Origin of the sequence: Specibacter sp. AOP5-B1-6, assembly GCF_052376555.1 — a bacterium.
Classification (GTDB): Bacteria; Actinomycetota; Actinomycetes; order Actinomycetales; family Micrococcaceae; genus Specibacter.
This window is the reverse complement of the sequence record NZ_JBQSVT010000028.1, coordinates 1-55,420: the sequence shown is the minus strand read 5'-3', so window position 1 is coordinate 55,420 and position 55,420 is coordinate 1. Positions and strand designations below refer to the sequence as shown.

Genomic DNA, 55,420 nt, shown 5'->3' with positions numbered 1-55,420 from the left:
TCCGGTGGTGTTGACGGATATTGATCATCTGCAGGCGTGGGAGCACGGGGGCACGTCCACATGGGAGAACCTGAGGCCGGCATGTGCCGCCCATCACAGGTTGCGGCATTTCAAGGACGACAAGGACCGGCATGGTAATTATCGTCGGTATCGGGAGCCGTATCGGAACCAGATTCGTTTGCGGGGCTGGACACCGAAACTGACCAGTGATGGCCGGGTCGGGTGGATCACCCCGTCCGGGAAGTATCGGGCACCGCTGCATGAAACACCCCAACTCACCCAATACCCGAAATGGTTGAAGCGACGCCTCAACAAGGTCCTAAACCCACCCACCAGCACGGACGAGAGCACCGCCGCCACCAGCACCGCGGCCGGCAGCAACCCCGACACAGGCCCAACAACACCCACACCGTGAGCAACACGGAGCGACAAGCGCCGCCAGCCAAGAAGTGAACCGGCGGACATGACGCAGCCCGTCGAGAAGCCATGCGGCCCACTACTTCTTTAGCGGAATGACTTTCATGGCGGTGGTGTCGACGTCTTCAGCTGGCTTTTCTTCGGAGCCTTCGGCAGGCCTGTCGGCCGAACCCGGTGTTGCGGCGACAGCAGGGCCTCCGCCTGAAGCTGGGTTTGAATCCTTGGCGGAGTCTGGCGCAGACGTACCAGTCTCGCCGTCGCTGCTCGTCGCGGCGTTGACCGGGACCACCTTGTGGGAAGTTGTGTCCGACGCCTTGGAGTCGTCGAGGGAGTCGGGGGAGGTCGTGCCACTACCAACGGTCGCACCTGCTATGTCGTCATCAGCCTTCTTTGTTGCAGGCTCGGCAGCTCCAACCTTCTCCGGCACCTCGGTTGCAGGCTCGGCAGCTGCATCCTTCTCGGGCAGCTCCGTTGGCGCAGCAGAGTTGGCGGGCGATATCTCGGCGGAGTTCTCTGCCGGGACAACAGCGGCCACAGCCGGCTCGACGCTGATTGGCTGGCCACCGTGCAAGGTGATGTCGGCTTCCAAGGTCTTCAGCATGGACTCGGCGTCTTCCACCATGCGTGCGCTGTCAGCCGCATAGCCCTTCACGAGCCACTGGGCCAACGCAAACTCTGCGCTGAGTGCCGCACGGCGGAGCAAATGAGGGTCGGGCGTTTCGTTGCGGGCGGCTGCATAGGCCTGCATGACGGTGTCGACAAACTCGGGGTCGTTCACTGCCACGAGCCAGGCGAAGTCGTCGGCAGGGTCGCCGATCCTCAGGTCGGTCCAGCCGATGACTGCCGTGACCTGGTCGCCGTCGAGCAGGATGTTGTCTTCGTGCAGGTCGCCGTGGACAACGCAGGCATTGAAGCGCCACAGGGCCACGTCTTCCATGGCATGCTCCCAGCGGCGAAGAAGCGAGGGCGGGATTTTGCCGGTGGTTGCCGACTGGTCAAGTTCGTTGAGTTTGCGCTGCCGGAACTCGTTTGCTGTGTAGCTGGGCAGGTCAAAGGTGGTGACCAGTTCCTGCGGCAGATCGTGGATGGCGGCAATGGCGGCGCCGATTTCCAGGGCAAGGGCGGCACTTCCGGTGGCAAGGTGCTCGACCGATTCGGACTTGCCGGGGATGTGCGAGTACACAAAAGTGATCAGTTCGCCCTGCCTGACGGTCCCGGCCACAGTGGGGAGCAGGAAAGGCAATTCCGCGCGGATGGCGGGGGAGAAGGCGCGCAAAACCTGGCGCTCGGTTTCCAGACGTGTGCTGGCCTCTGCGTGCCGCGGGGAGCGCACGCGCCAGCGTCGTTTTTCCGAGTCAACCAGCAGGGCTGAACAGAAATCGGCCGTATCGTCGGGCTCTGGGCCAAACGCTGTGACGTTGAGTCCGGGCACGGCGGCGCTGGCGATCGCGGCCAATTCGATTGCTGTCATTCTTCTCACCCCTCCACCGTAGAACGCCAAGGCCCCAACCCGGTGCCGTTGGGGCGGCGAGTCGCAAGAACTCCTTGCCGGGAGGGCCCTCGGGCCTCGTTCTGGTGGGCCGGGCCACAGGCCTGCTTATCCACAGCTGCCGGGGACGGAATACAAAAATTTGGACCGGATGCGTACGGTGGAAACATGATCATTCCCAATCCATCCCCTGAAACTGCGCTCGATCGGCAATGCGAGCAACGCAGCGAAGCAGGGTACCTGGCCGCGGTGTTGGGAAAAGCATCCCACCGGGTGGTAATTTTCCACCGTGGCAAGGCCTTGATGGACGGTGCAGCCTTGGCCTACCTCGACCCAGCGATACTCCCCGAAACGCTGCCCGCAGGCACCAACCTGGTCTATTTGGGCAGGGTGCTCGCCGGGCAGGACCACCAGTTGGTCGAGGGCACCGACATTGTGCTCCAGGTTCTCCCGTACGACGCCGAAGACCTCACCTGGGTGCCGCAGGAGGCCGCGTTTGCCGGGTACCGGGACGTCGCCCAAGGCCTGAACGCACTTGATGTGGAAGTCTTTGTGGAGGCTCAGGCTGTTGCCAACTGGCATGGCACCCATACGCACTGCCCGCGGTGTGGGTGCCCCACCGAGTCCATGTGGTCAGGGTGGATGCGCCGTTGCGGACAAGATGGCTCGGAACATTTTCCGCGCACCGATCCCGCCGTCATCGTGGCCATTGTGGGTGGCGACGACAGGATCCTGCTGGCCAACAACTTCCAATGGGAGGGAAACCGGTATTCGACTGTGGCTGGTTTTGTTGAGGCAGGGGAGAGCGCCGAGCGCGCGGCCGTGCGTGAGATTGCCGAAGAAGTCGGTGTCCAGCTGCACGCACTGAGCTACGTTTCGTCCCAAGCCTGGCCGTTCCCGCGATCGTTGATGCTGGGATTCATGGGCTACACGAACGACACCGTGCCGACGCCTGACAACGTTGAAGTCAGGGCCGCACGCTGGTTTAGCCGGGACGAGCTGCAGGCGGCCGTGTTCAGCGGTGAAGCAGTGGTGTCGCACAGGCTTTCCATTGCCCGTTCCCTGATTGAGCACTGGTACGGGGGCCGCATCCTGGAACCTGGTGAAGAGTCATGAGTTTTGACCCTCAGCAATCAGGGCTGCCCGTCATGGATGAAAGGACAGCCGAGGAACGCATCCTTGCCGGGTTGGACGAGGAACAGCGCACAGTTGCCACCACCTTGAGCGGACCATTGTGTGTCCTGGCCGGCGCCGGCACCGGAAAAACCCGCGCCATCACGCACCGCATCGCCTATGGCGTGCACACGGGTGTTTACAATCCCAACAGGCTGCTGGCAGTGACCTTCACCGCCAGGGCGGCAGCTGAGATGCGCACCCGTCTCCGCGACCTGGGCGTAGGCACAGTGCAGGCCCGCACCTTCCATGCGGCAGCGTTGCGGCAGCTGCAATATTTTTGGCCGCACGCCGTCGGAGGTCAACTGCCGGGTCTGCTGGAACACAAGGCCCAGATCATCGCCGAGGCCGCACGGCGCCTGCGCCTGCCCACCGACAGGGCGGCCATCCGTGACCTGGCCGCTGAGATTGAGTGGGCCAAGGTCTCGATGCTGACGCCGGAGACGTACCTGCTCAAGGCTGAGGACCGCGGGGAGCCCGGCGGCCTCGACAAGGTCGCGGTGGGCCGCCTTTTCCAGGCCTATGAGGATGTGAAGGCGGACCGGAACCTCATTGACTTTGAGGACGTGCTGCTGATTACCGTCGGCATTTTGCAGGAGGACCCGCGCGTGGCCGCCACGGTGCGCGACCAGTACAGGCATTTTGTTGTTGACGAATACCAGGATGTGTCTCCGCTCCAGCAGCGCATGCTTGATTTGTGGCTGGGCGGGCGTGAGGAACTGTGCGTCGTCGGAGATGCCAGCCAGACGATTTACTCTTTTACTGGGGCAACGCCACGGCACCTCCTTGACTTTCCCAAGCGTTTTCCGGCCTCGGGTGTGGTGAAACTAGTGCGTGACTACAGGTCGACCCCGCAGGTCGTGGGACTGGCGAACACCCTGCTCAGCAGTCGCCGCAGCGGCGGTCTCAGCGCTGATGCACTGTGGTCCAAACCCTTGGAACTGGTGGCCCAGCGGCCTGGCGGACCGGCACCTGAATTTCTTGAATGCAGCGACGATGAAGCCGAGGCGGCAGCGGTTGCAGCCAGGATCAAGGCTTTGATTGCCAACGGCACCCAGGCAAGTGAAATCGCCGTGCTGTTCAGGACCAACGGCCAATCTGAAGCTTACGAGCAGGCGCTCACGGCTGTGGGCGTCGGCTATCAGCTGCGCGGCGGCGAGCGTTTCTTTGCCCGTAAGGAAGTCCGAGACGCAATGCTGCAATTGCGGGCGGCCTCCCGGGCAGCCGAGGATGAGAAATTGGGCCAGCTGGTGCGTGACATCCTCGGCAACCTGGGCTGGCTCCCTGAAGCACCCAAGACCGGCGGTGCCGTGCGGGAACGCTGGGAGTCATTGTCGGCCATTGTTGCCTTGGCCGACGAACTGGCACTGTCGCGCAGCACCCCCGAGCACACGTTCACGTTGATTGATTTTGTGGCAGAACTGCAGGACCGGGCCTCGGCCCAGCACGCACCCACCGTCCAGGGCGTAACCCTTGCCTCGCTGCACTCGGCCAAGGGCCTGGAATGGGACGCCGTGTTCCTGGTTGGGCTCAGCGAGGGGCTCATGCCGATTTCCTTTGCCGACACGCCCGAAACCGTCGATGAAGAGCGCAGGCTGTTGTATGTGGGAATCACCCGGGCCCGGGAATTCCTGAATTTTTCGTGGTCGACGGCGCGCACGCCCGGAGGGCGGGCCAACCGCAAACCCTCAAGGTTCCTTGACGGTCTGCGGCCCAACTCAGTGGGTGGGGCCCCGACAGGACCGCGCCAGACGACGGCCCGCAAGTCCAGAAAAGTGGCCGGGCCCTCGGTGTGCAGGGTATGTGGGAAAATCCTCAATACCGGTGCTGAACGAAAAGTGGGACGCTGCCCAGACTGCCCGCCAGGATACGACGAGGCTGTCTTCGACGAGCTGCGCCAATGGCGGCTTGCAGAATCCACGACCGCTGCCGTGCCCGCCTTTGTCGTCTTTACGGATGCCACCTTGATGGCCATCGCCGAGGCCGCACCGCAAGACCTTGACGCTCTTGCAGCCCTGCCCGGTGTGGGGCCAGCGAAACTGGAGCGTTACGGCGAGGCCGTGTTGGAAATTGTGGCCAAGGACTGATTTTGCCACTGGCAGCCGCAGTCGGGATGGGTGGCGAATTGCTGCTGTGTCCACCTGCCGTTGTCAGGATGAAACGTCAGTACTGAGGACCATGAACTTGGTTGGTTGACGGCGTCCAGGAACAACAGAACATGGGTGCCGGCGGTGCCGGCCAGCGTTGCGGCCAGGGCCGTACCCTCCATCAGTTCGGCCCGGGGCCGCCGGTCCTGCGAGGGCACCACGCCGGCGGCCAGCTGGCTGCACACATCAAGCCATTGCGGGTCGTTGAGGCCGCGGTGCCGCTCAACGCACTCGGCGCACGCCGTTTCACCGGGCATGACCAAAGGCCCGACAGTACCGTCCTGTTCCCGGACCAGCACAAACAGGTGTGGCCGTTCAGCGGCAAGAAACCGTGCAGCCGTGTGGGTGGGCACAACGTCGTGGCCCACCACAATGGCAAGGTCAAGGTAGCGCAGGCTGAGACCTCCGGCCCCGCCGTCGTGCACCACGTGCGCGTGGCAGCTGGGATCGATCCGGAGCAGGTGCCGGCGCACGGCGACCGAACGTGCCAGCCCAATGTCACTGAGCCTGAACGAGCCGGGGCTGACGTCGGTTGCGGCCACGGGACAGTCATCCTCCAGCAGAAGGGTGCCCACCCCGGCGCCCACCAAGACAGCAGCCAGTGCCGCGCCGGTGCGTCCCAAACCCACAAGATGAACGACGGCGTGTTCCCGCCTGGCCATGAAGTCCCGGCATGGTTGTTGGTACAAACCCAGAAGTGCCGAGTGTTCCGGCAGCAGCCGCTCTGCCCGGTACCCCTGTGTGTGGAGTTCGGCATCGCTGAAGAGCAGGCCCGCCAGCTTGACGCAGATCTCCTGTGCCCGAAGTGCATCCACGCCGAAGGAGAAGGCCTGCTCCAGCACCAGGTCATCGGCGATGCCACGATGGAGTGCCTCAACAAACGCCAGATCGGCTTCCTGCAGGCCGGCCAGAATCAACCCGCCGGCACCCAATCCGATCTGAACGCTGTCCGTCCCGCGACGCACGAGCCGGAGGCCCGGGTTGATGGTGGTCATGGCGGCCTCCCGCAGCGTTCCGGTTGTTCAGTGGAAGTGTTTGCACTTTTGATCATCGCACTTTGGCGGTGAGCGCGTGCGAAGTTGTCCACAGGCCGCCGTTATCCACAATCTCTGACTCAACATTCAAATTGGTGGCAGTTTCGTTGTAGCGTCGAAGCATGCCCGCACCATCAGCACAGCGTCCAATGCCCCGCCGCAAGCCCGGAGCCGTCCCCGGACGCCAACCCATCGGCACTGGAACACCAGGACCGCTGGGCGACTCGTATTCGGCACACAAACGCAGCAACGGTGAACCTGTTGTCGTCAGGCGGACCGCCAGGCGCAAAACAGGCCTGGCCGCCTTCTGGGAGGACGGACAGGCCGTAATTGCCGTGCCTGCACGGTTGAGCCTTGAAGATGAACAGTATTGGGTGCCTCGCATGGTTGCCCGACTGGAACAAGGCACGCAGGCGCAGGCGGGACGGCGCGGGGTGCCCGCCAGCAACGAAGCCCTCATGCAACGCAGCATGATGCTGTCAAGGAAGTATCTGGGCTCGGGTGCCGTGCCGGTGTCCGTGCGGTGGGTGACGAATCAAAATGACCGGTGGGGTTCTGCAACGCCGGCCCGCAAGACCATCAGGATCTCCCACCATGTGCAGGGCATGCCCGAATGGGTGCTCGACTATGTGTTGTTGCACGAGCTTGCACACCTGATTCATGCCAACCACAGCCCAGCATTTTGGGCTGAACTCGCCGGCTACCCGCAACTTGAAACGGCGAAGGCGTTTTTGGCAGGGGCATCATTTTCCGCAGCCCGAAACATCAGCGGCATGGAAAACGGCCTTGACGAGGGGGATGACTTGGCAGCCGGCAGCGGTGACATGGACTGACGTGGTGCCCTGGGTGGCGAAGCGGAGTATTTGGCAGGGCGGATAAAAAGACTCCGGGGCGGCAACCGTCATTCACGGTGGACGAACCACCAACGCATGAACCTTGCCGCCCCGGAGCCTAAAAAGCAGCGCCTACTTGTCCGTTTCGGTGCCCTGCGTGCCCTTGTCGTCGTCGGAACCGGAGTCGCGGGCGGAACTGTCGGGGCCCGTCCCGCTCGAAGCAGAATCATCTGAATCGGAATCGGTGCCAATGCTTTCGAAGCCGCCGTCCAACAGCTTGGCCAGTGCGGCGTCGACGTCGGATTCGGAGGCGTCGGCGGCGCTGCGACGGGCGCTGAAACCGGCGGCGTCATCCAGGTCTGCAGAGGTGGGCAGCAGATCTGGGTGTGCCCAGATGGCGTCACGGCCCACGATGCCGCGCTGTTCCTTCAGCGATGCCCATAAGGCGGCCGCCTCCCTGAGCCTGCGCGGACGCAGTTCCAAGCCAACCAAGGAGCCGAACGCGTGCTCGGCCGGGCCGCCGGTTGCACGGCGGCGCCGGATCGTCTCCCGAATGGCAGCAGCGGACGGCAGATTGGCGGCCGCCTCAAAGGTCAGCTCGTCCACCCAGCCTTCAACGAGGGCAAGGGCTGTTTCCAATTTTTCCAGTGCGGCGTCCTGCTCCGGCGTGCGTGCAGGCATGAAAACGCCCTCGGACAGTGCGGCCTGCATGGCTTCGGGATTGGCCGGATCAAGGTTGTGGGCCAGGTCCTCAATCCTCGACATGTCGATGTGGATGCCGCGGGCGTAGGATTCGATGGCTCCGAGCAGGTGTCCGCGCAACCACGGAACCTGTACGAACAGGCGGGCGTGGGCGGCCTCGCGGAGGGCGAGGAACAAACGGACTTCCTGTTCGGGCACTTCAAGGCCCTCACCAAACGCCTTGACGTTGGCAGGCAGGAGGGCCATTTGCAGGTCAGCCAGGGGGATGCCAATGTCGGTGGAGCCCACGACCTCCTTGGCCAGTGCGCCAACAGCCTGGCCAAGTTGCAGGCCGAACAAGGCACCGCCCATGTTCTGCATCATGGAAGCGGCGTCTCCCATCATGGACTTCATTTCCTCGGGAAGCTGTTCATTCATGGCCGTGGAGATGGCAAAGGCGATGCTGTTGGCCACCGGCTCCGTCAGCCGCTGCCAGGTGCCCAGCGTTTCCTCAACCCATTCGGCACGCGACCACGCACGGCCAATGATGGCTGTGGCGGCAAGATCGGTGAACGGGTCGAGCCACATCTCGGCCAGGCGCAGGGCTTCATCAACTTCATGCTGCTGCGTGGGAGTGACGGACGGATCGTCACCGGCGGCCGCTTTCCTGGCGGCATCGCGGGCAAGGTCCCAGTTGACGGGCGTGTCTGAGGAACCGCTCATCATGTTCTGGACCTGGGAGAACATCTGCGCCAGCACGTTGGGGTCGGAGGGCAGTCCGGCGGCCTTGGCCAGCTCTGCAGGATCAAAGCCTTCCATGCCCTGTTCGCCCAAAAGCTTCGCGAGCATTTCCTGCAGCGGATCCTTCGGGGTTTCGTCGTCGTTGTTGGCTGGTGTGGAAGACATGATGGCCCGTTCGTTGGCGTGGACGCTGAGTATCTTCACGTTACCGCCGTCGTCCTGCGTTGTCGCCCCATGGCGGGCTGCTGTTCGCTCTAGGCAAAGGGCACCCGGCCTGTCCTGCGGAAGTGCACTGATTCACCGTCCACTCCCAGCCTGCTCACAAGCACAACACAACTGAACACAGTAGGCTGGGTGGTCGGCACCCGTTTTTCGGTGGGGAGGTCGATGAGACCCAGAAGAGGTTGGAAAGGTCACAGCTTTGAGCCAGGAGACTTTAGAAACGGCCAAGCCGGCAAGCCCCATCCGCGACCGCAGATTCTCACTGATGGTGGTTTCAGGTGTCCTGTCGGTGGTGCTGGCCGTGGCCGCCATGACAATCCCCGTCCCGTACGTGATTGAGTCCCCGGGCCCGGCCATCAACACCATCGGTGAGATCAACGGCCATCCGGTCATCACCGTCACCGGACATGAAAGCTTCCCCGCAAGCAGCGGCAGCCTCGACCTCACCACTGTGCACATGGCCGGCGGGCTTCCCGACAGCCAGATCAACTTCTTTGACGCGCTGCGGTCCTGGCTCACGCCGTCGCACACCATCTACCCGGCCGAGCTCATCTACGCACCCGGCATCAGCCAGGAAGCCGTCAACAGCGAGAACTCCGCCGCCATGACCGGCTCGCAGGAAAACGCCACGGCAGCGGCAATGAGCACACTCGGCATCGACTTTGAGTCCAACCTTGCCGTGGCTTCCATCCCCGAAGGCGGGGCCTCCTCCGGAATTTTGAAGCCCGACGACGTCCTGCTCACCATCGGCGGCCAAAAGGTCACCGACCTGAAGGTGATCCAGACGGTCCTGGCCGAGGGCAAAGGCGCACCGGTGGACATTGGAGTCCGCCGCGACGGTGCGGAAAAGACGCTTGCCGTAACACCCAAATTGGGTGATGAAGGCAAATACCTGCTCGGGATTGCCCTGCAGAACACCTTCAAGTTCCCCTTCGATGTGCAGATCTCGCTGGAGAACATTGGCGGACCCAGTGCAGGCATGATCTTTGCGCTGGGGATCATGGACAACCTGACTCCCGGGGAACTCACCGGAGGCAAACAATTTGCCGGCACCGGCACCATTGATCCGCAGGGCAATGTCGGAGCCATTGGTGGCATCGCACAAAAGATGGTTGGTGCCCGCAGCAGCGGCGCCAATTTCTTCCTGGCTCCCGGGGCCAACTGTGGCGACGTTGTGGGCCACGTCCCCAAGGGGCTCCAGGTCATCAAGGTCACCACGCTCAAAGAAGCTTACGACGCTGTTTCCCTGATCGGCTCCGGCAAGGACGGTTCGACATTGCCCACCTGCAGCTAGCCCGCGCAGCGCCATGGTGGGATTCTTTCAAGTAACGATTACGCATCACACGGAACTTAGGCCGCGGACCATTCGTGGCAGAAGTATAGAAGCACCCGGCACCAATTTCATGTACATCAGTTGAGTAAGAGGTAGAGAGTGACATCCCGACCATCCCCTTCGCCAAGCAGGTCAGTGAGGCCCAAACGCCGCAGCGCGCTGATGCCCACCATTATTGTGGTGGCCGTATTGGTCGTTGCCGTGCTTATTTTCTCCGGGGTCTATACCGACCTCCTGTGGTTCAACCAGATCGGCTTCTCCGAAGTGTTCTGGACGGAACGCATCGCAAAATTGCTGATTTTCCTTGCCGGGTTCCTGATCATGGCCGTTGGTGTGTATTTCTCCATCCGGGCCGCCTACAAGGCCCGCCCGGTGTACGCCCCGGACAATGCCCGCGAGGACAACCTCGGGCGCTACCAGGCACAGTTGGAACCGATCCGGCGCGTCGTCATGGTGGGTGTCCCTGTGGTCTTTGGACTGTTTGCCGGCACCGCAGCCATGGCACAGTGGGAAAAAGTGATGTTGTTCCTTTACCGTGTCCCCTTCGGCTCCACGGACCCTGAATTTGGTTTGGACATCAGTTTCTACACCAACACGCTGCCGTTCCTTGGCTTCCTTGCCGGAATGCTGATCAGCGTCACGGTGATTGCGTTCATCGCCGGATTGCTCACACACTACCTTTACGGCGCCATCCGCCTTACGGAACGCGGGATTTTCACCTCCCGTGCAGCCCAAATCCATATTGCGATTCTGGCCGGCGTCTTCCTCCTCCTGCTTGCCGCCAACTTCTGGCTTGGCCGCTACGGGACACTCCAGGACAACGGCGGCTACCGTTCCGGCGCCTTGTTCACCGACGTCAACGCAGTCATTCCCACCAAGGCCATTCTCGCCGCAGCGGCCATCATTGTGGCCATCTTGTTCATCGTTGCCGCGTTCATGGGCAAGTGGAAGCTGCCCTTGATCGGCACCGGCATGCTGGTCGTCACGGCCATTGTCGCCGGTGGCATTTACCCGTGGGCAGTCCAGGAATGGCAGGTGAAGCCCTCACAAGGGTCCAAGGAAGCGCCGTTCATTGACCGCAACATCCAGATGACCCGTGACGCGTATGGGCTGACGGGCATGGAAGTCACCCCGTACAACGCCAAGGTCACAGCCGAGGCCGGGGCACTGCGCCAGGATGCGGACACCGCCGCAAACATCCGGCTCCTGGACCCCAACCTGCTCTCGGCCACGTTCCGCGAACTGGAGCAGTACCGCCCGTACTACGAGTTCCCCAAGACGCTCAACGTTGACAGGTACACGATCGACGGCAAGGTCCAGGACGCCGTCCTGGCCGTGCGTGAACTCAACCCCCAGGGCCTGAATCCCGCGCAGCAGAACTGGTACAACCAGCACTTGGTGTACACCCACGGCTACGGCATGGTTGCGGCTTACGGCAACACCGTGACGGCGGACGGCAAACCGGAATTCATGCAGAAGGGTGTGCCTTCCGAGGGCAAGCTGGGCACCGACAGCAGCTACCAGCCGCGCATCTACTTCGGCCAGTCGATGACCGATTATTCGCTGGTGGGTGCACCGGAAGGCACCACTCCCATTGAGTTGGACCGCCCGCAGGGCACCACCGACGGCAGCGCAGACAGCAAGGACGGCGCGGACAGCAAGGACACCGGCTCCGAATCGCTGACCACGTTCACCGGCAACGGCGGCCCGAATGTGGGCAACTGGTTCAACCGCATCATGTATGCACTGAAGTTCCAGTCCACCGACCTGCTGCTGACCAACGGCGTCAACGACAATTCACAGATTCTCTACGACCGCACCCCGGCCGAGCGTGTGGCCAAGGTGGCCCCGTACCTGACCCTGGACGGCAACCCGTACCCGGCAATTGTTGACGGCAAGGTCAAGTGGATTGTTGATGGCTACGCCACCAGCTCCTACTACCCTTACTCCCAGCAGCAGCAGCTGCAGGAAGCCACCACGGATTCACTGACCGCAGCCGGAGGTCCCGCTGCACTTCCCAACGCATCCGTGAACTACATCCGCAACTCGGTCAAGGCCACCGTGGACGCCTACGACGGATCCGTGGATCTCTTTGCCTGGGACACCAAGGATCCCATCCTGCAGGCCTGGCAAAAAGTGTTCCCCACCAGCGTCAAGCCCCTCTCGGACATGTCGGCCGATGTCATGTCGCATGTGCGCTACCCGGAGGACCTGTTCAAGGTTCAGCGTGAACTGCTCGGCCAGTACCACGTGACGGATCCAGACAAGTTCTTCGCCAACACCGAAGCCTGGTCAGTCCCGGACGACCCCACGACGAAGGCCGCTGACAAGCAGCCGCCGTATTACCTGTCGCTGAAAATGCCGGGCGCTGACAAGACCGCGTTCTCGCTGACAACCTCATTCATTCCGCAAGAGGTTGCCGGCACGGACTCGCGCAACGTGTTGTACGGCTTCATGGCTGCCAACGGCGACGCCGGACACGTCAAGGGTGTCAAGAGCCCCGACTACGGGAAACTGCAGTTGCTGGAGCTGCCTGTGGACACGCAGGTTCCCGGACCGGGCCAGGTGCAAAACACCTTCCAGACCGACCCAACGGTCTCCAATGAGCTGAACGTGCTGACCCTGGGCCAGTCCGAGGTCAAGAACGGCAACCTGCTCACCCTGCCTGTGGGTGGGGGGCTGCTGTACGTGCAGCCTGTCTACCTGCAATCCACCGGTTCGACGTCGTACCCCACATTGCAGCGGGTGCTGGTGGCTTTCGGCAGTCAAATCGGCTTCGCGGCCACCTTGGATGAGGCCCTGGACCAGTTGTTCAAGGGTGACTCCGGTGCCGCCGCCGGCGACGCGGGCGTGGATAAGGTGCCGGACGCCGCCGCCGGCGAATCAAACGGATCGACACCGGCTGCGGGCGGTGACAACGCGGCCCTGTCAAAGGCGCTCACCGACGCCAGTGCGGCCATCAAGGACGGCCAGGCAGCCCTGGCCAAGGGCGACTTCACCACCTACGGAGAAGCCCAGGACCGCCTCGACGCGGCCATCAAGGCAGCCATCGCGGCGGAAGGGGCGTCCGCACCCGCGGCCACGCCTGAGGCCACGCCGAGCACGACACCCTAGCTCCGACGTCGTGCATTGACGGCAAAGGGCCCGGCAGCCTCACGGCGACCGGGCCCTTTGCCGTTCTTGGAGTGCAGGTGCCGGGAATGGGCTGCAGGCCTCAACGGCAGGGAGATGAACGTCACGTGCCCATAGTTTTGCCTGTGGGTGAATGGACGGTAAAGTAATAAACACATCGCGGGGTGGAGCAGTTCGGTAGCTCGCCGGGCTCATAACCCGGAGGTCACAGGTTCAAATCCTGTCCCCGCAACAATAAAGAAAAGTCCCCGGTCTTCGGACCGGGGACTTTTCTGCATCCCCGGAAACTTCGTCATAACAGCAATGCGGGGAGCTAGAACGGCCAGAAGACCGGGACCAGGAACACCGCCACCACAAGGTAAAGAGCCATGATGATGGCGCCGAACTTCCAGTAGTCGCCGAACTTGTAGCCGGCCGGGCGCATGATCATCATGTTGGCCGGGGTGGCGATGGGCGTCAGGAGCGCCGCGGCGGAGGCCACGCTGACACACATGAGCACCGTGAGGGGAGACAGGCCGGCCTCCGTGGCGACCGAAAGGGCGATGGGGATGATGATCAGCGCGGTGGCCGTGTTGCTGATGAGCTGCCCGAGCACTGCCGTGACAAGGAAGATGCCGATCAGCAGCAGGTAGGGGCTGCCGCCGCCCGTCAGCGTGACAATGCCGTCGGCCAGCACCGTGGCGGTGCCTGTCTTGGTGATGGCGGCCGAGAGCGGGATCATCCCGGCGACCAGGATCAGGGTCTGCCAGGCCATGGACCGGTGTGCCTGGCCGATCGTGACGACCCGGCTCAGCACCATGGCCATGGCGGCCAGCAGGGCCGCGACAGCCGCCGGAACGATGTTGGTGGTCATCATGATGACCATGGCGGCCAGAATCACCAGTGCCGGGATGGCTCCGGGGCCCAGGGGGACTGTTTGGCGGCGGATGGCGTCCGGGGAATCGACGAGAAGGACGTTTTGGTCTTGGGTGTGTTTGTCGAGAGCCGCCCAACTGCCCTGCAGCAACAACGTGTCGCCAGACCTGACGGCATTGGCCCCTGTGGCAGGCGCGTAGCCGGCCGTGGCCTGTCCGGCCCGCTGGTGCGCCAGCACCACCAGGGACCCGCTCTCCGTGATCATGCCGGGGTAAACATCGGTGCCGATCAAGTTTGACCGGGGGGACACAAGGACCTCCGCCACACCGAAGGACTTGCTGACAAGTCCGCAGGCGACGCCACGCCCTTCGGAGGCCTCGACCGACAGGTCGTGTTCGAGGGCGAAGTCTGAAATGTCCGTGGTTGTTCCCCGGACCACCAGGTAATTGCCTGCCTCAAGGTTGACCTGTGTCAGTGGTTTCCCCTCCGAATCCTGCACACTGATCAGGTGCACGTCTCCAAGGGTTGCCGGCAGCACTCCCTCGATCGACTGCCCAGCATGGGTGCTTCCTGCCGGAATGCGGAGCCTGATCAGTTCGTGTTCCTCCGGCCAGTAGTGGCTCAGGATGACGCGCGGATGATCGCTAAGATCCTTGGGTGTTGCCTCCGGCACCCGTTGAGGCAGCAGCTTCGGCCCCAGATAAATCGCAATGACAATGGTGCCAATGAGCAACGGCAGCCCCACCAGGGCAAACTCGAAGAAGCCGATGCCGTCCCCGGTGGCATCAATGGCCGCCTCAAAAATCAAGATGTTCACAGGTGAACCGGTCAGCACCAGGAGGGATCCGGCATGGGCGGCAAAAGCCATGGGCATGAGCAGCTGGCCAGGTTCCCGGCCGAGGCGCACTGCCAGCACCACCACCATGGGCAGCAATGCTGCCACGGCGCCGTTGACGCTGATAATGGCGGTAAGTAACGCGGTGAACAGCATGATCAAGGCGATCAGGCGGGACCGGCTGTCGCCAGCAAAGCGCACCAGCAGACCGCCCATCCAGGTAGTGATGCCTGCGGCATCCATGGCCTCCGCGACGACGAAGAGCGCTGCGATGAGGATGACTGTCTGGGAGCCAAAACCTGCGAAGGTGTCGTTGACATTGATGATCCCGGTGGCAAAGAGGAGCAGGGCCACGCCGATTGCCGCTATCTCAACAGGGATCTTGTTCCACACAAAAATGGCGACGGTTGCGGCCAAGATCAGGATCATCAGCGTGGGTTCGGTCATGTCCAAATGCCCATGTTCGATCTCAAGCGCGACGGTGGTTGCTGACTGTCACAAAGACGTCCTTGAGGGCCTCGTTGTGTCCGGCTCATTGTGCGTTTTCCGTGATGGCGAAGCGATCCATGGGTTAGTTGGCGGCGGGTGACTGGAATCCGAGGGCCAGTTCAACCAGCAGCCGGGTGCCGAAGGCTGTGGGCCCGCGCGGGATCCACCTGCCCGCCGCCGGGGCCTGCGCGGTGCCGGCGATATCGATGTGGGCCCAGGGCGTTCCTGCCACAAATTCCTGCAGGAACAGCCCGGCGGTGATCGATCCGGCGTTCACGCCGCCAATGTTCTTGAGGTCGGCAATGTCCGAGTCGAGGTCGGCGCGCAAACGCGGCGGCAGCGGCAGCCGCCACACCGGCTCGTCCGTGGCCGATGCCGCCGCCTCCACCTGTGTGAGGATGCCTTCGTTGTTGCCCATGAGACCAGCGATTTCCGTGCCAAAGGTGCGCAAGCAGGCACCCGTCAGCGTCGCAATGTCGACAATGGCCTCCGCGCCCGCCTCCACTGCCAGGACAAGTGCGTCGGACATGACAAGGCGGCCTTCGGCGTCGGTATTGAGCACCTCGACGGTCTTTCCGCCACGGGTCACCAGCACATCACCCAGTTGCATGGCCGAACCTGACGGCATGTTGTCCGTGCACATGAGGTATGCCGTGACCTCGGCGGGGCAGCCGAGGGCGGTCAGGGTTGTCATCGCCCCGAGGATGTCGGCCGCACCGGTCATGTCATTTTTCATCTGGGAGTGAGACAAATCCCCGGGCTTGAGGCTGATGCCGCCGGAGTCGTACATGATGCCCTTGCCCACGAGTGCCAGGTGCCCTGTGGAAGTACCGTTTGGCCGGTAGCGCATCACGATCATGCGGGGTGGCTCCACCGAACCCTTGTTCACGCCCAGCAGCCCTCCGCAGCCAAGCTCCACGAGCGCTTGCTTGTCGAAGACCTCAACGTCAAAGCCGAATTCCGCACCGAGGGACGCCGCCACATCCGCCATGCGGGTTGCCGTGAGCATCCCCGCAGGGGACGTGGCCAGATCGCGCGCCAGCATGGTTGCGCGTGCCGTGACCCGGCCACGGTCGGCACCGGACTGTGCGTCGGCCTCATGCGCGCTGTCGACGACGAGCACAAGTTCCTCGACCGGAACGCTGGCCGCCGGTGTGGTCCGCAGATCAAAGTGGTAGCGTGCCAGCAGCACCCCCTCGACGACGGCGGCGGCAGCAGCGGCCACATCGAGATTCGGCACGGGCGCCAGGAGCACCGCCAGACGCCGGGCGTGGACCGTTGCACCGGCAAAGGCCGCTGCGGCATCACGAATCCCGGCGGCTGTCAGGGCGCCGGGCTCGCCGATTCCGGTGGCAACGACGGTGACCGGGTTCTTGGGAAGCGTGAGGACGGCACCGATCTTGGCGCTGAATCCTGCACGGGAGAGGGTGTCGGCGTCGACGCCGAGCGCCTCGTGGACGGATCCGTTGACCAGCACCGGCACACAGATGGCATCGACATCCGGTGTTCCCTTGGTGACCACTTGGACGGCAAATGGTGCCGAGTGGGAAGGAATGACGCTGGCTGTGGTGTTCATGGTGGCAAGCCTTTCAAAGGTTTCGTGAAATACGGGTCGCAGGGCAGGGGATACGCGGTTCACATGTTTACGGGTGCGCCGGGACCCCACGGGATGCCCAACAGGAACCAGGCTGCGAAAAGTGCGATCCAGGCGACCAGGATCCACAGGGTGTACGGGATCATCAGGGCGATGACCGTGCCGATGCCGGCGTCCTTCTTGTAGCGCTGGGCAATCGTGACGATGAAGGGCAGATAGACCATCAAGGGAGTGAGTACGTTCATGGGAGAGTCGCCCACCCGGTAGGCGGCCAGCAGTGTTTGGGGCGCGACGTCGAGCGAGGCAAAGATTGGGAGGAAAATCGGGGCGAAGATGGCCCATTTTGGTACGAGGCCGGGAAGGATGATGTCCAGCAGGAAGATCACCAGGATGAATGCGATCAGCAACAGCACTGCCGGAATGCTGGCCTGCTCCAGCAGCTGGGCTGCTTCGACGGCGGCAATCGTGGGCAGGTTGGTCCAGTTGAACAGCGCGATGAACTGGGCGATCATCAAGAACATGATGAGCAGTCCGCCCAGGCTGGCAAACGTCTTTGAAATCGCCCCGACCACCTCGTCGCCGCCACGCAGGGTCTTGGCCCCAAGTCCATAAAAGATGCCGCAGATTAAAAATGCCAGCGAGATGATGAAGATCAGGCTGGCCATGAACGGCGTTGCCCCGATCAACTGCCCCGTTTCCGTGTCACGGAGGGGTGCACCGGGCGGCAACGATAGTGCCAGGATGACGACGGCGACGCCGAGGAAGGACCAGAGGGCGAACTTGAGCCCACGGGACTCGGCTGCCTCATCAACGTCTTCTTCCGAGTTTGCCGCCAGGGGGTCGGACATCTCGTACTTGCCCAACCGCGGCTCCACAATTTTAACGGTGACCAGAACGGCCACCAGCGTCAGGACCACCGAGCAGACAATGCTGAAGTAAAAGTTGGCGGTGACGGAGAGCGGCGCCGCGCCAATGTTGCCGAGGGCTTCATTGGTGATCTCGGTCATCATGGAATCGGATGGGGTGATCAAGAGGTTGACACCGAAAATGGCACCGACGCCAGCGAAAGCCGCTGCCATGCCGGCCAGCGGATGTCTGCCAACCGACAGGAATGCCGCAGCGGACAACGGGATCAAGATCAGGTAGCCCGCGTCCGAGGCTACTGAGGACAGCACGCCGACAAATATCAGGATGAATGCGAGGGACCAGCGCGGGGCCACGTTCACGATCTTTCGGATCAACGCTGCCATGAGGCCCGCATGCTCGGCGACGCCAACTCCGGCCATGGCGACAAGTACAACCGCAACGACGCTGAACGCCGCAAAGTTGTCAACGAATGAGGAGAAGAACACCTGCAGGCCGTCAGCCGAGAGCAGATTGTGGACGGCGAAGGTTTGTTCGCTGACTGTGTATTCCGGAAGCGTGACCGCCATGCCGGTTGACGTGTCAAAGGGCACGAGCGTGCCGCCGAGAGCGTCATTGAGATGCTGGAGCTGTTCAGTGGGGACCGGGGTCAAGACAGTGTCGGTGACCTTGACGTTTGCCCAGGAAAGAATGGCAGACAGGACCGCGACGAGCGCTATCAGGTACACAAACATGATGGTCGGGTTTGGAATCCTGTTTCCCAAACGTTCAATTGAATTTAGAAACCGACCCGATTCATTGCCTTGGCCGGCACTTTTTGGTTTTGCCTTGTTGCTTGGTTTTGCCGTGTTACTTGCCCCATCTGATGACACGGGTGACTCCTGACAATGTTGAAAGCGCCGTTGGAACGGGCGGCACTCACTGGATTTTGCCCGTTTAATGCTCAGCATAAGAGCACGACAAACCAATTACAAGGGAATTTGCAGAATTTGCAACCAGGGTATCGCTATCGGAGTTCCGCGACTCACCTCCTGCTGACGGATTGTTACGCCGCCACAGCATTGTGCTGTGTATGATTGCGACACGGGGTCCGCGGTGGCCTTAGTGAATTCAGCGCACGGGCGCAACTATCGCTTCGTGCGCGATAAAAATATGAACATCTTATTGGGGTTGCCATGAACTTTTTCGAAACACTCTGGTCCATCATTATTTTTTGTCTGTTCCTTTCCTATTTGATCCTGCTATTCCAGATTCTTGTTGACATTCTCCGTGATGCATCAATTTCCGGATGGTTAAAGGCGGTTTGGGTCTTCTTCCTCCTCGTGGCCCCGGTCATCACCGCGCTGGTCTACATCATTGTGCGCGGCGGGAGCATGTCCGAGCGCCATGTGCGGGCAGCAAGCACCGCCCAGCAGGAAACGGAGCAGTACCTGCGTCGAGTCGCCGGCACCCAGAGCCCCGCCGACCAGATCGCCTCCGCCAAGGCCCTCCTTGAGGCCGGCACCATCACCGATGCAGAGTACGGGCAGCTCAAGGCCAAGGCACTGGCCTAGTGCACCCGGGACCACGCCGGTCACCGGTCCAGGCGTACCAACGGGGTTCTGCCGTTGTCTGACTCGGAAATCGTTGCCTGGATCCTGCTGGCAGTGCATGTGATCCTTGGTGCCATTGCCGTCGCCTACATTTCGGCGCGGCGCCGCCCGGCCACCGCGATCGCCTGGATGCTGACGATCATCTTTGTCCCCTATGTGGGACTTGTGGCGTTCATGCTGGTGGGCTTTTCGCGGCTGCCCAAGTACCGGCGGGACAAGCAAAAATTTGTCAACGAGCTCATCCTGGAACGCACCGAGGGCCTTGACCAGCTCAGCCACCGGGAAGACTGGCCCCGGGGCCTGGCCGGGCTCGTCACGCTCAACAGCACCCTTGGCGCCCTGCCCATGGTGGGAGGCAACGACGTCGACCTTCTCCCGGACTACCACGGCTCCATTGCGGCGATGGCGGCGGAGATCGACCGGGCCCGGACGTACGTGCACGTGGAGTTTTACATCCTGGTGCACGACGACGTCACGCGGCCTTTCTTCGATGCGCTGGCCCGGGCGGTGGCCAGGGGAGTGACGGTGCGGGTGCTCTCGGACCACCTGGCCTCGATGATGAATCCGGGCCGCAGGGAAACCCTGGCCAAGCTGGCGGAGATCGGCGCGGAATACCACGCCATGCTGCCGCTGCGTCCGTGGCGGGGGCACTGGCAGCGCATCGACCTGCGGAACCACCGCAAGCTACTGGTGGTCGACGGGCAGGTGGGGTTCACCGGCTCGCAAAACCTGGTGCACGAAAGCTACAACAAGAAAAAGAATATTGCCCGCGGGCTGCGCTGGCACGAACTGATGCTGCGGATCCACGGTCCGGCCGTCAGGGAACTCGACGCCGTTTTCGCCACCGACTGGTTCAGCGAGACCGACGAACTGCTGGTGCTTGACACCTCGCCCGTCGTCCTGGATCCGGCCCAGCATCTGGTCGATGCACAGGTGGTGCCCAGCGGTCCCAGCTTTGAAAATGACAACAACTTGAAGCTCTTCGTGGCCATGATCCACCAGGCCACCGATCGGGTCAGCATCACCAGCCCGTACTTTGTGCCCGAGGATTCAATTCTGCTGGCCATCATCACGGCTGCGGGGCGCGGGTTGTCCGTCGAGCTGTTTGTCTCGGAGATCGGCGACCAGGCCATGGTTTACCACGCCCAGCGCTCTTATTATCAGGCGCTGCTGCGGGCCGGCGTGAAGATCTACCTGTACAAGGCGCCCGAGGTGCTGCACGCCAAGCACTTCAGCATTGATTCCGACGTTGCCGTGATCGGCTCCTCGAACATGGATGTGCGGTCGTTCTCGCTGAACATGGAGATCTCGGTGCTGATCCACAGTGAAACGTTCGTGCAGGAACTGCGGGGCATTGAAGACGAATACCGGGCCAACAGCCGTGAGCTGGAATTGGCCGACTGGGTCAAGCGCCCCCTGTGGGAGAAGTTCTGGGACAGCGCGGCAAGGCTGACCTCCAACCTCCAATAGCCCGCCCCCACACCAACGCCCCCACACCAATGCACCCACATCTACGCAAAACGCTCCTGCAGATAACGGTGTGTTTTGGTGGACGCTCCTTCACTTGCGGGGCATATTCAGGCGACGCTCGGTCCCCTCTGCACGAGGCGCGACGTTGACGGGTGCAAGCCGGGCCTGTCCACGCAAGGTGACGTCCCGCCGTCGTGCCTGGAATTGCAGTTTCAGGCGACACTGGCACAGGTGTCAGGGTTTGGACCGCTTGGCAGCCTTGGTTTCCTCACGCTGGGCAGCCAGCATCGACTTGGATTCGCCGATGTCGCCAATGAAGGGACGCAGCCAGGCTGATTGCGGGTGGGAGTCCACGAGCAACGCCCGGGCAAAGAGCGAGAGCGGCACGGCCATCAAGGCGCCCAACGGACCCAGCAGCGCCGACCAGAAGATCACGGAGAGGAACGTCAGCGTCATGTTCAGGTTGACCGAGCCGGAGACAAACTTGGGCTGGATGATGGACTGGATCAAGGAGTTGATGACGCCGTAAAAGGCCACGACGGCGATGAATGACGGCAGGCCGCCGGCCAGCAGGGCCATGATGGCGGCCGGTACGAGGCTGATCCAAAAGCCGATGAACGGGATGAAGCCGCAGACAAACGCCAGCAGCGCCCACAGCCCGGCGCCCGGAACGCCCAGCGCCAGCAGCAGGATCAGGTTGAGCACCGCAACGATGGCGCCGAAGACAGTGGTCATGATCATGAATGAGCGCGACAGCCTGGCGAAGTTCGAGAGCGCCTCGACGACCGGCGCCCGCTTCTCCTGCACGACGGCAAGGATCGTGGGGAAGTAGGTGGCGTCGATGCCCATGAACATGACGAGCAGCAACAAAAAGATGGTGCCCGAGCCGACATTCATGGCGCTGCCCAACAGGTTGTAGGCCGTGTCAAACAAGACCCTGAGGTCAATGGAATTCACGATCGAGCGCACCTGGTCGTCCCCGATGCCCAGGGTGTCGTGGAGGAAGGTCCGCAGGTTGTCGCCGACTTCGGCGATCTGAGGCGCAAATTGCGGCAACAGTTGGGTCAGTTGCACGGCTGAGACCCACAGTGAGGCGATCAATGCCCCGATCATGGCGTAAACAGCCAAAATGGTGGAAATGGTGGCCAGCACGGCCGGGACGCCGCGGGCGATGAGCCGTTGCTTGAGCGGATACATGCAAATGGTCAGGATGAGCGCCAGGAATACCGGGCCCACAATCGAGGAAATCCGGCTCAGGCCAAAGAGCACTATGACTGCCGCCGCCAAGCTGATCAAAACCTTGGTGCCGGAGGAGTCTTCGCCAGGTCCGGGTGCCGTGGTGCCGTTTGCTGCGCTCATGTGCTGTCCGTTTCAGTGCTGCCGCCCCAATGCCCCACTGGCATTGAGATGATCTTATCTGTCGGCGGCGTGCAGGTGGTGATGCCGCGTCGGCATTAGATGGCGGGGACGGCCTTTTCCACTATGACCGTCAAGGTGTTGGCCAGCAGCGCGTGCACCTGCGGACGGGTCAGGGTCTTGCGCAGCAGCCATTCGCGCGCACCGCTGCGGACCAGTTGCGCGTAGACCCGAAACATCGCCTCGATCTGTTCCCGGTCAGCCGTCCGTCCGGACAGCCCGCAAGCCTCAATGAGCAGCTCGATGGAGTCATTCTCGGCTGCAATCAGGATTTTTTCCAGGTCCGGATCCCGCCCCATGCTGCCGCCGCCAAAGCTCAACCAAGAGCTGCCGGACTGCTCCAAGGTGTCCAAAAACCAGGCCACCGCCAGGTCGATCCGCTCCTCCGCCGTTCCGTCCGGCAGCGCCGCAACCGCCACCTCCGACACCGTGGAACTGACCTTGATGACCTCAAGGTACAGCTCGCGCTTGTTGCCAAAATAATGGTTGATCAGACCGCGCGCCACCCCGGCAGCAGCTGCAATGTCGGTGGCTGAGACGTCCTCATAGGCCCGCTCATTGAACAGCTTTTGCGCGCACACAAAAATCTGCTGGCGCCGCTCGTCCGGGTTCAGCCGCCTCCTGCGCGGCTCGGCCGCTGCCGGGGCGCCGGCCATTTGGGTTCCTGGCGCAGCGGGAAGTTCGACGCCGGACACCCCCTCCGGCGCGGCGCCGGCGGCCGGGCGCGGGGCTGGGTTGGGTGTGGTCACGGCGTTGCCCCTGGTTCCAGCCAGGGCAGCCAGGCCGGCAGGCCGCCCGGCACGCTCAGCGGGAAGTGCGGCGGCCGCTTTTCAAGGAATGAACTCACACCTTCCGCGGCGTCGCTGTGTGAGTCAAGTCCGGCAATCAGCCGGGAGTCCAGGGCGTGGACGGGGATGGGGGAGTCAAGGCCGCTGAGCCTGTTCAGCATCTGCTTGATTACGGCTGTGGAGACCTCGGAGGTGTTGGCAATGATGTCCCGGGCCATGGCGTAGGCGGCGTCAAGCACCTCGGCGGGGTCATGCAGGGAGGTGACGAGTCCGGCGTCGAGCGCCTCCTGGGCGCCAAAAAGCCTGCCGGTCAGCATCCAGTCGGTGGCCCGGGAAACACCGACCAGGCGGGGCAGGTACCAGGTGGAGCCGCCCTCCGGGAAGATGCCGCGGCGGCTGAAGGGGAACGAGAAGCGGGAATCGTGCGAGGCCAGACGGAAATCGCAGGAGAGCGTGATGGTCACGCCGCCGCCCACTGAAACCCCGCGGAGGGCCGCAATGACGGGTTTGTTCATGCCAAAGATGGTTTTTGAACAACGCCCGGCCGGTTCCTGCCAGTCACTGCCGGCATCGGTTGTGGTGACGTCAAAGCCACCGCCGCTCAGGTCCGCGCCAACCGAGAAGTCCTTGCCGACGCAGGTGAAGACCACGACCTGGACGTCGGGATCGGCGTCGGCCGCCGTGAAGGCATGCTCGAGCTCGTGGGCCATCGTGAGCGTGTAGCCGTTGCGGGCCTCCGGACGGTTCAAGGCGACCGTCGCGATGCGGTCGGAAACGCCGTACGTGATGGCCGAATAGGGACTGGAAATCTCAGCGGTCATGGTCATCGCTTTCAAGGCGGAAGTGCACACTTGCATCAACTATTGACACGGTGTCAATAGTCCTGCACTATTGGCGGTATGTCAACAACTCGGGTTTCCTCCGCTTGGATCGATGAAGATCTGCGCGATGTCTCGTCCCTGCTCAATGACGTCGTCGTCAAGGAGGCTGCCCCGCTCGGGGAGAAGTTTCGCGCCCAGGGCCAAATACTGGATCACCGACAGGGCAGCCGACGTCGTTGACAGCTGCCGGCAGCTAATTGGCGGCTGCGGCTGCTGTCTGGAATTCCGCATCGCCCGCTCGCTCCAGCCGGAAGGGCAGCCCGACAAACCACCCCGAGAAAAGCAGCAAGCAAGCAACAACCAGTTCTGCCAACCGTCCCGCCCGCAGCTGCGCGGCAGGGATGACAATGGAAGGAAAGCTCACGTGAGCGGACAAGCAAGCGAACAAGCATTACCGGAAGCATTTGTCTACGACGCCATCCGCACCCCGCGCGGCCGCGGCAAAAAGGGGTCCCTGCACGGCACCAAGCCAATCGACTTGGTGGTTGGACTCATCAACGCCTTGCGCGAACGGAACCCGGGCCTGGACGAAACGCTCATCGACGACTTGATTCTCGGCGTCGTTTCACCTGTGGGCGACCAAGGCGCCGTCATTGCCCGCACGGCCGTCATCGCTGCGGGCCTGCCGGACACCGTGGGCGGCGTGCAGCTCAACCGTTTTTGCGCCTCGGGCCTTGAAGCCGTCAACACGGCCGCCCAAAAAGTGCGCTCGGGCTGGGACCAGCTCATCATCGCCGGCGGCGTGGAGTCCATGTCCCGCGTCCCCATTGGATCCGACGGCGGCGCCTGGGCCATGGACCCGGCCACCAACTACGACTCCTACTTTGTCCCGCAGGGCATTGGCGCCGATTTGATCGCCACGATGGAGGGCTTCAGCCGGGTCGACGTCGATGCCTACGCCGTGCGCTCGCAACAGCTTGCCGCCAAGGCCTGGGCGGAGGGCCGCTTCGCCAAGTCAGTCATCCCCGTCAAGGACCAGAACGGCTTGGTGGTCCTTGACCGTGACGAGCACATGCGCCCCGGGTCCACACCGGAATCGCAGGCCGGCTTGCGCCCGGCGTTTGCCACCATGGGCGAGGCCGGCGGCTTTGACGCGGTCGCGCTGCAGAAGTTCCATGCCGTGGAAAAGATTGACCATGTCCACACCGCAGCCAACTCCTCTGGAATTGTCGACGGCGCCGCCCTGGTTTTGGTGGGCAGCGCCGAGGTTGGCGAGCGGCTTGGGCTGAAGCCGCGGGCCAGGATAGTGGCCACCGCCACCTCTGGTGCCGACCCGACCATCATGCTGACGGGACCCACCCCGGCCACCAAAAAGCTGCTGAAAACTGCGGGACTGGACGTGGCGGACATTGACCTGTTCGAGATCAACGAGGCCTTCGCCTCCGTGGTCCTGAAGTACCAAAAGGACCTGGGCATTCCCGACGAGAAGCTCAACGTCAACGGCGGGGCCATCGCCATGGGCCACCCGCTCGGGGCCACCGGCGCCATGATCCTTGGCACCGTGCTGGACGAACTGGAACGCACCGACCAGCGCCGGGCCGTGGTGACCCTGTGCATCGGCGGCGGCATGGGCGTGGCAACTTTGATCGAGAGGGTCTAGAACCATGAGTGAGGCAACCATGAACTACACAAACACCATCCGATGGGAGCAGGACGCCGACGGCATCGTCATCCTGACCATGGACGACCCGAACCAGTCGGCCAACACCATGAACGACGATTACAGCGCCTCCATGCAAACCGCCGTGGACCGTCTCGTGGCAGAGAAGGAGAGCATTGCCGGCGTCGTGCTTGCCTCAGCCAAGAAGACGTTCTTTGCCGGCGGCGACCTCAAGGACCTGGTTGCCGCAACCCCCGCGGATGCAGAAAAGATCTTTGCGCTGGGCCAGAAAATCAAGGCCCAGCTGCGCACACTGGAAACCCTCGGCAAGCCGGTGGTCGCGGCCATCAACGGTGCAGCCCTGGGCGGCGGGCTGGAAATTGCCCTCGCCGCCCACCACCGCATCGCCGCCGACACGAAGGGATCGGTCATTGGCCTGCCCGAGGTCACGCTCGGCCTGCTGCCCGGCGGTGGCGGCATTGTCCGCACGGTGCGCCTCATGGGCATCGCCGACGCCACCATGAAGGTGTTGCTGCAGGGCCAAAAGTACAAGCCGCGCAAGGCCCGGGACATCGGTCTTGTCCACGAGGTTGTTGACACGGTGGAGGAGCTCATCCCGGCGGCCAAGGCCTGGATCGCAGCGAACCCGGAGGCGGTGCAGCCCTGGGATGTGCCCAAGTACCGGATCCCCGGCGGCACCCCCACCACCCCCGCGTTTGCCGCCAACCTGCCGGCGTTCCCGGCCAATCTGCGCAAGCAGCTCAAGGGCGCAAACTACCCGGCACCACGGGCCATCCTGGCCGCCGCCGTCGAAAGCACCCAGGTGGATTTTGACACGGCGCTGGAGCTTGAGTCACGCTACTTCGTTGAAGTGGTGACCGGGCAGGTGTCCACGAACATGATCAAGGCGTTCTTCTTCGACATGGGCCACATCAGTGCCGGCGGCAGCCGCCCGGACGGCTTCGAGAAGTACACCGCCAAAAAGGTGGCCGTCCTCGGCGCCGGGATGATGGGAGCAGGCATCGCGTATGTCTGTGCCCGCGGCGGCATGGACGTCGTGCTCAAGGACGTCTCCCTCGAGGCCGCCGAACGCGGCAAGAGCTATTCCAAAACGCTGACCGACAAGGCGGTGGCCCGCGGCCAGTCCACGCAGGAGCAGGCCGACGCGCTGCTGGCGAAGATCAGCCCCACCACCGACGCTGCCGATATGGCCGGCTGCGACCTCGTCATCGAGGCGGTGTTTGAAAACGTCGAGGTGAAGCACAAGGCGTTCGCTGAAATTCAGCACATCGTCGGCGACGATACGGTGTTGGGCTCCAACACCTCAACCCTGCCCATCACCGCTCTGGCAGAAGGCGTGGACAAGCAGGAGAACTTCATCGGCCTGCATTTCTTTTCCCCCGTGGACAAGATGCCGCTGCTGGAAATCATCGCCGGCAAAAACACCTCGGACGCCACCCTGGCCAAGGCCTTCGACATCGCCGTGCAGATCCGCAAGACCCCGATTGTGGTCAACGACAGCCGCGGCTTCTTCACCAGCCGCGTGATCGGCACGTTCATGAACGAGGCCGTTGCCATGCTCGGAGAGGGGATCGCCGCCCCGTCCATCGAGCAGGCCGGGCTGCAGGCCGGCTACCCCGCGGCTCCGCTGCAGCTGGCCGACGAGTTGAACCTGACCCTCATGTCCAAGATCCAAAAGGAGACAAAGGCAGGACTGGAAGTCGAAAGGGGGGCACAAAAGTACCAGGACCACGCCGCGTACGACATCATCGAGCGGATGATTGAGGAGTTCTCCCGGAAGGGCAAACTCGCGGGCGCCGGCTTCTACAACTACGCCGACGGGCACCGCACCGGGCTGTGGGAGGGCCTGGCGGAAAATTACGGCGGCACCACCACCATCCCCTTCGAGGACATGAAGGAGCGCATGCTCTTCGCCGAATCACTTGAAACCGTCAAGTGTCTCGATGAGGGCGTGCTGCGCAGCACCGAGGACGCCAACATCGGCTCCATCCTGGGCATCGGCTTCCCGGCCTGGACCGGCGGTGTGCTGCAGTACATGAACGGGTACGACGGCGGCCTGGCAGGTTTTGTGGCCCGCGCCCGTGAGCTGGCGGCCCAGTACGGCGAACACTTCCTGCCCCCGGCCTCGCTGGTGGCCAAGGCTGCGGACGGGGAGACCTACTGATGGAGATCCCCGCGTCCCAGCCGGCCCCTGCGTCCGGCGCAGGAAACGCCTTCACCCAAAGCTGGACTGCCTTCACGGTGGCGCAGGCTCCCACTCCGGGGGTCGCCGTCGTGCATCTGATTGGTCCGGGGCGCGGGAACATGATGGGGCTGGCCTTTTGGGCCGAACTGCCCCAGGTTTTTGCCGCCTTGGATGCAGATCCGAAGGTCCGGGCCGTGGTGCTCGCCGGCAGCGGAAAGCATTTCAGCACCGGGCTGGATGTGCAGGAGGTGTTGGGGTCCTGGCTGAAACGGTTGGGGCCCGGCGACCCCGCGCAGGCGGCCCAACGTACCGAACTGCTGGGGATCATCCGGAGCCTGCAGGACGCCATCAGTGCGGTGGCGGCGTGCCGGAAACCCGTCATTGCCGCCGTCCACGGCTGGTGCATCGGCGGAGGTGTGGACCTGATCAGCGCCGCCGACGTGCGCCTGGCCAGTGCGGATGCCCAATTCAGCATCCGGGAGGCCCGGCTGGCGATCGTGGCCGACGTCGGCGGTTTGCAGCGGCTGCGCGGCGTCATCGGCGAAGGGCATTTGCGCGAGCTGGCGTTGACGGCCAAGGACGTGCCGGCGGAACGGGCGGAGCGGATCGGTCTCGTCAACGACGTGTACGCGGACCAGGAAACACTGATGGCCGCGGCACTTGAGATGGCGGGGGAGATTGCCGCCAATTCGCCGCTGGCCGTTGCCGGGACGAAAGCCGTGCTGAACGAGGACCGCGAGGAAACCATTGCGCGCGGGCTGCGTCATGTGGCGCTGTGGAACACCTCGTTCCTGCACAGCGAAGACTTGTTGGAAGCCGTGGCGGCCATGGGGGAGCGGCGGCCGGCCGTGTTTACCGGCAAGTAGCAGCAAAAACAAGACAAACAGGAGTCACGCGTGGGCGGTCCGTTGCAGGGAATCAAGGTGGTGGAATTGTCCGCCATGGGCCCGGCCCCGCATGCGGCCATGATGCTGGCGGACCTGGGGGCGCAGGTGGTGCGGGTCGTTGGCCCGGCGCCCCCGGTCGGCGGGTACGACGTCGACACCCACCTGCAGCGCGGCCGCACCACGGTGCGGGCGAACCTGAAGGACCCGGCCGACTTGGCAGGCGCGCTGGAGCTGGTGGCCGAGGCGGATGTGTTCCTTGAGGGCTTCCGCCCGGGCACCACGGAACGGCTGGGCCTGGGGCCCGAGGAGTGCCTGGCGGTGAACCCCCGGCTGGTTTATGCGCGCATGACCGGCTGGGGGCAGCAGGGCCCGATGGCCCGGCAGGCAGGTCACGACATCAACTACATTGCCTTGACCGGCGTCCTGCACGCCATGGGCCCGGCGGCCCAGCCAATGCCCCCGCTGAACCTCGTGGGAGATTTTGGCGGCGGCTCCATGTTTGTGCTCACCGGCATCCTTGCGGCCCTGCTGGAACGGGGAAGTTCGGGCCGGGGCCAGGTGGTGGACGCAGCCATGGTTGACGGTGTCAGCGTGCTCTCGCAGCTCATCCTGGAACTGCGCTCCGTCAACCTGTGGAACGACACCCGGCAAAGCAACCTGCTGGACGGAGCGGCACCGTTTTACCGCAGCTACGCCTGTGCCGGCGGCGGGCACGTGGCCGTGGGCGCCGTCGAGCCTCAGTTTTATGCCCTGCTGCTTGACGGACTCGGGTTGGCTGCCGCCGACCTCCCGGACAGGGACGACCCCGCCCGGTGGCCGGCACTCGGGGAGGCGCTGGCGGCGGCTTTTGCCACTCGGACCCGGGACGAGTGGGCGGTGGCGTTCGACGGCATCGACGCCTGCGTGACGCCCGTGCTCAGCTATGCCGAGGCTGCCCAAAATCCGCACCTTGCCGCCCGCGGCACCTTCTCCGGCAGCGGCAGGCACATTGCCGATGCGCCGGCACCGAGATTCTCCCGCACCCCGGCCGTGGCGAAAACGGCGCTGGGCGAAACGGACTTCGAAACCATTCTCAGCTCGTGGAGGGCACCGTGATCAGCATTTCAGGACAGCGGCAGTTTCAGGCCTGGCAGGACAAAGTGCTCCCGCCCGTTGAAGAGGTCCGGCCCGGGGTTTGGTCAATTCCCGTCCCTTTCATCAACAACCCCATGCGATACACGCTGAGTTACCTGCTGGTGGGCGACGGGGCGGCGGCGCTGGTGGATCCCGGCTGGGATTCGGACGAGGGCTGGGCGGTCCTCAACGCCGGGCTGGCTGTTGCAGGGCTGCGGCCGGCGGATGTCACGGGGATCGTCGTCACCCACCTGCACCCCGACCACTTGGGCATGGCCGCGCGGCTGCGGGCGGCATCCGGGGCGTGGGTGGCGTTGGGTGCGAACGAGCCCCTGCCGTCCCACTGGCGCAGCGAGCCGGCTCGTTTCCTGGCTGAGGACAGGGCGCAATACACGCAATGGGGCGTGCCGCAGGACTTTCTTGACGAGGTCACCTTTCACCGCGACGCGTGGGCGCAGATGACAAACCTTGCCGTGCCCCAGCTCCGCCTGGCCGATGGTGCCTTGCTGCCCGTTGCCGGGCTTGCGGTGCGGGTGCTGGCCACGCCCGGGCACACCCCCGGACACATTTGCCTGGTGGACGAAGCCAACAGCCTCATCCTCACGGGCGACCATGTGCTGCCGCGCATCACGCCCCACGTCTCGCTTGAGGCGCAGACCCAGCTCGATCCGCTGGGCGACTACCTCAACTCGCTGGAGATCATGGGGGCGGGGGCGGACATGGAGGTGCTGCCGGCCCACGAATACCGTTTCCGCGGTCTGCCGCACCGTGTGGCCGAGCTGCGGGAGCACACCCTCGAACGCTCACTCGAGGTCATTGCCGTGTTGGACGCCGGGAGTGCGGAAACCGTGTGGGATGTGTCGAAGCAGCTGACGTGGTCACGCGGCTTTGACTCGCTGCGTGGTTTTACGCTCCGCCTGGCGCTCGCAGAAACGGCCAGCCACCTCGTGTATCTGGCCGCCCGTGGCAGGGAAGTGGAGATCGAGGTCAGCCGCGGCACCCCAACCCCCGCCACCCCGTGACCATCAGACGCTATCGCAGCAATGGTGTGTTTTTTCCGGACGCTGTCGCAGCAGAGGTGGAATTTTCGGTGGTATCGGGGGCGTTGTCGCGCTGGATGGCAACGTCACGGAATGCTTTGCCCGGAGGGAAGTGCGATGGCGATGGGATGTTTTCAGCCATTGCTGCGATAGCGATGCCCAAAAAGCAGCCATTGCTGCGAGAGCGTTCAGAGCGGGTCGGGATAGTTCACCGGGTCCGTGAAGTCACCGGATTCCTGGCGGAAGCGGGCCAGGATCGCCGTCATGGTCCGCAGATCATCGGCCGGAATGCCGGGGTTGGCGAACACGTCGGCGTTCAGCACGGTGGTGGCCTCCTCCACCAGCTTGTGTCCGGCACCGGTCAGCACCACGAGGGTGGCGCGGCCGTCGGTGGGGTGGGCCTCGCGGCGCACCAGGCCGTCCTTTTCCAGCCGGTCAACGACGCTGGTGACGGAGGTCGGATGCACTTGCAGGCGGGCGCTGGCACTGGCCATCGGCAGGGCGCCGTCGCGCGAGAACGACAGCAGCCGCAGCAGTTCCAGCCGGGCGTAGGACAACCCCAGCGGCTTCAAAACGGCGTCAACCCTGCTGTACATGAGCTGGTGGGTGCGCATGACCGAGGAATAGGCGGCCATGGCATCGGCGGCGTCGGCCCAGCCATGGGCAATCCATTGGCGCCTGGCCTCGGCAATCGGGTCCATGGGCAGCGGGGCGGGGGATGCCATGGGTGTCCTTTCGTGCAGTTTTCGGGGTACGCAGCTACAGATACAACAATTTACTTGGGATCCCTAGTAAATACTAGTGGTACCTAGTATTCTGCAATGAGACGGACAACAAAATGGCCGAAAGGGCAATCAATGAAGATCGCAGTTTTGCTAAAACAGGTTCCTGACACGGCCGAGGAGCGCACGCTGGACCCGGCCACCGGCTGGCTGGACCGCGAGGCAGCGGACAACCTCGTCGACGAGATCAACGAGCGGGCCCTCGAGGTGGCACTGCGTGTGAAGGATGCCGACAAGTCCACCGAAATCGTGGTGCTGTCCATGGGCCCCGACGAAGTCACGAAGGGCATTCGCAAGGCGCTGTCCATGGGCGCCGATTCCGGCATCCACGTGCTCGACGGCGGCTTGGCCGGCTCCGATGCGGCCCGCACCGCCGCGGTCCTCGCCGCCGCGCTCCGCAGCACCAATGCCGATGTGATTGTGGCAGGCAACGAATCAACGGATGGTCGCGGCGGCGTGGTGCCGGCCATGATTGCCGAGCACCTGGGCCTGCCGCTGGCAGGCGGGCTCAACGCCGTCGACCTTGGCAATGGCACGGTCAGCGGCGAGCGCTCGGGGGACACCAGATCGCTGCAGGTGACCGCAGCCCTGCCCGCCGTGGTCACCGTGACCGAGCGGACGGCCGAGGCCCGCTTCCCCAACTTCAAGGGCATCCTGACGGCGAAGCGCAAGCCCGTCACCACCCTCACCCTCGCGGATCTTGACGTGGCAGCGACGCCCGCCCGCGCCGTCGTGCTCTCCCACAGCGAGCGTCCCGCCCGCGAGGCCGGCCGCAGGATTGACGACGACGGCACGGCCGGCACCCAGCTGGCCGGCTACCTCATTGAAAACCGCTTGGTATAGGAAGGCAACACCATGGCAAATATTCTGACTCTCATTGAATTGACCCACGCCGGTGCGGTTGCCGCCTCCGCCAAGGGCCTGCTGGCCGCCGCGGCCTCCCTCGGGACGCCCGTGGCCGTTGTCGCGAGCGAAAAGGAGCTGAGCCCCGAAACGACAGTGCAGCTGGGACAGGCCGGCGCCGCCGTGATCCACCTCGGGCGCGGTGCGCAGGCCGCTTCGGTGCTGACCGGCCCGGCCGTGGAGGCGCTCGAGGCCGCCGTTGCGGCCTGCGCACCGGCTGCCGTTCTGGTGTCCAACTCGCTGGACGGGCGCGAAGTTGCCGCCCGGCTTTCCGTCCGGGTGGGCGGTGCCATGCTCAACGACGCCGTGTCCGTCAGGCTTGACGGGGACCGGATTGTGGCGGGCCATTCGATCTTTGGTGGCGCCTATGACGTGGAATCGGCGGTGGAGGGCGGCCTGCCCATCATCACCGTGCGCCAGGGCGCCATCGACGGCGCCCCGGTCGAAGGGGGCGGCGCCGTCGAAGTTGTCACATCCGCACTGCCCGGCACGGTTCCCGGCGCACAGGTTACGGCCGTCAATGACGCCCCGGCCACGCACAGCCGTCCGGAACTGCGCACCGCCAAGACGGTTGTCTCCGGCGGACGGGGGCTGGGCTCCAAGGAGAACTTTGTCCTGGTCGAGCAGTTGGCGGACGCGTTGGGGGCAGCCATCGGCGCATCCCGCGCCGCCGTCGATGCCGGTTATGTGGACCAGCACGCGCAGGTTGGCCAGACAGGCGTCAGCGTCTCCCCGCAGCTGTACATTGCGCTGGGCATCTCCGGGGCCATCCAGCACCGGGCCGGCATGCAGACGGCCAAAACCATTGTCGCCATCAACAAGGACGCTGATTCGCCCATCTTCGAGGTGGCCGACTTTGGCATTGTGGGCGACGTGTTCACGGTGGTGCCGCAGCTCATCGAAGCCTTGGCCGCCCGCGCCGAATAACCAGCTGGTGCATCACCTTCCATGACGGACAATGGATGGAAACGCACCGGCACCTGCTACAAATAGAGACTGTTGCAAAGCGGTGCCATACCGCCAGGCTGCTTCCGCCAGGAAGCACGTGAAAGAGGTTTTAGACCATGTCGACTCCCAAGACCAAGCAGGCCGCCGGCATCTCCGAGCGCTGGAACGGCCTCGGCCTGTGGACCAAAATCGGCGTGTCCGCGGCCGGCCTGGTCGTGCTCCTGGCCATTGCTGTCCTGGTGGCACGCTGGCTGACAAGCCTTGACGGCGTCAAGGACTTCTTGACCACCTACCCGGGCGACTCTGAACTGCCCGACGGCGCACCGGTGGGGCTGCCCGCCTGGCTGGGCTGGCAGCACTTTGTGAACATGTTCCTCATATTGCTGATCATCAGATCCGGCTGGCAGGTGCGCACCACCAAGCGCCCGGCCGCCCACTGGGTGCGCAACAACAAGGGCCTCATCAAGACCCGCAACAACCCCACCAAGATCAGCCTTGACCTCTGGTTCCATCTGACCCTCGACGCGCTCTGGGTGCTCAACGGCGCCATCTTCATCGTGGTCTTGTTCTTCACTGGCCAGTGGATGCGCATCGTGCCCACCAGCTGGGACGTGTTCCCCAACGCCATCTCGGCCGGCCTGCAGTACCTCTCCCTCGACTGGCCCACCGACAACGGCTGGGTCAACTACAACGGCCTGCAACTGCTGACCTACTTCATCACGGTCTTCATCGCCGCCCCGCTCGCCATCGCCACCGGCCTGCGCATGTCCGGCGCCTGGCCCAAAAATGCCACGACGCTGAACAAGATCTACCCGATCACGGCCGCCCGGGCCATCCACTTCCCGGTCATGCTGTATTTCGTGGGCTTCATCGTCGTGCACGTCACCCTGGTCCTTGCCACCGGAGCGCTGCGCAACCTGAACCACATGTACACCTCATCCGACGCGGTGAACTGGTGGGGCTTCGGCATCTTCGCCGGTTCCCTCGTGGTCATGGCGGCGGCCTGGTTCCTGGCCCAACCCTTGTTCCTGCGCCCCATCGCATCCCTGATGGGCAAGGTCACCAAATAAAGTACGACGGCGGACCCCTCACCTTGGGTCTGCCGCACCGGACGGCACCCTCACCTTGGGTCCGCCACACAGCAACGCCGCAACGATGCGGCACCAGGAGGTTACCCGTGAATGACCTGAGCGCCGATCAGCAGGCAGTGGTGGAGATGGTGCGCGACTTCGCCACCAACGCACTGGCCCCGCACGCCGCCCAATGGGATGAGGACAAACACTTCCCTGTGGACGTGCTGGCCGAGGCCGGCAGCCTTGGCATGGGTGGGATCTACGTGGGGGAAGAGCATGGCGGATCGGCCCTGAGCCGCACCGACGCGGTCTTGATCTTTGAAGAGCTGGCCGCCGTTGACCCCACCATCGCCGCCTACATCTCCATCCACAACATGGTGGCCTGGATGATCGACGCCTTTGGCAACGAGGAGCAGCGCGCGGCGTGGCTGCCGGGCATCACCGCCATGACCGAGCTGACAAGCTACTGCCTCTCCGAGCCCGGGGTGGGATCGGACGCCGCAGCCCTCACCACCCGGGCGGTGCTCGACGGCGACCATTACGTCATCAACGGCACCAAGCAGTTCATCTCCGGGGCGGGATCCTCGGCCTGGTATCTGGTGATGGTCCGCACGGCCGACCTGGGCGCGAAGGGGATCACCGCCGTCGTCGTTCCGGCCGACGCAAAGGGGCTGAGCTTCGGCGCCAACGAAAAGAAGATGGGCTGGCGGGCGCAACCCACACGCCAGGTGGTCTTTGACAATGTGCGCATCCCCGTCACGAACCGGCTGGGCGAAGAGGGCGACGGTTTCGGCATCGCCATGAAGGGCCTCAATGGCGGACGCGTCAACATTGGCGCCTGCTCGCTCGGCGGCGGCCGGGCGGCGCTGGAAAAGTCCATCGCCTACCTGAAGGAGCGGCAGGCCTTTGGCGGCCCGCTCATTGAAAAGCAGCACCTGCTCTTTGAAATTGCCCGCATGGACACCGACCTTGAAATTTCCCGGACCATGCTGATGCGTGCGGCCAACGCCCTGGACAACGGCGCGCCGGACACCGTGAAACTGTGCGCCATGGCCAAGCTCGTGGCCACGGATGCCGGCTACCAGGTGGCCAACCAGGCGCTGCAGCTGCACGGCGGGTACGGCTACCTGAGCGAATACGGGCTGGAAAAGCTTGTCCGCGACCTGCGGGTGCACCAGATTCTTGAAGGCAGCAACGAAATCATGCGCTTGATCATTGGCCGTCTAGCCGTGGAGCGCTAACAAGTGGAGGATGGACACATGGAGCACAACGACGTACTCGTGGAGCGCACAGGCCTGCTGGGACATCTGGTCCTGAACCGGCCCAAGGCCATGAATGCGCTCAACCACGCCATGGTCAAGGCCGTGGCGCAGGCGCTGGATGACTGGGAAACGGACGACGGCGTGGCCACGGTCCTCATCTCCGGCGCCGGCGAGCGGGGGCTGTGTGCCGGCGGGGACATCGTCACCATCTACCACGACGCCCGCACCGGAGGGGATTCCAGCGAGCAGTTCTGGCGCGACGAATACCACCTCAACGCCCGCATCAAGAGCTACCCGAAACCCATTGTGACGCTCATGGACGGCGTCGTCCTGGGCGGCGGCGTGGGAATTTCCGCACACGCCTCGCACCGAATTGTCACCGAGCGTTCCCGGATCGGGATGCCGGAAACCGGGATCGGTTTTGTCCCTGATGTCGGCGGCACGTACCTGCTCTCTCGCGCCCCGGGCGAAATGGGCACCCACGCCGGCCTCACCGGGACCATGGTCAGCGGCGCCGACGCGATTGCCATGGGCCTGGCCAGCCACTACGTTGATTCCGCCCAGCTGCCCACGCTGCTGGCCGAGCTGGCCGAGCGCAACGCCAGCTCCGTCGTCGGCCGCTATGGGCAGGCTGCCCCCGAATCCGCCCTGGCCAAGGCGCGCTGGTGGATTGATGAGGCCTATGCCCCGGACGACGCCGGGACCATCCTTGCGCGGTTGGCCCGCGTGGGGGACCCCGCGGCCACGGCAGCGGCGGAGACCATCGCGGCAAAGTCGCCAACGGCGGTGACGGTCACCCTGGCGGCGTTGCGGCGCGCGCGGGCGCAGCCTTCGCTGGAAGCCGTGTTGGACCAGGAATTGCGGGTGTCGCTGCGTGCGCTGCGCTGGCCTGACTTTGCGGAAGGCATCCGGGCGCAGCTTGTCGACAAGGACAGGAACCCGCAGTGGTCCCCGGCCTCACTGGCGGACGTGGCGCCGGATGTGGTGGAGGCGGCGTTTGCGGACTTGGGTGCGCATGAGTTGGGGCTGGCCGCGCCAGTTGATGAAACGGTCTAAACGCAGTTTTTGTTCGATGTGAAGGGAAGATGGCCATGAGCAACGAAACGTCTGAACGCACTGAAAAGAAGGTCGCCGAAACTGGGCCCGCAGAAACCAAGGTGGCCTTCATCGGACTCGGACACATGGGCGGGCCGATGGCGGCGAACCTGGTGGCTGCCGGGTACCCGGTCACGGGATTTGATGTGGTGCCGGCGGCGCTGGTGGCTGCTGCTGCGGCTGGCGTGGTGGTGGCGGATTCGTCAGCTGCCGCGGCCACCGGGGCCGATGTCATCGTCACCATGCTGCCGGCCGGAAAACACGTTTTTGCCGCCTTTGAAGGCGAAGGGTCCGGTGGGGGATTGCTGGCGGCAGCCAAACCGGGGGCGTTGTTCCTTGAGTGCTCCACGATCGCAGTGGAGGATGCCCGCACAGCCCACGAAATGGTTGTGGCCAGCGGGCACCGGGGACTCGACGCGCCGGTCTCCGGCGGCGTCGTGGGTGCCGAAGCCGGAACCCTGACGTTCATGGTGGGCGGTTCCGAGGACGACTTTGCCGCGGCTGGCCCTCTCTTTGAAGTCATGGGGAAACGGATTGTCTTGTGTGGCGGACCCGGTGCCGGGCAGGCTGCGAAGGTCTGCAACAACATGATCCTTGGCGTGTCCATGATCGCCGTCAGCGAAGCCTTTGTGCTGGGCGAGAAGCTCGGCCTGACGCACCAGGCGCTCTACGATGTCGCGGCCAACGCCTCCGGGCAATGCTGGGCCCTGACCACCAACTGCCCCGTGCCGGGACCGGTCCCCGCCAGCCCCGCGAACCGCGCCTATCAGCCAGGCTTTGCCGGGGCGCTCATGGCCAAGGACCTCGGGCTGGCCGTTGAGGCACTCAACGCCACCGGAGTCGACGCCGTGATGGGCCGCTCTGCTGAGGAAATCTACCGCGAATTTGCCCTGGACGGCGGTGCCGGGACCGACTTCTCGGCCATCATCAATTCCATCCGGGCGGCTTCCGACCGTGCCGGGGCGGACTGAGCACCGCAGCTTGCTTCAGTCCCCGGCCGCTTTCGGCCTGAGCCCGCCTTCCCTGACCACCTTGAACTGAACGGAATTTCCCCATGACCCAGTATTCCTTGATCCTGACCGAACAACGCGGGCGGGTCGGTCTGATCACGCTCAACCGCCCCGAAGCCCTGAACGCACTCAGCGATGCCATGGGCCGTGAGATCCTTGCCGCCGCGCAGGCCTTTGACGCCGACCTTGGCATTGGTGCCATCGTCATCACCGGCTCCTCCCGGGCGTTTGCCGCCGGGGCCGACATCAAGGAAATGGCGGACAAGTCGTCGGTGGACGTGTACCTGTCGAACTGGTTCTCGGCCTGGGACGAACTGGCACGGGTTCGCACACCCATGATTGCCGCAGTCGCGGGCCATGCCCTGGGTGGCGGCTGCGAACTGGCCATGATCGCCGACTTCATCATCGCCGCGGACAATGCCAAGTTTGGGCAGCCGGAAATCAAGCTCGGCGTCATCCCCGGCATGGGCGGCTCGCAGCGGCTGACCCGGGCCATCGGCAAGGCGAAGGCCATGGAAATGGTGCTGACCGGACGGGTCATGGGTGCCGTGGAGGCGGAACAGGCGGGGCTGGTCGCCCGCGTTGTTCCCGTGGATGCGCTGCTGGATGATGCCCTGGCCACGGCCGAGACCATTGCCTCCATGTCAAAGCCCGTGGCCATGATCGCCAAGGAAGCGGTCAATGCCGCCTTCGAGACCACCTTGGCCGAGGGCGTCCGCATGGAACGCCGCTCCATCTTTGCGTGTTTCGCCACCGAGGACCAAAAGGAAGGCATGGCCGCCTTCAGCGAAAAGCGCCCGGCGGAGTTCAAACACCGCTAAGGCAGCCGCCCCCGCCCGGTTCCCCACCCCCCATGCCCCCTCCGAGTTGGTGTTTCGGACAATCGCATGTACTGTTGAGGACGCAACGCGGGGTGGAGCAGTTCGGTAGCTCGCCGGGCTCATAACCCGGAGGTCACAGGTTCAAATCCTGTCCCCGCAACCAGATGAGGAAAACCCTCGGCCACACAGGCCGGGGGTTTTCCGTTTCCCGGCCCAAATTGAGGAGCCTGTGCGATGAATGCGCCCGATCCGACGCAGCGGCCCGGACTCGATTCCTCGATGACAGCAGCCGAGTTTTCCCGCTGGTACTGGCTCAAAACGGAACTGGCGGACTTTGCCCGCAGCCAGGGACTCCTCGCAGGTGGCGGCAAAGAGCAGATCGCCGAACGGATTTCGGCAATGCTTGATGGAAGGCCCCAACCTTCTCGTCCTGCGGCGAAGCGGTCAACGAAGCAGCTTGCCGAACCCCTGACTGTGGACAGTGCAGTCCCGAAGGGCCAGCGCTGCAGCCAGCTGCTGCGGGTCTGGTTTACGGAACAGCTGGGCGCCGGTTTCCACTTTGACGTTCACATGCGTGACTTTGTCGCTGCCGCCGACGGCAGTTCCACGCTGGCAGACGCCCTGGCGCACTGGCAGGAAACACGCACAGCCTCCGCCCCCGAAATTGGCCGGCAGTTTGAGCTTAACCAATTCACCCGTACGTGGTTTGCGGGTCATCCCGACGGCACCCGGAAGCAAATGCACGCCGCATGGCAGCTCCACCGCTCGCTGCCCAAGGATTTTCGGCCCTGACAGTCGGGCCCTGACCGTCAGGACCGGGAAGGTTAGGCCGGGTAGAGCAGCACCTCGGCGGCCTTGACCACGAAGCACACCTCAGCCCCCGGGACCACGCCCAAGTCGGCCACCGCGGCGGGGGACACGTCGGCTGCCAGGGCGCCGGCCCGGATCCTGATGTGGCTGCCATGCGGTTCCAACTCGTCCACGCGAACCATGAAACAGTTCCGCGGGCTTCCCGCAGGCGGCGCCAAAAACACCGACACGGCCGACGGCGGGAACGCAGCCATGCCTTCCGGACCATCCGCGGGGCCGTCCCCCTCAGCAGCAGGGCCGGAGGCGCCAACGGGGCGGCCGGCGACGCGGACGCCGTCGGGCATTGTGAGGGTGGTGCCATGCAAGGATCCTGAGAGGACGTTCAGGCCGGCCAGCGACGCGGCGAAGGAACTGCGCGGACGCGCCAGCACGGCGGCCGTGGGGCCGGATTCCACGAGCCGCCCGCCCTCCATGACCAAGATTCTGTCCGCCAGCATGAGGGCGTCCAGGACGCTGTGGGTGACGATGATGGCGCGGCGGCCGGCCAGCACGCGTTTGAGCAGGCTGCGCAGGAACGGGGCGCTGTTGACATCCAGTGCGGCCATGGGTTCATCGAGCAGCAGGAGCTCGGGGGCGGTGGCGAGGGCGCGGGCCAGGGCGACGCGCTGGGCCTGCCCGCCGGATAGCTGTGCCGGGAGCCGCCCGGCCAATCCCACGGCGTCGACCTCGCGCAGCCAGTGACGGGCGGCGTCGCGGCTGGCTGACTTGCCCTGGCCCTGGCTGCGCGGACCGAAGGCCACGTTGTCGAGCACACTCAAATGCGGAAACAGCAGTGGCTCCTGGGCCAGGACCCCGACGCCGCGCTCATGCGGCGGGAGCCACGTGGCCGCGGGCGAGAGGCTGAACAACGTCCGTCCGCCCAAGGTGGCCTCGCCGGCATCGGGCTTGAGCAGGCCCGCCAGCATTTGGACTATTGAGGACTTCCCCGCACCGTTGGGTCCCATAATGGCGAGGGTTTCCCCGGCCTGCACCGTCAGGGAGATGTCAAGATTGCGGGCGGGCAGGGTCGCGTTCAGTTGCAGTGTCACGGGGCATCAACCGTCCCGGCCGGGGCAGTTTCACGGTGGGCGGGCGCCTGCAGGCGGTACTTGGGTGCGCGGTACGTCAGGGCCACAACGATGACGGCCACGGCGATGAGCAGGAAGGACAGGGCCACGGCGGCCTCGGGGTCAGTCTCGCGCTGCAGGTAAATTTCCAGGGGCAGCGTGCGGGTCACACCCTGCAGGCTGCCGGCAAACGTCAGGGTTGCGCCAAATTCGCCCAGACTGCGGGCAAACGACAGGACCGCGCCGGAGATGAGGCCCGGCAACACCAGGGGCAGGGTGATCCGGCGCAGCACCGTCGACGGCCGTGCGCCCAGGGTGGCTGCCACGGCTTCGTATTTTTGCCCGGCCGTGCGCAGCGTCCCTTCCAGGCTGAGCACCAGGAACGGCAGGGCCACAAAGGTCTGCGCCATGACGACCGCAGTGGTGGAAAAGGCAATCTCAATGCCCAAGGCCTGCAGGGGTTTCCCCAGCAGGCCGGCACGGCCAAAGGTGTACAGCAGTGCCAGCCCGCCCACCACCGGCGGCACCACCAGTGGCAGCAGGATCAAGGCCCGCAGAATCCGCTGGCCAAAAAACTGGGCACGCGCCAGCAGCAAGGCCAGCGGCACCCCAAAAATGATGCACAGGACTGTGCTGGCGGTCGCCGTTTTCAGGCTCAGCAGGAGGGCGGCCACGGATGATTCCGAGCTGATCAGTGCCGGGAACTGCCCCCAATTGACCTGTGCAACCATGCCGGTGAGGGGCAGCAGAATAAATACGGCGCCCAGGCCCGCCACCACATAAATCCAGCGCGGGACGGCCGTGTATTCCCAGACAGCCGGGGTGCGGGGGGACACCTTAGGGTGTGCCAAAGCCTGCATCCGTCAGTATTTTTTGCCCCTCAGCGCCTGTGACCTGGGAGATGAAGGCCTGCGCCAGATCAGCATTCCTGGAAGATTCGACGGCGGCGATGGGGTAGCTGTTGGCGGTGGGCTTGGGCAGGTCCAAAGGGATGTCCAAGACCTTGTTGCCGGCCGTCTTGGCGTCGGTGACGTAGACGAGCCCGGCGTCGGCCTCGCCTGCGGTGACCTTGCCCAGGACACTTGTCACCGAGAGCTCCTCGCTGACCGGATGCAGGGTCAGCCCGGCGCTGGCGGCGTCGGATTGGCTTGCTGCGCCGCAGGGGACCTGGGGCGCGCAGATGACAAGTTTTACGCCGTCCTTGGCGGCGTCGGCAAAGCTGGTGATGTTGGCCGGGTTGTCCGGCGGCACGACCAGCGTGAGCACATTGGAGGCAAAATCAACGGGGGCCCCCGCAGCCAGGCCGGCGTCGCTGAGCTTGGTCATGTTGGCGGAGTCAGCTGAGGCAAAGACGTCGGCCGGTGCGCCCTGGATGATCTGGGTGACGAGGGTGGATGAGCCGTCAAAGCTCAGGGAGACCTTGACTTCGGGATGCGCCGCCTCAAACTGCGAAGCGAGCTCCGTGAACGTCGTCTTCAACGATGCTGCCGCGAAAACGCTGAGCGTCCCGGACAGTTCTGTCGGCGCATTCGCAGACGAAGCCGCGGGATGGGCTCCGGGGGAGGTGTCCGCAGCAGGTGCACAGCCCGGCAGGCCCAGGGCCAGCATGGTGGCAACCGTTGCAGCGGCACTAAAACGGAGGGTGCGGAGGCGGGCAGGCGTTTTGGGGAACAATGTCATGAGGGGCTCCCCGGGGCAGGCACTTCAATGATGACGGTCGTTGACTTCACCACGGCCGTGGCGATGGCACCGGGCTCAAGCTTCAGGTCCCGCACGGCTTCGCTGCTCATCAGCGAGACCACGCGGAACGGCCCGCATTGCAGCTCCACCTGGGCCATGACCTTGTCCATGACCACGCTTGTCACGAGACCCACAAAGCGGTTCCGGGCAGAACTGCCCACACCGGTTGGGTCGTCGGGCAGCTGTGACTGCTTCTTGGCGAGAGCCGCAAGCTCCACACCCTCGACCACCATGCGGCCCTGGTGGTCCTTGCTGCCCTGCAGCGTGCCGTTGTCCAGCCAGCGGCGAACGGTGTCGTCACTGACGCCCAGGAAACGGGCAGCTTCGGAAACGCGAATAAGTGCCATACCCCGAGACTATATCCTCAAATGCGTGAAATACAGGGTTCACTCGACGCAAATACTGAACGCAAGCTATCAAGGCCGGGCAGCTCGTCAGCTGAGCCGGGCCGGCGTGCCGAAACCCCCGCCACCGGGTCCCTCACCACGCATAGTCCTCCGGCGCGGTTTTGGGTCCGGGGAAGATTTTGTCCAGGGCAGCCAAGGCGTCTGCGTCCAGCGAAACATCCAACGCCCGCAGCCCGGCCTCGAGTTGGGCCGCGGTGCGTGGTCCGATGATCGGTGCTGTGACGGCTGGTTGATGCATGAGCCAGGCCAGCGCCACGTCGCCCGGGGCGTGGCCCAGCTCCGCGGCGAAGCCCTCAAAGGCGGCAATGGCGGCAATGGCGTCATGGTGCGTGGCCAGCGCGTCGGCGGCGCGCCCCTCGAGCCTGCGTACGCCGTCGTTCTGCTTTTGCAGCACGCCACCCAGCAGCCCGCCGTGCAGCGGCGACCACGGGAGCAAGCCCAAGCCGTAGTGCTCGGCAGCCGGAATGACTTCTCTTTCCACGCTGCGCTGCATCAGGCTGTAAATCGACTGCTCGCTGACCAGGCCGGTGACCGGGCGGCGCGCGGCTGCCTCCTGGGCGGCGGCGATGTGCCAGCCGGCGAAGTTGGAGCTGCCCGCATACAGGATCTTGCCCTGCTGGATGGCGACGTCAATTGCCTGCCAAATCTCATCCCACGGGGTATCCCTGTCCACATGGTGGAACTGGTACAGATCGATGTAGTCGGTTTGCAGCCGCTTCAGGCTCGCATCCAGGGAGCGGCGGATGTTCAGTGCCGACAGCTTCGAATCATTGGGCCACTCGGTCATGTTGGCGTAGACCTTGGTGGCCAGCACGGTCCGTCCGCGCCGGCCTCCGCCCTGGGCAATCCAGCGGCCAATGATTTCCTCGGTCCAGCCGCGGCGGTCATTGCCGCCGTAGCCGTTGGCCGTGTCAAAGAAGTTCAGCCCGGCTTCGTGCGCCTGGTCCATGATTTTGAAGGCGTCCGCTTCGTCGGTGTGCGGACCAAAGTTCATGGTGCCCAGGCAAAGCTTGGAAACGGAGAGGCCGCTGCGGCCCAAATGTGAGTACAACACTGTCAGTTGATTCCTTCGGATGAGGGTGCAACACGTTGATTGTCTGCTGTGGAACCGCCGGACCAGGAGGACAGCAGCTTCAGGGCGTCCTGCGACGGCGAACCATTCTTGGCCGTGTAAATGCGCAGGCTTTGTTCGGGGTCGTCCGGGAGCAGGAGGTGCTCAAAGTCCACTTCCACTTCGCCCACTACGGCGTGATGCAGGGACAAGGTGCCGGAGGACCGCCGGCCCACAGTGTGCCGGGCCCACCACTGCCGGAATTCCTCGCTGTTGACGGCCAGCTCGCCCACCAGCGCCGTGGCCGCAGGGTCGCCGGGATGCCGGCCAATGTCGGCGCGCAGGGCAGCCACCGCATCGGCGGCGGCACCGTGCCAGTCCCGGAACAGTACGCGCGCGGCCGGATCGAGCATGATCCAGCGTGTGTAGTTGCGCTGCTCGCGCGCCATGGCCGGGAAATCGGCCAGCAGCAGGCGGGCCATGCGATTGCTGGCCAGAACGTCTGTCCTTCTGCCAAGAACGACGGCGGGCACGTCACCCACGGCGTCGAGCAGCTGCCGCATGGACGCACGCACCCGCTGTGCCACCGGCGGATTTGTGGCTTGCCCGCCACAGTTTTCCAGCAGGTCGAACATGTGGGCGGACTCGGCGTCGTTCAGCTGCAGGGCGCGCGCCACGGACGCCAGCACGGAGCGGGAAGGGTGGATGTTGCGGCCCTGCTCGAGCCGGGTGTAATAGTCGGTGGAGACATCCGCCAGCCGCGCCACCTCCTCCCGGCGCAGCCCCGGCACGCGCCGGGTGGTCAGTATGGTGCCCGGATCAGGCTGCAACCGTGAGCGCATGGCTGAAAGAAACCTGCCGAATTCAATGCTTTGTCCCATGCTCCCATTCTGCCCCGGAGCAGGGGCGCCACCTAGTGCCAGGGTGGGTCTGTTAAACCTAGGATCTTTCTGCCCATGTTCAGTGGCCCATTCACCAGTACTCTCGGCCTAGGCTGGTGGGGAGCGCCTTAACGGCGGAGGCTAGGAGAGGAATGAGTTTTCATGACTGAGTCGAAAACCGCGGCAGCGGCTGTTCCGGAACTGACGTTGAACAATGGGGTCGCCATCCCGCAGCTGGGTTTCGGTGTCTTCCAGATCCCGCCGGAGGAAACCCGGGTGGCCGTCACGGAAGCCCTGGCTGCCGGGTACCGCCACATCGACACGGCTGCTGCATACCGCAACGAGTCCGGTGTCGGGGCGGCCATTGCCGAATCGGGGCTGGCCCGCGAGGACATTTTTGTCACCACGAAGCTGCGCAACGGGGAGCAGGACAGTCCCCGCGCCGCCTTCGAGGCCAGCCGGAAAGCACTGGGCGTGGACTGGATCGACCTGTACCTGATCCACTGGCCGGTGCCTTCACAGGGGCTGTACACGCAGGCATGGAAGGAGCTCGAATCCCTTTATGCGCAGGGCCTGATCCGCGCCATCGGGGTGTCCAACTTCCTGCCGGCACACCTGGACGAGCTGCTTGCCAACTCCACCGTGGTCCCCGCGGTGAACCAGATCGAGGCGCACCCCACCTTCCACCAAGGCCAGCTGGCGGACAAGAGCCGAAGCCACGGCATCGCCGTGGAGGCCTACAGCCCGCTGGGACAGGGCAGGGACCTGGAAAACGAGGTGGTCGCCGAACTGGCGGCTCAATACGGTGCCACCCCGGCCCAGGTGGTGCTTGCCTGGCATCTGGGTCTGGGCAACATCGTGATCCCGAAGACCGTCACGCCCGGGCGCATGCGCGAAAACCTGGCGGCTGCCCGGATCAAGCTCAGCACGGATGACTTGAACCGCATCTCAGCATTGGAGGCTGGTGGACGCATCGGCGCCGATCCGGCCGTGGCGGCGTTTACGCAGATGTAGGCAGACGTAAGGAATGCACACTGCGGCTGCCCCGCAGTGTCTACCTCGCAGTGTCAAACAAGAAGAACGGGTGCCCGGCCGCGAAGCGGAGGGGCACCCGTTCTTTTGTCTGTTTTTGCTGCTTACAGGTTGTCGAACTCTGCTTCGTCGACGGAAGCCGAGGCCTTGATCGCTGCCGGAGCCGGGGCACCGCCGGACTTCAGGGCCGCCAACCGGGCCTCAACCTCTGTTTGCTCGCCCAGGTCCTCGAGGGAGTTGAACTGTGCATCCAGGCTCGACGCGGCAAGTTCGTTCTGTCCACGGACCTTCGCCTCTTCGCGGCGGATTTTCTCCTCGAAGCGGCTCACCTCGCTGGTGGGGTCCATGATGTCGATGCTCTTGAGCGCGTCGTGGACCTGGGTCTGCGCGGCGGCGGTCTTGGAACGGGCAATCAGCTCGTTGCGCTTGTTGCCCAGCTCTGTCAGCTTGCCGTTCATCTGCTGCAGACCGGTCTTGAGCTTTTCAACAACGTCGTTCTGCGCGGCGATGTTCGGCTCTGCGGACCGTGCCTCGTTCTCGGCGGTAATCTGGCGCTGCAGTGCCACCTTGGCGAGATTGTCGAACTTCTGTGCATCGGCGGCATTGCCGGCAGTGCGGAATTCATCGGCCTTGCGGCTGGCAGCGAGTGCCTTTGAGCCCCAATCCTGCGACGCCTTCACGTCCTCGTTGTAATCATCCTCGAGCATGCGCAGGTTGCCGATCGTCTGCGCAACAGCCCCTTCAGCCTCCTGGATGTTCGCCTTGTAATCGCGCACCATCTGGTCAAGCATCTTCTGTGGGTCCTCGGCCTGATCCAACAATGCATTGATGTTGGCCTTGGCCAACTGTGCGATCCGGCCGAAAATTGACTGCTTTGCCATTCTTTACCCCTTATTATTTGCTGGTTGCATCAAATGAAAACTCAATAGCTGCTGCCAGAGGCGTCCGATAGTGGTTTGAGTCTAAAGGACCTCCCCAATTCTTGCCGCAGGTGCACTGATAACGCAATGCCCTGATGGTGCCGTGGCCCGGCAGGCGATGGGCTAGAAGTTGCCGCCGCTGCCACCGAAGCCGCCACCGCCTCCACCGCCACCGCCGCCACCGCCACCGCCGCCAAATCCACCGCCGCCTCCACCGCCGAAGCCGCCACCGCCAAATCCGCCGCCCCCGCCTCCGGAGAGCAGCCCGCCGATGATGCCGCCCAGGATGGCCCCGCCCATGCCCCCGCCCATGGAACCTCCGCCACCGTAGCCGCCGCGTCCTCCGCCGCCAAAGCTGTCGACGTCATTCTGGGCGTATTGGATGGCCTGCTGGGCCAGCTGCTGTGCTTGCTGCGCGTACGTCAGGGCATTGGTCGGGTCGGATGTTGCAACTGAAACTGCGTAGTCAAAGTTGCGTTCGGCTTCGGAAAGACGCGTCCGTGCGGCCGATCCCACGCCGCCGCGGCGGGCCGCGATGAAGTCCTTGGCCGTGGCGATGGTTGCCTGTGCGCCGGCAAGGGCCTGCTGCAGTGCTGCCTGGGACCGCAGCGCCTGCTGCTGCTGGTCGCGGATGCCGGTCAACAGTTCGTCAAGCTGCCCGTGCGCTTGTTGCACCGCCGACAGCTGGGCCACGGGATCGGGCTTGCCGGCGGCAGCATTCATGCGCACATCGTTGAGCTGCGCTTCCGCGGCCTGGACCGTCGGGGCGTAGCGGGAGAACTGCTCGGAAGCCACCAACGACTTTGCCTGTTCCAAGTCGGCGAGCGCCGAGGGGAGCGCGGTTGTCAGGGTGGTTGCGGCGTCGCGGATGGCCGTTCCAGTCTTGGCGATCGCGTCGAGGAGCACCGTGCACTGCAGCAGGCTTTCCTCGGCGGCCTTGACCGAAACAGCGGCACCGGCCGTGTCCGACGCCGCCAGTTTCGTGTCGGCATCGGCAGCCGCGGTGTCCACAAAATCAAGGCGTTCCTTGGCCTGGGCCACATTGTCACGCACGGGCGCCAGCGCAGTTTCCGAGTATTGGGACGTCAGCTCGGCCAACTTTTGCTCGGTGTCGCCCACGGCCGTGCGGGCTCCGGCAGCCTGCGTGCGAATTGTGCCCAGCACCTCCGGCGCGGTCCGTTCCAGCTCGCGCAACTCGTCGAAGGCCGCTTTTTCGGCCTCCAGCGCCGCGTTGGCATCCTCACTGCGCTTGATGATTTCCCCGAGCCAGGTCCGCTGCTCCTCGATGGTGTCGGGAATTTCGTCATCCAGCTGTTGCTGGAGCTTGAAGGACTCCGAGAGGTGGGTCTTGGCGCTCTCCAACGCAGCCTGGAACTGCTTCACGGCCTCGTCCCCGTACGACGCCTGCGCAAAACCAATCTCGTGCCCGCTCGTGTTGATGGCGTCGTCGGCAGCGATCAACAGCGAACCTGCCTTGGCGCGCAGCTCCGGGATGGTCATGCCGGCGTTGGGGTCGAGGGCCTTGCCGTCCGGGCCGAAACCCTTGGCCGTGGCCTCAGCCGCCGACTTTTTGCGCTTGTTTCGCATATACAGGGCAGTGCCTGCACCACCCACGACGACGACGCCGCCGATTCCCAGCGCCACGAAACCGCCCGTGGGGTTGGGCACGTTGCCCTTCCCACCGCCGGCGGCATCGCCCAGGGCTGCGGCTGCGTCAATGGCAGCCTGGGCCCAGTTGTCGTCGGACAGCTGCGGCTTGATGACGTTGGTCTGAATGTTTTGGTTCTTTTGTTCGGGGACCATGGCCGTATCGGCGAACAACGCATACTTGGCATCCTTGACGGCAACTACCAAGAGGGCGTCGCCGGTGCCGAGCTGCTTCTTGTCGGCCACCTGCTGCCCCCACTGCTGGCCTGTTTCGCCGTCGAAGGAGTCGACATAGACCACAAAGAACGTCATCCCGTGGTCCTGGCTGAGCTTGTCAATCGCAGTCTGGACTTCAGCCTTCTGGCCGCCCAGAACATTGGCATTGTCAACGATGTGCGTGCCGCCGGGAATGCTCACCGGTGGTTCGGCCTGCGCAAGTCCGGCCGGGCCCAGCATGAGGGCGAGCAGGCCAAGCACTGCCAGAAATGGGGAAAATACCTTCAACCGTGCAAACATTGCTCACCTTTTGATATGGGGCCATGGCGAAATTCGGCCTTAATACTCCAAACGATACTATGGTGCCGTTTTGATTGGGGCAGGAAGTTTCGCCCAGCGAAGAACCCCGCGGCCGGGGGAGACTGCGACATAATGGAACACGATGAACCTTCACAGCTACCTTCCAGCGAACGTTCGTCATGGCACCAGCCGCGGGCGACATGATGAATTTCAAGCAAGGATTCATCACACGAGATTTTACTGAAGGGAAAGCTGATGTCAGAGCACAACGGGGAACACACAACCCACAACGACGAACAGCACAAAGCTGCACCCCAAGCCCCTGACACGGCTGCAACGCCAGAGGCTCCCCAGGCATCCGGCCCCGAGACAACGAGTCAGCACGGCTCCACACCGTTCCAAGGTGCACAGGCACAAGGCACCGGCACGCACAACAAGCCCGCCCCCAGCGCGCCGCCGCAGCCGCCTGCCGAGGATCAGCCCACCGGTCATGGCGCACCCCCGACGGCGGCGCAGCCGGCACAGCCAACAGATTCGTCGACACAGTCGGCAAGTGCGCCGGCCCCAGGCTACGCCGCTCCGGCGTATGGCGCCCACGCATACGGTGCACCAAATACCATTCCAAACACGCCCACCGGCGCCGGCAATCCCACCGGCCAGAACCCCACGGAGCCCATCCCGAACAACTTTGCCGTGCACGGGCAGGGCCAGCAATACGACGGGCAGCACCAGCAGGGTCAGAACAACAACGGTCAGCAGGGATCGGTGACCGGGCACGCCGGACCGGGATATCCGGCGTCGAACGCCTACCCGCACTCCTTGGCACCGGCCGTCACGGCCAAGCCCAAGGAACGCAAGAAGGTGGGCATGGGAATGTTTACCGGCGGTGTCCTGGCAGCTGCCCTTATTGGCGGGCTCGTCGGTGGCGGATCACTGTTCCTCCTGGACCAACAGCAGGGCGGCAACACCGTGGCCGGGACGAGCCAGCAAAGCGCGCCGTTGGTGATCAACAACCCCAAGTCGGTCAATGAGGTGTCCGCGGCTGCGGCCAAGGCGATGCCGTCCGTGGTGACGATTTCGGCCACGAGCGGTAGCTCAGGCGGCACGGGTTCGGGCATCATCCTGGACAAGGAGGGCCACATCCTGACCAACACGCACGTTGTGACGCTCGATGGCGCCGCGGCCCATGCGACCATCGAGGTTCAGACCAGTGACAACAAAGTGTATGAGGGCACCATTGTTGGCACAGACCCGCTGTCCGACCTCGCCGTGGTGAAGATCGACGCCCCGGACCTGGTGCCGGCGGCGCTGGGCCAGTCCAGCAAGATCAATGTTGGCGACACGGTGATCGCCATCGGTTCCCCCTTGGGCTTGAACGGCACCGTCACCGACGGCATCGTCTCCACACTCAACCGCACCATCCAGGTGGCCTCCTCTGCTGTTCCGGAAACGCCAAGCGACAGCTCCGAGGACCCGTCCGACGGCGGCAACGGCTTCCGCTTCTCGCCTCCAGGCGGCGGGCAGGACACCACCGCGGCACAGGGAACGGTCAACCTCAACGTGATCCAGACTGATGCCGCCATTAACCCCGGCAACTCCGGTGGCGCGTTGGTCAACGCCCAGGGTGAAATCATTGGCGTCAACGTCGCCATCGCCTCAACAGGCAGTTCTTCGGACTCCAGCAGCCAGAGCGGGAACATCGGTGTGGGCTTCTCCATCCCGATCGACCACGCACAGCGGGTGGCGCAGGAAATCATCAAGACCGGCAAGGCCAGCCACGGCCAGTTGGGTGTCTCCGTGGGCGGGACGTCCTCCAACAGCTCTGGAAGTTCCTTCTCCACGGGCGCCACAGTTGCCGACGTGACGGCAGACAGCGCAGCGGCCAAGGCAGGGCTGCAAAAGGGCGACGTGATCACCCAGCTTGGCAACCGCACCATCAGCGACCCGGCGGATCTGACAGCGGCCGTTCGCGAGCAGGCCGGCGGAGCCACCGTGAAGTTGGACTTCACCCGGTCGGGCAAGTCCCAGTCGGTCGACGTCACACTTGACACGATGCCCGCCAGCTAACAAATGCACGAAGCCATGCGCACCACTCGATTCGAGTGGTGCGCATGGCTTCGCCGCAACTGAACCAAGTCCGGCACCTGAACCAGGTCCGGCTATGCGTCCCGGAGGACCTTGTTCAGGACGGGGGCTGAGGCGGCCAGCCCCACCCACACCAGGCCGATGCCGGCGGCCAGCACTGCGGCGATGACCAGCAGGGACAGCGGGGCAAAGATCGCAGCCATCCCGGTCAGGGGAAACAACAGCACCGCGGCCAGCACGGCAGAGCCAATCGTCACAATCCGGACCGGGGAGAGCACCGCCCGTTTGCGGGCAGCATCCATGACGGTGCGGGGCATGCCGAGGCGGTCAAGGCTCACGTAGAGATCGCGCCTGTCCAGGATGGCGGCCGCCTGGTTCACCCCGGCGCTGCAGGCCACGAGCAGGAAAGACGCCACAACTGTAATTAACACACCTGTGCGCATGTCGTTGGTCAGGTGCATTTCGGCGGTGCTGCCACCCCCGCCGGCGGAGTCCATGAGCGCCAGGCCGGTCCCGGCCACGACGGCGATGAAACTTGTCATCGACAGGGAACTCACCTGCCGCCAGGCGGCCTTGGGCGATTCCAGAATCGTCCGGGCGGCCAGCAGCTTCGCAGGGGTGTCGGCCCGGCGCAGGCCGCCGCCGGCCAGCCACTTGAGCACAATTGGGCCCATCAGGTTCAACAGCGCCAACCCGCCGGCGAAACTGCCGCAGATGATCACGATCATGACCGCAGCCGAGCCGCTCGCCGTGATGTTGGCCATCGCTGCATAAAGCACGACGGCGGCGCCCGCCCCGAGCGCGAACCGAACCCAGTGCACCGTGGGGGCCTTTTGCCGGGTGCGCACCCCCAGGGGCGAAAGCACCACCTGGCGCAGGCCGACGGCCGCACTGATGGCGGCCAGCACCACGAGGGCCGCCGCCGTGGCCAGCACCAGCAGGGGATTGAGCCACAGCTGGGCCAAGCCCAAGGCTTGTCCCTGGAACGGGATGAGGGCAACGGCCGGCAGGGCAGCGGCATGGAGGGCGATGCCGGCGCCGATGCCCACGGCGGCAATGGCAGTGGATTCCACGATGGCCATGGCACCCACGAGTGCCGGGGTGCCGCCCAGCAGCCGCAGCGTGGACAGCCGTTCATCGCGGCGGCGGGCCGACAGGCGTGCCGCCGAACCGCCCAGGGTCAGCAACGGCAGGACCAGCAGTGCCAGTGCCACCATGGCCAGGGTTTGATAGGCGCCGGCGGTGCCGAAGCTGTCGTCTGAGGCGGGGTTGGTGAAAAAGCTCATTGCCCCGGCCAATACGATCAGCGACAACGCCGTGACAAGGGCAAAGGCCACTGCGGGCAGCGCCACCACAGCCTTGTTGCCGGGGGACGGCCGGGACATCATCCACAGGATGGAGAACGTTGAATTCAGGCTATTCACGGCTGGCCCGTCCACTTCTGGCCCGCCGGAGACTGGGGTGTCAGAGGTTGCCCGACGGGAGTCTGGCCCGCCGGGGCTGGGGGAGCCGGAGGTTGAGGCGCAGTGTTTGCCGCACCGGCAGCAGGGGATGCGTAGCCGGGCGTGCCCATTGACGGGTGGGCAGCAATGTTATGGGCTGGAAAGCGCTCCGGCTGCACGTAGGTGGTCCCGGCCTGCAGCGCCGTCCCGCCGGGCCCGGCCGGCATGACCGCTTCGGCACCCGGGTGGGAGGACGGCGCAACGGACAGGACGCCGTCGTGCATAAACAAGGTGCGGCTGCAGCGTGAGGCAACCGTGACATCGTGGGTGACCAGGACCAGGGTGTGGCCGCGGCCGGCCGTGGCGCCCAGGAGCGCGGACATGACGTCGGCGGAGGTGTGTGAATCGAGGGCGCCGGTGGGCTCGTCCGCGAACACGATGCGGGCGCCGGTGACCTGGGCCCGGGCGATGGCGACCCTCTGGGCCTGGCCGCCCGAGAGCTCGCCGATGCGTCGCCCCTCCATGCCGGCCAGGCCGAGGTGGGCCAGCCAGCCGGCCGACTGCGCCTCGGCGTCGCGGCGCGGGACGCCATTGAGCATGAGCGCCAGGGCCACGTTTTCGATGGCCGTCAGCTCCGGGATGAGCAGCCCGGACTGGAACACAAAGCCGAACGCCTCGCGGCGCAGCTTGGAACGCTGGGTTTCGTTCAGTGCCGTGACGTCGGTGCCCGCATAGTTGACGGTGCCGGCGTCGGGGGAGGTGATGCCGGCCAGGGTGTGCAGCAGCGTCGTCTTGCCGGAGCCGGAGGCACCCATGATGGCCACGGACTCCCCGGCACGGATGTCGAGGTCGACATTGTTCAAGGCGATGCCTGCGCCATACCTCTTGGACAGGGAGCGGGCGCTTAAAATTGTTGTATTCATGCTTCAATCCTGCTCCAGGCCGCGGCGGCAAACATCGGGCCAGAGGTGGGAACCTTGTGCGGCCGCGTCCACCCGGGGGCGGAGAAGTGCTCGCACCGGGACGGGCGGGATGTTCGCTTGAAGTAAAGAACCGCAGCGACGAATTCCGGCTGCGGGCCGGTTCGAACTAAGCTGTTGGGGTAGGCCAAGGGCGAACCCGCTGCTTCCGCCCCAGCATGGGGAAGGGCTCAGCGACACCATTCGCCCATGACACAAAGGACAGCAGTGGAAAATACAGCACTGAACATTGTCGTACTGGTCAAATATGTGCCAGACGCACAATTCGACCGGCATCTCACAGGTGATGCCCACGGCATCGACCGTGGTGAAAGCATTCTTTCGGAAATGGACGAATACGCCCTCGAAGCGGCGTTGGCCTTGACCGACGCCCGCGGCGGCGCCAAGGGCGGCAACACCGTCACGGCTCTGACACTGGGCCCGGCCTCCGCCGCGGTGGCCGTGAAAAAGTCGTTGCAGATCGGCGCCACCCAGGGCCTGCACGTCACCGACGAAGCGCTCGAAGGCTCCGACGCCTCGGCCACCTCGCTGGTCCTCGCCGCAGCCATCAACACGCTCGGCCCGGTGGACCTCGTTATAACGGGCATGGCCTCAACCGACGGTGAAACTTCCATCGTCCCCGCGCAGCTGGCTGCGCGACTGGGCCTGGCCCAGATCACCTTCGCCTCGGCGTTGGACGTTGACGGCGACACCGTCACGGCCCGCCGCGACGGTGATGACTTCTCCGAGGAAATCCAGGCCACCCTGCCTGCCCTCGTCTCGGTGACGGACCAGGCCAATGAGCCGCGCTACCCGAACTTCAAGGGCATCATTGCCGCGAAGAAAAAGAAGGTGACAACGGTGTCCCTGGCGGACCTCGGGTTGTCGCCGGACGCCGTCGGACATGCCGGGTCACTGACGAAGGTCACGGCGGCAGCCGAGCGCCCCGCACGCACAGCCGGCACCGTCATCACCGATTCAGGCGATGCCGGCATCCAATTGGTTGACTTCCTGGCCGCGCAGAAACTGATCTGAGGAACCCTTCATGACTGCAATCGTTGTTTACATTGATCAGCTCAACGCCCCCGGCAGGCTTTCGGCAACTGTGCACCAGCTGCTGACCCTGGCCCGCGGCGCCGGCGAACCGGTGGCTGTTGTGGCCGGTCCCGTCAGTGCCGAGGTGCTGGCCGAGCTGGGCGCATACGGTGTGCAGCGTGTGCTGCACTCCGAGCAGGCCGAATTGGGCCAGTTCCTGGTTGCGCCCCAGGCCGACCTCGTCGCCCAGGCCGCCGCCGCCGTGTCCGCCGGTGCCGTGCTGCTTGACAACAGCGCCGCCGGGAAGGAAATCGCGGCCCGTGCCGGCGTGACCCTGAACGCCGGCGTGATCACCGACGCTGTTTCCGTCACGCACGACGGCGGGACCCTCGTTGCGCACAAATCGGTCCTTGCGGGGTCCTGGACTGTGGAGGCGCGGGCCACCTCAGCTGTCGCCGTCATCAGTGTCAAGGCCCACGCCGTTGACGCAAGCCCGGCCGTTGAGGCCACCGTGCCCGTCGTCGAGGTTGTGGACGTTGCGTTTGCCCCGGCAAGCCTGGCCGCCCGCGTCACGTCCCGGACGCCGCGTGCGGCTTCCGGACGTCCCGATCTTGAAGACGCCCGCATTGTTGTGGCCGGCGGCCGCGGCGTTGATGGCGACTTCGCGCCCGTTGAAGAGCTGGCGGATGTTCTCGGAGCAGCGGTGGGCGCCTCCCGCGCAGCCACTGACGCCGGCTGGATCTCGCATGCGTCCCAGGTGGGCCAGACGGGCAAGAAGGTTTCCCCGCAGCTGTACATCTCCGTGGGCATTTCCGGCGCCATTCAGCAAAAGGCCGGCATGCAGACCTCCAAGCTCATTGTTGCTGTGAACAAGGACGCGGACTCGCCCATCTTTGAGATTGCCGACTTTGGCATTGTTGGGGACCTGTTCCAGGTGCTGCCGCAGGCTGTGGAGGAAATCAAAAAACGCCGGGGCTGACCCGGGCTTGAATGCCTCTGATTGTGACTAATGCCGCCGCTTGGCGGAGGTGCCCTGGGTTGTGCCCTTGCACCGCCGCCCAGC

General features: G+C 64.4%; 45 protein-coding genes, 2 tRNA genes and 1 pseudogene. 28 read left to right on the top strand and 20 right to left on the bottom strand.

Going from position 1 to position 55,420, the window contains the following annotated elements; translation table 11 throughout:
• On the top strand, nt 1-415 hold a 415-nt coding region (locus tag ACT3TS_RS14015), incomplete at its 5' end, for an HNH endonuclease signature motif containing protein (RefSeq protein ID WP_444532125.1).
• A gap of 81 nt (nt 416-496) precedes the next feature.
• On the opposite strand, the gene ACT3TS_RS14010 is transcribed toward ACT3TS_RS14015, so the two are convergent.
• Entirely contained in the window at nt 497-1,888 is a 1,392-nt protein-coding gene (locus ACT3TS_RS14010; RefSeq protein ID WP_444532124.1) for a phosphotransferase, read from the bottom strand.
• A 186-nt stretch (nt 1,889-2,074) separates the two neighbouring features.
• On the opposite strand from ACT3TS_RS14010, the gene nudC reads away from it, so the two are divergent.
• Both nudC and ACT3TS_RS14000 read left to right on the top strand, forming a co-directional pair.
• On the top strand, nt 2,075-3,022 hold the full coding sequence (gene nudC / locus ACT3TS_RS14005) for an NAD(+) diphosphatase (RefSeq protein ID WP_444532123.1): 948 nt from the start codon (nt 2,075-2,077) through the stop codon (nt 3,020-3,022).
• Nucleotides 3,019-5,166: an ATP-dependent DNA helicase UvrD2 gene (locus tag ACT3TS_RS14000; protein ID WP_444532122.1), complete on the top strand. Its 2,148-nt coding sequence runs from the start codon at nt 3,019-3,021 to the stop codon at nt 5,164-5,166. The genes nudC and ACT3TS_RS14000 overlap by 4 nt, the downstream gene beginning before the upstream one ends.
• On the opposite strand, the gene ACT3TS_RS13995 is transcribed toward ACT3TS_RS14000, so the two are convergent.
• Nucleotides 5,127-6,221 carry a ThiF family adenylyltransferase gene (locus ACT3TS_RS13995; protein WP_444532121.1) on the bottom strand — a complete coding sequence of 365 codons (1,095 nt, stop codon included), beginning with the start codon at nt 6,219-6,221 and terminating at the stop codon, nt 5,127-5,129. The two genes, ACT3TS_RS14000 and ACT3TS_RS13995, sit on opposite strands and share 40 nt — an antisense overlap.
• A 161-nt stretch (nt 6,222-6,382) precedes the next feature.
• Here ACT3TS_RS13995 and ACT3TS_RS13990 point away from each other — a divergent pair, with 161 nt between their 5' ends.
• Nucleotides 6,383-7,093: a YgjP-like metallopeptidase domain-containing protein gene (locus ACT3TS_RS13990; protein ID WP_444532120.1), complete on the top strand. Its 711-nt coding sequence runs from the start codon at nt 6,383-6,385 to the stop codon at nt 7,091-7,093.
• A 132-nt stretch (nt 7,094-7,225) separates the two neighbouring features.
• On the opposite strand, the gene ACT3TS_RS13985 is transcribed toward ACT3TS_RS13990, so the two are convergent.
• Nucleotides 7,226-8,680 carry a zinc-dependent metalloprotease gene (locus ACT3TS_RS13985; protein WP_444532127.1) on the bottom strand — a complete coding sequence of 485 codons (1,455 nt, stop codon included), beginning with the start codon at nt 8,678-8,680 and terminating at the stop codon, nt 7,226-7,228.
• A 256-nt stretch (nt 8,681-8,936) separates the two neighbouring features.
• On the opposite strand from ACT3TS_RS13985, the gene ACT3TS_RS13980 reads away from it, so the two are divergent.
• From ACT3TS_RS13980 to ACT3TS_RS13970, 3 genes are all read left to right on the top strand, one after another.
• On the top strand, nt 8,937-10,031 hold the full coding sequence (locus ACT3TS_RS13980; protein WP_444532119.1) for a YlbL family protein: 1,095 nt from the start codon (nt 8,937-8,939) through the stop codon (nt 10,029-10,031).
• A 201-nt stretch (nt 10,032-10,232) separates the two neighbouring features.
• Nucleotides 10,233-13,184 (top strand): UPF0182 family membrane protein, encoded by a 2,952-nt coding sequence (locus ACT3TS_RS13975; RefSeq protein WP_444532126.1) that lies wholly within the window; start codon nt 10,233-10,235, stop codon nt 13,182-13,184.
• 176 nt (nt 13,185-13,360) lie between these two features.
• Nucleotides 13,361-13,434: transfer RNA gene (locus ACT3TS_RS13970), tRNA-Met, on the top strand.
• An 81-nt stretch (nt 13,435-13,515) separates the two neighbouring features.
• Here ACT3TS_RS13970 and ACT3TS_RS13965 read toward each other — a convergent pair.
• The 3 genes from ACT3TS_RS13965 to ACT3TS_RS13955 all read right to left on the bottom strand — a co-directional run bounded on the left by ACT3TS_RS13965 (nt 13,516) and on the right by ACT3TS_RS13955 (nt 18,711).
• The gene (locus ACT3TS_RS13965) at nt 13,516-15,339 is read right to left on the bottom strand and encodes an SLC13 family permease (RefSeq protein ID WP_444532118.1); all 1,824 of its coding nucleotides are present in this window, start codon (nt 15,337-15,339) and stop codon (nt 13,516-13,518) included.
• A gap of 124 nt (nt 15,340-15,463) precedes the next feature.
• On the bottom strand, nt 15,464-16,957 hold the full coding sequence (locus ACT3TS_RS13960; RefSeq protein WP_444532117.1) for a leucyl aminopeptidase family protein: 1,494 nt from the start codon (nt 16,955-16,957) through the stop codon (nt 15,464-15,466).
• Between the two features lie 59 nt (nt 16,958-17,016).
• Complete coding sequence (locus ACT3TS_RS13955) at nt 17,017-18,711, bottom strand: AbgT family transporter (RefSeq protein WP_444532116.1); 1,695 nt, start codon at nt 18,709-18,711, stop codon at nt 17,017-17,019.
• Nucleotides 18,712-19,014: 303 nt separating this feature from the next.
• On the opposite strand from ACT3TS_RS13955, the gene ACT3TS_RS13950 reads away from it, so the two are divergent.
• Both ACT3TS_RS13950 and cls read left to right on the top strand, forming a co-directional pair.
• Nucleotides 19,015-19,392: a hypothetical protein gene (locus tag ACT3TS_RS13950; protein WP_444532115.1), complete on the top strand. Its 378-nt coding sequence runs from the start codon at nt 19,015-19,017 to the stop codon at nt 19,390-19,392.
• 54 nt (nt 19,393-19,446) lie between these two features.
• Entirely contained in the window at nt 19,447-20,901 is a 1,455-nt protein-coding gene (gene cls, locus ACT3TS_RS13945; RefSeq protein ID WP_444532114.1) for a cardiolipin synthase, read from the top strand.
• Nucleotides 20,902-21,135: 234 nt separating this feature from the next.
• On the opposite strand, the gene ACT3TS_RS13940 is transcribed toward cls, so the two are convergent.
• The 3 genes from ACT3TS_RS13940 to ACT3TS_RS13930 all read right to left on the bottom strand — a co-directional run bounded on the left by ACT3TS_RS13940 (nt 21,136) and on the right by ACT3TS_RS13930 (nt 23,926).
• Nucleotides 21,136-22,260, bottom strand: coding sequence for an AI-2E family transporter (locus ACT3TS_RS13940; protein WP_444532113.1), 1,125 nt, complete (start codon nt 22,258-22,260; stop codon nt 21,136-21,138).
• A 95-nt stretch (nt 22,261-22,355) separates the two neighbouring features.
• On the bottom strand, nt 22,356-23,066 hold the full coding sequence (locus tag ACT3TS_RS13935) for a TetR/AcrR family transcriptional regulator (protein ID WP_444532112.1): 711 nt from the start codon (nt 23,064-23,066) through the stop codon (nt 22,356-22,358).
• Entirely contained in the window at nt 23,063-23,926 is an 864-nt protein-coding gene (locus tag ACT3TS_RS13930; RefSeq protein WP_444532111.1) for an enoyl-CoA hydratase-related protein, read from the bottom strand. Before ACT3TS_RS13930 ends, ACT3TS_RS13935 begins: the two co-directional genes overlap by 4 nt.
• A 78-nt stretch (nt 23,927-24,004) precedes the next feature.
• Here ACT3TS_RS13930 and ACT3TS_RS13925 point away from each other — a divergent pair, with 78 nt between their 5' ends.
• From ACT3TS_RS13925 to ACT3TS_RS13900, 6 genes are all read left to right on the top strand, one after another.
• A complete protein-coding gene (locus ACT3TS_RS13925; RefSeq protein WP_444532110.1) occupies nt 24,005-24,166 on the top strand; it encodes a hypothetical protein in 162 nt (53 codons plus the stop codon).
• 184 nt (nt 24,167-24,350) lie between these two features.
• The gene (locus ACT3TS_RS13920; protein ID WP_444532109.1) at nt 24,351-25,586 is read left to right on the top strand and encodes an acetyl-CoA C-acetyltransferase; all 1,236 of its coding nucleotides are present in this window, start codon (nt 24,351-24,353) and stop codon (nt 25,584-25,586) included.
• 4 nt (nt 25,587-25,590) lie between these two features.
• Nucleotides 25,591-27,771 (top strand): 3-hydroxyacyl-CoA dehydrogenase NAD-binding domain-containing protein, encoded by a 2,181-nt coding sequence (locus ACT3TS_RS13915; protein WP_444532108.1) that lies wholly within the window; start codon nt 25,591-25,593, stop codon nt 27,769-27,771.
• The gene (locus ACT3TS_RS13910) at nt 27,771-28,658 is read left to right on the top strand and encodes a crotonase/enoyl-CoA hydratase family protein (RefSeq protein ID WP_444532107.1); all 888 of its coding nucleotides are present in this window, start codon (nt 27,771-27,773) and stop codon (nt 28,656-28,658) included. Before ACT3TS_RS13915 ends, ACT3TS_RS13910 begins: the two co-directional genes overlap by 1 nt.
• Before the next feature lie 30 nt (nt 28,659-28,688).
• The gene (locus ACT3TS_RS13905) at nt 28,689-29,774 is read left to right on the top strand and encodes a CaiB/BaiF CoA transferase family protein (protein WP_444532106.1); all 1,086 of its coding nucleotides are present in this window, start codon (nt 28,689-28,691) and stop codon (nt 29,772-29,774) included.
• Entirely contained in the window at nt 29,771-30,814 is a 1,044-nt protein-coding gene (locus ACT3TS_RS13900; RefSeq protein ID WP_444532105.1) for an MBL fold metallo-hydrolase, read from the top strand. Before ACT3TS_RS13905 ends, ACT3TS_RS13900 begins: the two co-directional genes overlap by 4 nt.
• 206 nt (nt 30,815-31,020) lie before the next feature.
• On the opposite strand, the gene ACT3TS_RS13895 is transcribed toward ACT3TS_RS13900, so the two are convergent.
• The gene (locus ACT3TS_RS13895; protein WP_444532104.1) at nt 31,021-31,557 is read right to left on the bottom strand and encodes a MarR family winged helix-turn-helix transcriptional regulator; all 537 of its coding nucleotides are present in this window, start codon (nt 31,555-31,557) and stop codon (nt 31,021-31,023) included.
• Between the two features lie 132 nt (nt 31,558-31,689).
• On the opposite strand from ACT3TS_RS13895, the gene ACT3TS_RS13890 reads away from it, so the two are divergent.
• The 9 genes from ACT3TS_RS13890 to ACT3TS_RS13850 all read left to right on the top strand — a co-directional run bounded on the left by ACT3TS_RS13890 (nt 31,690) and on the right by ACT3TS_RS13850 (nt 39,518).
• Complete coding sequence (locus tag ACT3TS_RS13890) at nt 31,690-32,457, top strand: electron transfer flavoprotein subunit beta/FixA family protein (RefSeq protein ID WP_444532103.1); 768 nt, start codon at nt 31,690-31,692, stop codon at nt 32,455-32,457.
• A gap of 12 nt (nt 32,458-32,469) precedes the next feature.
• Entirely contained in the window at nt 32,470-33,444 is a 975-nt protein-coding gene (locus ACT3TS_RS13885) for an electron transfer flavoprotein subunit alpha/FixB family protein (RefSeq protein WP_444532102.1), read from the top strand.
• 137 nt (nt 33,445-33,581) lie between these two features.
• Nucleotides 33,582-34,535, top strand: coding sequence for a cytochrome b/b6 domain-containing protein (locus ACT3TS_RS13880; protein ID WP_444532101.1), 954 nt, complete (start codon nt 33,582-33,584; stop codon nt 34,533-34,535).
• 107 nt (nt 34,536-34,642) lie between these two features.
• The gene (locus ACT3TS_RS13875) at nt 34,643-35,779 is read left to right on the top strand and encodes an acyl-CoA dehydrogenase family protein (protein ID WP_444532100.1); all 1,137 of its coding nucleotides are present in this window, start codon (nt 34,643-34,645) and stop codon (nt 35,777-35,779) included.
• Between the two features lie 18 nt (nt 35,780-35,797).
• Entirely contained in the window at nt 35,798-36,856 is a 1,059-nt protein-coding gene (locus ACT3TS_RS13870; protein WP_444532099.1) for an enoyl-CoA hydratase/isomerase family protein, read from the top strand.
• 35 nt (nt 36,857-36,891) lie between these two features.
• Nucleotides 36,892-37,866 carry a 3-hydroxyisobutyrate dehydrogenase gene (mmsB, locus tag ACT3TS_RS13865; RefSeq protein WP_444532098.1) on the top strand — a complete coding sequence of 325 codons (975 nt, stop codon included), beginning with the start codon at nt 36,892-36,894 and terminating at the stop codon, nt 37,864-37,866.
• An 83-nt stretch (nt 37,867-37,949) separates the two neighbouring features.
• Nucleotides 37,950-38,726, top strand: a complete 777-nt coding sequence (locus ACT3TS_RS13860; protein WP_444532097.1) for an enoyl-CoA hydratase — start codon at nt 37,950-37,952, stop codon at nt 38,724-38,726.
• Between the two features lie 86 nt (nt 38,727-38,812).
• A tRNA-Met gene (locus ACT3TS_RS13855) sits at nt 38,813-38,889 on the top strand.
• Nucleotides 38,890-38,960: 71 nt separating this feature from the next.
• Nucleotides 38,961-39,518 (top strand): DUF6434 domain-containing protein, encoded by a 558-nt coding sequence (locus ACT3TS_RS13850; RefSeq protein ID WP_444532096.1) that lies wholly within the window; start codon nt 38,961-38,963, stop codon nt 39,516-39,518.
• Nucleotides 39,519-39,550: 32 nt separating this feature from the next.
• On the opposite strand, the gene ACT3TS_RS13845 is transcribed toward ACT3TS_RS13850, so the two are convergent.
• The 6 genes from ACT3TS_RS13845 to ACT3TS_RS13820 all read right to left on the bottom strand — a co-directional run bounded on the left by ACT3TS_RS13845 (nt 39,551) and on the right by ACT3TS_RS13820 (nt 44,721).
• Complete coding sequence (locus ACT3TS_RS13845; RefSeq protein ID WP_444532095.1) at nt 39,551-40,624, bottom strand: sulfate/molybdate ABC transporter ATP-binding protein; 1,074 nt, start codon at nt 40,622-40,624, stop codon at nt 39,551-39,553.
• Nucleotides 40,621-41,493: an ABC transporter permease gene (locus tag ACT3TS_RS13840; protein WP_444532094.1), complete on the bottom strand. Its 873-nt coding sequence runs from the start codon at nt 41,491-41,493 to the stop codon at nt 40,621-40,623. The genes ACT3TS_RS13845 and ACT3TS_RS13840 overlap by 4 nt, the downstream gene beginning before the upstream one ends.
• A complete protein-coding gene (modA, locus tag ACT3TS_RS13835) occupies nt 41,480-42,322 on the bottom strand; it encodes a molybdate ABC transporter substrate-binding protein (protein WP_444532093.1) in 843 nt (280 codons plus the stop codon). The genes ACT3TS_RS13840 and modA overlap by 14 nt, the downstream gene beginning before the upstream one ends.
• Nucleotides 42,319-42,729 carry a TOBE domain-containing protein gene (locus tag ACT3TS_RS13830; protein ID WP_444532092.1) on the bottom strand — a complete coding sequence of 137 codons (411 nt, stop codon included), beginning with the start codon at nt 42,727-42,729 and terminating at the stop codon, nt 42,319-42,321. Before ACT3TS_RS13830 ends, modA begins: the two co-directional genes overlap by 4 nt.
• Nucleotides 42,730-42,862: 133 nt before the next feature.
• Entirely contained in the window at nt 42,863-43,843 is a 981-nt protein-coding gene (locus ACT3TS_RS13825; RefSeq protein WP_444532091.1) for an aldo/keto reductase, read from the bottom strand.
• A gap of 2 nt (nt 43,844-43,845) precedes the next feature.
• Nucleotides 43,846-44,721: a helix-turn-helix transcriptional regulator gene (locus ACT3TS_RS13820; RefSeq protein WP_444532090.1), complete on the bottom strand. Its 876-nt coding sequence runs from the start codon at nt 44,719-44,721 to the stop codon at nt 43,846-43,848.
• A gap of 162 nt (nt 44,722-44,883) precedes the next feature.
• Between ACT3TS_RS13820 and ACT3TS_RS13815 the strand changes: the two genes are divergently transcribed.
• On the top strand, nt 44,884-45,735 hold the full coding sequence (locus tag ACT3TS_RS13815; RefSeq protein WP_444532089.1) for an aldo/keto reductase: 852 nt from the start codon (nt 44,884-44,886) through the stop codon (nt 45,733-45,735).
• Nucleotides 45,736-45,857: 122 nt separating this feature from the next.
• Here ACT3TS_RS13815 and ACT3TS_RS13810 read toward each other — a convergent pair whose 3' ends face one another.
• On the bottom strand, nt 45,858-46,634 hold the full coding sequence (locus ACT3TS_RS13810; RefSeq protein ID WP_444532088.1) for a PspA/IM30 family protein: 777 nt from the start codon (nt 46,632-46,634) through the stop codon (nt 45,858-45,860).
• 162 nt (nt 46,635-46,796) lie between these two features.
• The gene (locus ACT3TS_RS13805; protein ID WP_444532087.1) at nt 46,797-48,836 is read right to left on the bottom strand and encodes a TPM domain-containing protein; all 2,040 of its coding nucleotides are present in this window, start codon (nt 48,834-48,836) and stop codon (nt 46,797-46,799) included.
• 255 nt (nt 48,837-49,091) lie between these two features.
• Here ACT3TS_RS13805 and ACT3TS_RS13800 point away from each other — a divergent pair, with 255 nt between their 5' ends.
• Nucleotides 49,092-50,903, top strand: a complete 1,812-nt coding sequence (locus ACT3TS_RS13800) for a trypsin-like peptidase domain-containing protein (protein ID WP_444532086.1) — start codon at nt 49,092-49,094, stop codon at nt 50,901-50,903.
• Between the two features lie 92 nt (nt 50,904-50,995).
• Here the strand turns inward: ACT3TS_RS13800 and ACT3TS_RS13795 are convergent, their stop codons facing one another.
• Together ACT3TS_RS13795 and ACT3TS_RS13790 are read right to left on the bottom strand one after the other, a co-directional pair.
• Nucleotides 50,996-52,345 carry a permease gene (locus ACT3TS_RS13795; RefSeq protein WP_444532085.1) on the bottom strand — a complete coding sequence of 450 codons (1,350 nt, stop codon included), beginning with the start codon at nt 52,343-52,345 and terminating at the stop codon, nt 50,996-50,998.
• A gap of 290 nt (nt 52,346-52,635) precedes the next feature.
• A pseudogene (locus ACT3TS_RS13790) lies at nt 52,636-53,286 on the bottom strand (ABC transporter ATP-binding protein); the annotation flags it as partial.
• Nucleotides 53,287-53,532: 246 nt separating this feature from the next.
• Here ACT3TS_RS13790 and ACT3TS_RS13785 point away from each other — a divergent pair.
• Both ACT3TS_RS13785 and ACT3TS_RS13780 read left to right on the top strand, forming a co-directional pair.
• Nucleotides 53,533-54,357, top strand: coding sequence for an electron transfer flavoprotein subunit beta/FixA family protein (locus ACT3TS_RS13785; RefSeq protein WP_444532084.1), 825 nt, complete (start codon nt 53,533-53,535; stop codon nt 54,355-54,357).
• Between the two features lie 10 nt (nt 54,358-54,367).
• Entirely contained in the window at nt 54,368-55,336 is a 969-nt protein-coding gene (locus ACT3TS_RS13780; protein ID WP_444532083.1) for an electron transfer flavoprotein subunit alpha/FixB family protein, read from the top strand.
• The last annotated feature ends 84 nt before the right edge of the window (nt 55,337-55,420 follow it).

Coding starts and splice junctions, on each gene's coding strand:
- ACT3TS_RS13925 (WP_444532110.1), top strand. CDS start 24,005: ATGTCAACAACTCGGGTTTCCTCCGCTTGGATCGATGAAGATCTGCGC.
- ACT3TS_RS13805 (WP_444532087.1), bottom strand. CDS start 48,836: ATGTTTGCACGGTTGAAGGTATTTTCCCCATTTCTGGCAGTGCTTGGC.
- ACT3TS_RS13895 (WP_444532104.1), bottom strand. CDS start 31,557: ATGGCATCCCCCGCCCCGCTGCCCATGGACCCGATTGCCGAGGCCAGG.
- ACT3TS_RS13960 (WP_444532117.1), bottom strand. CDS start 16,957: ATGAACACCACAGCCAGCGTCATTCCTTCCCACTCGGCACCATTTGCC.
- ACT3TS_RS13965 (WP_444532118.1), bottom strand. CDS start 15,339: ATGACCGAACCCACGCTGATGATCCTGATCTTGGCCGCAACCGTCGCC.
- ACT3TS_RS13815 (WP_444532089.1), top strand. CDS start 44,884: ATGACTGAGTCGAAAACCGCGGCAGCGGCTGTTCCGGAACTGACGTTG.
- ACT3TS_RS14010 (WP_444532124.1), bottom strand. CDS start 1,888: ATGACAGCAATCGAATTGGCCGCGATCGCCAGCGCCGCCGTGCCCGGA.
- mmsB (WP_444532098.1), top strand. CDS start 36,892: ATGAGCAACGAAACGTCTGAACGCACTGAAAAGAAGGTCGCCGAAACT.
- ACT3TS_RS13950 (WP_444532115.1), top strand. CDS start 19,015: ATGAACTTTTTCGAAACACTCTGGTCCATCATTATTTTTTGTCTGTTC.
- ACT3TS_RS13810 (WP_444532088.1), bottom strand. CDS start 46,634: ATGGCAAAGCAGTCAATTTTCGGCCGGATCGCACAGTTGGCCAAGGCC.
- modA (WP_444532093.1), bottom strand. CDS start 42,322: ATGACATTGTTCCCCAAAACGCCTGCCCGCCTCCGCACCCTCCGTTTT.
- ACT3TS_RS13990 (WP_444532120.1), top strand. CDS start 6,383: ATGCCCGCACCATCAGCACAGCGTCCAATGCCCCGCCGCAAGCCCGGA.
- ACT3TS_RS13780 (WP_444532083.1), top strand. CDS start 54,368: ATGACTGCAATCGTTGTTTACATTGATCAGCTCAACGCCCCCGGCAGG.
- ACT3TS_RS13880 (WP_444532101.1), top strand. CDS start 33,582: ATGTCGACTCCCAAGACCAAGCAGGCCGCCGGCATCTCCGAGCGCTGG.
- nudC (WP_444532123.1), top strand. CDS start 2,075: ATGATCATTCCCAATCCATCCCCTGAAACTGCGCTCGATCGGCAATGC.
- ACT3TS_RS13860 (WP_444532097.1), top strand. CDS start 37,950: ATGACCCAGTATTCCTTGATCCTGACCGAACAACGCGGGCGGGTCGGT.
- ACT3TS_RS13940 (WP_444532113.1), bottom strand. CDS start 22,260: ATGAGCGCAGCAAACGGCACCACGGCACCCGGACCTGGCGAAGACTCC.
- ACT3TS_RS13890 (WP_444532103.1), top strand. CDS start 31,690: ATGAAGATCGCAGTTTTGCTAAAACAGGTTCCTGACACGGCCGAGGAG.
- ACT3TS_RS13930 (WP_444532111.1), bottom strand. CDS start 23,926: ATGACCGCTGAGATTTCCAGTCCCTATTCGGCCATCACGTACGGCGTT.
- ACT3TS_RS13975 (WP_444532126.1), top strand. CDS start 10,233: ATGCCCACCATTATTGTGGTGGCCGTATTGGTCGTTGCCGTGCTTATT.
- ACT3TS_RS13785 (WP_444532084.1), top strand. CDS start 53,533: ATGACACAAAGGACAGCAGTGGAAAATACAGCACTGAACATTGTCGTA.
- ACT3TS_RS13830 (WP_444532092.1), bottom strand. CDS start 42,729: ATGGCACTTATTCGCGTTTCCGAAGCTGCCCGTTTCCTGGGCGTCAGT.
- ACT3TS_RS13910 (WP_444532107.1), top strand. CDS start 27,771: ATGGAGATCCCCGCGTCCCAGCCGGCCCCTGCGTCCGGCGCAGGAAAC.
- ACT3TS_RS13850 (WP_444532096.1), top strand. CDS start 38,961: ATGAATGCGCCCGATCCGACGCAGCGGCCCGGACTCGATTCCTCGATG.
- ACT3TS_RS13820 (WP_444532090.1), bottom strand. CDS start 44,721: ATGGGACAAAGCATTGAATTCGGCAGGTTTCTTTCAGCCATGCGCTCA.
- ACT3TS_RS13915 (WP_444532108.1), top strand. CDS start 25,591: ATGAGTGAGGCAACCATGAACTACACAAACACCATCCGATGGGAGCAG.
- ACT3TS_RS13885 (WP_444532102.1), top strand. CDS start 32,470: ATGGCAAATATTCTGACTCTCATTGAATTGACCCACGCCGGTGCGGTT.
- ACT3TS_RS13870 (WP_444532099.1), top strand. CDS start 35,798: ATGGAGCACAACGACGTACTCGTGGAGCGCACAGGCCTGCTGGGACAT.
- ACT3TS_RS14000 (WP_444532122.1), top strand. CDS start 3,019: ATGAGTTTTGACCCTCAGCAATCAGGGCTGCCCGTCATGGATGAAAGG.
- ACT3TS_RS13985 (WP_444532127.1), bottom strand. CDS start 8,680: ATGTCTTCCACACCAGCCAACAACGACGACGAAACCCCGAAGGATCCG.
- ACT3TS_RS13800 (WP_444532086.1), top strand. CDS start 49,092: ATGTCAGAGCACAACGGGGAACACACAACCCACAACGACGAACAGCAC.
- ACT3TS_RS13995 (WP_444532121.1), bottom strand. CDS start 6,221: ATGACCACCATCAACCCGGGCCTCCGGCTCGTGCGTCGCGGGACGGAC.